General features: G+C 51.2%; 50 protein-coding genes (2 of these 50 cut by a window edge). 26 read left to right on the top strand and 24 right to left on the bottom strand.

Going from position 1 to position 57,671, the window contains the following annotated elements; translation table 11 throughout:
• Window positions 1–510: the end of a sodium-potassium/proton antiporter ChaA gene (chaA, locus tag AB4K05_RS15165; RefSeq protein ID WP_368480765.1), read on the top strand. 591 nt of this gene lie to the left of the window's left edge; 510 of the gene's 1,101 nt are visible here — the last part of the coding sequence; its start codon lies beyond the left edge, outside the window; the stop codon is at window positions 508–510.
• A gap of 133 nt (window positions 511–643) precedes the next feature.
• Here chaA and kdsA read toward each other — a convergent pair whose 3' ends face one another.
• From kdsA to hemA, 6 genes are all read right to left on the bottom strand, one after another.
• Window positions 644–1,498, bottom strand: a complete 855-nt coding sequence (gene kdsA, locus AB4K05_RS15160) for a 3-deoxy-8-phosphooctulonate synthase (RefSeq protein WP_368480764.1) — start codon at window positions 1,496–1,498, stop codon at window positions 644–646.
• Window positions 1,499–1,673: 175 nt separating this feature from the next.
• The gene (gene sirB1, locus AB4K05_RS15155) at window positions 1,674–2,483 is read right to left on the bottom strand and encodes an invasion regulator SirB1 (protein WP_368480763.1); all 810 of its coding nucleotides are present in this window, start codon (window positions 2,481–2,483) and stop codon (window positions 1,674–1,676) included.
• A 3-nt stretch (window positions 2,484–2,486) separates the two neighbouring features.
• Window positions 2,487–2,879 (bottom strand): SirB2 family protein, encoded by a 393-nt coding sequence (locus tag AB4K05_RS15150; protein ID WP_368480762.1) that lies wholly within the window; start codon window positions 2,877–2,879, stop codon window positions 2,487–2,489.
• Window positions 2,876–3,727 (bottom strand): peptide chain release factor N(5)-glutamine methyltransferase, encoded by an 852-nt coding sequence (gene prmC, locus AB4K05_RS15145; RefSeq protein WP_368480959.1) that lies wholly within the window; start codon window positions 3,725–3,727, stop codon window positions 2,876–2,878. Before prmC ends, AB4K05_RS15150 begins: the two co-directional genes overlap by 4 nt.
• A complete protein-coding gene (gene prfA / locus AB4K05_RS15140; RefSeq protein ID WP_368480761.1) occupies window positions 3,727–4,809 on the bottom strand; it encodes a peptide chain release factor 1 in 1,083 nt (360 codons plus the stop codon). The genes prmC and prfA overlap by 1 nt, the downstream gene beginning before the upstream one ends.
• A 35-nt stretch (window positions 4,810–4,844) precedes the next feature.
• Window positions 4,845–6,101, bottom strand: a complete 1,257-nt coding sequence (gene hemA / locus AB4K05_RS15135) for a glutamyl-tRNA reductase (protein ID WP_368480760.1) — start codon at window positions 6,099–6,101, stop codon at window positions 4,845–4,847.
• Between the two features lie 209 nt (window positions 6,102–6,310).
• Between hemA and lolB the strand changes: the two genes are divergently transcribed.
• From lolB to dauA, 4 genes are all read left to right on the top strand, one after another.
• Window positions 6,311–6,934, top strand: coding sequence for a lipoprotein insertase outer membrane protein LolB (gene lolB, locus AB4K05_RS15130; protein WP_368480759.1), 624 nt, complete (start codon window positions 6,311–6,313; stop codon window positions 6,932–6,934).
• Window positions 6,934–7,782 (top strand): 4-(cytidine 5'-diphospho)-2-C-methyl-D-erythritol kinase, encoded by an 849-nt coding sequence (gene ispE / locus AB4K05_RS15125; RefSeq protein ID WP_368480958.1) that lies wholly within the window; start codon window positions 6,934–6,936, stop codon window positions 7,780–7,782. Before lolB ends, ispE begins: the two co-directional genes overlap by 1 nt.
• 207 nt (window positions 7,783–7,989) lie before the next feature.
• Window positions 7,990–8,937 (top strand): ribose-phosphate diphosphokinase, encoded by a 948-nt coding sequence (gene prs / locus AB4K05_RS15120; protein ID WP_112203978.1) that lies wholly within the window; start codon window positions 7,990–7,992, stop codon window positions 8,935–8,937.
• 150 nt (window positions 8,938–9,087) lie between these two features.
• Window positions 9,088–10,743 carry a C4-dicarboxylic acid transporter DauA gene (gene dauA / locus AB4K05_RS15115; RefSeq protein ID WP_368480957.1) on the top strand — a complete coding sequence of 552 codons (1,656 nt, stop codon included), beginning with the start codon at window positions 9,088–9,090 and terminating at the stop codon, window positions 10,741–10,743.
• Between the two features lie 49 nt (window positions 10,744–10,792).
• Here dauA and AB4K05_RS15110 read toward each other — a convergent pair whose 3' ends face one another.
• Entirely contained in the window at window positions 10,793–12,265 is a 1,473-nt protein-coding gene (locus AB4K05_RS15110; RefSeq protein ID WP_368480758.1) for an aspartate aminotransferase family protein, read from the bottom strand.
• A gap of 4 nt (window positions 12,266–12,269) precedes the next feature.
• The gene (locus AB4K05_RS15105; RefSeq protein ID WP_368480757.1) at window positions 12,270–13,655 is read right to left on the bottom strand and encodes a diaminobutyrate--2-oxoglutarate transaminase; all 1,386 of its coding nucleotides are present in this window, start codon (window positions 13,653–13,655) and stop codon (window positions 12,270–12,272) included.
• Between the two features lie 616 nt (window positions 13,656–14,271).
• Between AB4K05_RS15105 and lysC the strand changes: the two genes are divergently transcribed.
• Window positions 14,272–15,636 carry a lysine-sensitive aspartokinase 3 gene (gene lysC, locus AB4K05_RS15100; protein ID WP_368480756.1) on the top strand — a complete coding sequence of 455 codons (1,365 nt, stop codon included), beginning with the start codon at window positions 14,272–14,274 and terminating at the stop codon, window positions 15,634–15,636.
• Window positions 15,637–15,707: 71 nt separating this feature from the next.
• Here lysC and ychH read toward each other — a convergent pair whose 3' ends face one another.
• A complete protein-coding gene (ychH, locus tag AB4K05_RS15095) occupies window positions 15,708–15,992 on the bottom strand; it encodes a stress-induced protein YchH (RefSeq protein ID WP_368480755.1) in 285 nt (94 codons plus the stop codon).
• A gap of 278 nt (window positions 15,993–16,270) precedes the next feature.
• On the opposite strand from ychH, the gene pth reads away from it, so the two are divergent.
• Both pth and ychF read left to right on the top strand, forming a co-directional pair.
• Window positions 16,271–16,855 (top strand): aminoacyl-tRNA hydrolase, encoded by a 585-nt coding sequence (pth, locus tag AB4K05_RS15090; RefSeq protein WP_368480754.1) that lies wholly within the window; start codon window positions 16,271–16,273, stop codon window positions 16,853–16,855.
• 114 nt (window positions 16,856–16,969) lie between these two features.
• Window positions 16,970–18,064: a redox-regulated ATPase YchF gene (gene ychF / locus AB4K05_RS15085; protein WP_368480753.1), complete on the top strand. Its 1,095-nt coding sequence runs from the start codon at window positions 16,970–16,972 to the stop codon at window positions 18,062–18,064.
• A gap of 228 nt (window positions 18,065–18,292) precedes the next feature.
• Here the strand turns inward: ychF and AB4K05_RS15080 are convergent, their stop codons facing one another.
• Complete coding sequence (locus tag AB4K05_RS15080) at window positions 18,293–18,823, bottom strand: ParB N-terminal domain-containing protein (RefSeq protein ID WP_368480752.1); 531 nt, start codon at window positions 18,821–18,823, stop codon at window positions 18,293–18,295.
• Between the two features lie 460 nt (window positions 18,824–19,283).
• On the opposite strand from AB4K05_RS15080, the gene AB4K05_RS15075 reads away from it, so the two are divergent.
• From AB4K05_RS15075 to AB4K05_RS15010, 14 genes are all read left to right on the top strand, one after another.
• The gene (locus AB4K05_RS15075) at window positions 19,284–19,868 is read left to right on the top strand and encodes a DUF4255 domain-containing protein (protein ID WP_368480751.1); all 585 of its coding nucleotides are present in this window, start codon (window positions 19,284–19,286) and stop codon (window positions 19,866–19,868) included.
• A complete protein-coding gene (locus tag AB4K05_RS15070) occupies window positions 19,869–20,651 on the top strand; it encodes a hypothetical protein (RefSeq protein ID WP_368480750.1) in 783 nt (260 codons plus the stop codon). It abuts the gene before it with no gap.
• 440 nt (window positions 20,652–21,091) lie between these two features.
• Window positions 21,092–22,651 carry a phage tail sheath family protein gene (locus tag AB4K05_RS15065; RefSeq protein ID WP_368480749.1) on the top strand — a complete coding sequence of 520 codons (1,560 nt, stop codon included), beginning with the start codon at window positions 21,092–21,094 and terminating at the stop codon, window positions 22,649–22,651.
• Between the two features lie 78 nt (window positions 22,652–22,729).
• A complete protein-coding gene (locus tag AB4K05_RS15060) occupies window positions 22,730–23,200 on the top strand; it encodes a phage tail protein (RefSeq protein ID WP_368480748.1) in 471 nt (156 codons plus the stop codon).
• Window positions 23,201–23,249: 49 nt separating this feature from the next.
• Window positions 23,250–23,726 (top strand): phage tail protein, encoded by a 477-nt coding sequence (locus AB4K05_RS15055; RefSeq protein WP_368480747.1) that lies wholly within the window; start codon window positions 23,250–23,252, stop codon window positions 23,724–23,726.
• A 197-nt stretch (window positions 23,727–23,923) separates the two neighbouring features.
• Window positions 23,924–24,577, top strand: a complete 654-nt coding sequence (locus tag AB4K05_RS15050) for a peptidoglycan-binding protein (protein WP_368480746.1) — start codon at window positions 23,924–23,926, stop codon at window positions 24,575–24,577.
• Between the two features lie 14 nt (window positions 24,578–24,591).
• Window positions 24,592–26,385 carry a type VI secretion system tip protein VgrG gene (gene vgrG, locus AB4K05_RS15045; RefSeq protein WP_368480745.1) on the top strand — a complete coding sequence of 598 codons (1,794 nt, stop codon included), beginning with the start codon at window positions 24,592–24,594 and terminating at the stop codon, window positions 26,383–26,385.
• 19 nt (window positions 26,386–26,404) lie between these two features.
• A complete protein-coding gene (locus AB4K05_RS15040; protein WP_368480744.1) occupies window positions 26,405–26,704 on the top strand; it encodes a PAAR domain-containing protein in 300 nt (99 codons plus the stop codon).
• A gap of 29 nt (window positions 26,705–26,733) precedes the next feature.
• Window positions 26,734–27,183: a GPW/gp25 family protein gene (locus AB4K05_RS15035; protein WP_368480743.1), complete on the top strand. Its 450-nt coding sequence runs from the start codon at window positions 26,734–26,736 to the stop codon at window positions 27,181–27,183.
• Window positions 27,183–31,154, top strand: a complete 3,972-nt coding sequence (locus AB4K05_RS15030; protein WP_368480742.1) for a hypothetical protein — start codon at window positions 27,183–27,185, stop codon at window positions 31,152–31,154. Before AB4K05_RS15035 ends, AB4K05_RS15030 begins: the two co-directional genes overlap by 1 nt.
• Entirely contained in the window at window positions 31,147–31,977 is an 831-nt protein-coding gene (locus tag AB4K05_RS15025) for a hypothetical protein (RefSeq protein ID WP_368480741.1), read from the top strand. The genes AB4K05_RS15030 and AB4K05_RS15025 overlap by 8 nt, the downstream gene beginning before the upstream one ends.
• Window positions 31,950–34,364 carry a hypothetical protein gene (locus AB4K05_RS15020; protein WP_368480740.1) on the top strand — a complete coding sequence of 805 codons (2,415 nt, stop codon included), beginning with the start codon at window positions 31,950–31,952 and terminating at the stop codon, window positions 34,362–34,364. Before AB4K05_RS15025 ends, AB4K05_RS15020 begins: the two co-directional genes overlap by 28 nt.
• A complete protein-coding gene (locus AB4K05_RS15015) occupies window positions 34,361–38,425 on the top strand; it encodes a contractile injection system tape measure protein (protein ID WP_368480739.1) in 4,065 nt (1,354 codons plus the stop codon). Before AB4K05_RS15020 ends, AB4K05_RS15015 begins: the two co-directional genes overlap by 4 nt.
• Window positions 38,426–38,436: 11 nt before the next feature.
• On the top strand, window positions 38,437–41,031 hold the full coding sequence (locus AB4K05_RS15010; protein ID WP_368480738.1) for a hypothetical protein: 2,595 nt from the start codon (window positions 38,437–38,439) through the stop codon (window positions 41,029–41,031).
• Between the two features lie 232 nt (window positions 41,032–41,263).
• Here AB4K05_RS15010 and AB4K05_RS15005 read toward each other — a convergent pair whose 3' ends face one another.
• The 4 genes from AB4K05_RS15005 to AB4K05_RS14990 form a co-directional block, all read right to left on the bottom strand.
• Window positions 41,264–43,528 (bottom strand): hypothetical protein, encoded by a 2,265-nt coding sequence (locus AB4K05_RS15005; RefSeq protein WP_368480737.1) that lies wholly within the window; start codon window positions 43,526–43,528, stop codon window positions 41,264–41,266.
• A gap of 52 nt (window positions 43,529–43,580) precedes the next feature.
• Complete coding sequence (locus AB4K05_RS15000) at window positions 43,581–44,009, bottom strand: DUF4157 domain-containing protein (protein ID WP_368480736.1); 429 nt, start codon at window positions 44,007–44,009, stop codon at window positions 43,581–43,583.
• Between the two features lie 87 nt (window positions 44,010–44,096).
• Window positions 44,097–45,470 (bottom strand): ATP-binding protein, encoded by a 1,374-nt coding sequence (locus tag AB4K05_RS14995; RefSeq protein WP_368480735.1) that lies wholly within the window; start codon window positions 45,468–45,470, stop codon window positions 44,097–44,099.
• A 134-nt stretch (window positions 45,471–45,604) separates the two neighbouring features.
• On the bottom strand, window positions 45,605–46,243 hold the full coding sequence (locus tag AB4K05_RS14990; RefSeq protein WP_368480734.1) for a hypothetical protein: 639 nt from the start codon (window positions 46,241–46,243) through the stop codon (window positions 45,605–45,607).
• Between the two features lie 398 nt (window positions 46,244–46,641).
• On the opposite strand from AB4K05_RS14990, the gene AB4K05_RS14985 reads away from it, so the two are divergent.
• Together AB4K05_RS14985 and AB4K05_RS14980 are read left to right on the top strand one after the other, a co-directional pair.
• The gene (locus tag AB4K05_RS14985) at window positions 46,642–47,394 is read left to right on the top strand and encodes an AzlC family ABC transporter permease (protein WP_368480733.1); all 753 of its coding nucleotides are present in this window, start codon (window positions 46,642–46,644) and stop codon (window positions 47,392–47,394) included.
• Window positions 47,384–47,704 (top strand): AzlD domain-containing protein, encoded by a 321-nt coding sequence (locus AB4K05_RS14980; RefSeq protein WP_368480732.1) that lies wholly within the window; start codon window positions 47,384–47,386, stop codon window positions 47,702–47,704. The genes AB4K05_RS14985 and AB4K05_RS14980 overlap by 11 nt, the downstream gene beginning before the upstream one ends.
• A gap of 61 nt (window positions 47,705–47,765) precedes the next feature.
• Here the strand turns inward: AB4K05_RS14980 and AB4K05_RS14975 are convergent, their stop codons facing one another.
• Complete coding sequence (locus AB4K05_RS14975) at window positions 47,766–48,962, bottom strand: MFS transporter (RefSeq protein ID WP_368480731.1); 1,197 nt, start codon at window positions 48,960–48,962, stop codon at window positions 47,766–47,768.
• 115 nt (window positions 48,963–49,077) lie between these two features.
• Between AB4K05_RS14975 and AB4K05_RS14970 the strand changes: the two genes are divergently transcribed.
• Window positions 49,078–50,034 carry a cupin domain-containing protein gene (locus tag AB4K05_RS14970; protein WP_368480730.1) on the top strand — a complete coding sequence of 319 codons (957 nt, stop codon included), beginning with the start codon at window positions 49,078–49,080 and terminating at the stop codon, window positions 50,032–50,034.
• Window positions 50,035–50,037: 3 nt separating this feature from the next.
• Here the strand turns inward: AB4K05_RS14970 and AB4K05_RS14965 are convergent, their stop codons facing one another.
• The gene (locus AB4K05_RS14965; protein WP_368480729.1) at window positions 50,038–50,925 is read right to left on the bottom strand and encodes a LysR substrate-binding domain-containing protein; all 888 of its coding nucleotides are present in this window, start codon (window positions 50,923–50,925) and stop codon (window positions 50,038–50,040) included.
• Window positions 50,926–51,032: 107 nt separating this feature from the next.
• Here AB4K05_RS14965 and AB4K05_RS14960 point away from each other — a divergent pair, with 107 nt between their 5' ends.
• Entirely contained in the window at window positions 51,033–51,614 is a 582-nt protein-coding gene (locus AB4K05_RS14960; RefSeq protein WP_368480728.1) for a nuclear transport factor 2 family protein, read from the top strand.
• Between the two features lie 39 nt (window positions 51,615–51,653).
• On the opposite strand, the gene AB4K05_RS14955 is transcribed toward AB4K05_RS14960, so the two are convergent.
• The 8 genes from AB4K05_RS14955 to AB4K05_RS14920 form a co-directional block, all read right to left on the bottom strand.
• Window positions 51,654–51,962 carry a hypothetical protein gene (locus tag AB4K05_RS14955; protein WP_368480727.1) on the bottom strand — a complete coding sequence of 103 codons (309 nt, stop codon included), beginning with the start codon at window positions 51,960–51,962 and terminating at the stop codon, window positions 51,654–51,656.
• Window positions 51,963–52,199: 237 nt separating this feature from the next.
• Window positions 52,200–53,126 (bottom strand): catechol 1,2-dioxygenase, encoded by a 927-nt coding sequence (catA, locus tag AB4K05_RS14950; RefSeq protein ID WP_368480726.1) that lies wholly within the window; start codon window positions 53,124–53,126, stop codon window positions 52,200–52,202.
• 39 nt (window positions 53,127–53,165) lie between these two features.
• On the bottom strand, window positions 53,166–53,444 hold the full coding sequence (gene catC / locus AB4K05_RS14945; protein ID WP_368480725.1) for a muconolactone Delta-isomerase: 279 nt from the start codon (window positions 53,442–53,444) through the stop codon (window positions 53,166–53,168).
• Between the two features lie 11 nt (window positions 53,445–53,455).
• Window positions 53,456–54,568 (bottom strand): muconate/chloromuconate family cycloisomerase, encoded by a 1,113-nt coding sequence (locus AB4K05_RS14940; RefSeq protein WP_368480724.1) that lies wholly within the window; start codon window positions 54,566–54,568, stop codon window positions 53,456–53,458.
• Between the two features lie 27 nt (window positions 54,569–54,595).
• On the bottom strand, window positions 54,596–55,909 hold the full coding sequence (locus AB4K05_RS14935; protein WP_368480723.1) for an MFS transporter: 1,314 nt from the start codon (window positions 55,907–55,909) through the stop codon (window positions 54,596–54,598).
• 21 nt (window positions 55,910–55,930) lie between these two features.
• Entirely contained in the window at window positions 55,931–56,419 is a 489-nt protein-coding gene (locus AB4K05_RS14930) for a flavin reductase (protein WP_368480722.1), read from the bottom strand.
• Between the two features lie 9 nt (window positions 56,420–56,428).
• Complete coding sequence (locus tag AB4K05_RS14925; protein ID WP_368480721.1) at window positions 56,429–57,361, bottom strand: 2Fe-2S iron-sulfur cluster-binding protein; 933 nt, start codon at window positions 57,359–57,361, stop codon at window positions 56,429–56,431.
• An 11-nt stretch (window positions 57,362–57,372) separates the two neighbouring features.
• Window positions 57,373–57,671 carry the end of an SDR family NAD(P)-dependent oxidoreductase gene (locus tag AB4K05_RS14920; RefSeq protein ID WP_368480720.1) on the bottom strand. Its footprint extends 436 nt past the window's final position, so 299 of the gene's 735 nt are visible here — the last part of the coding sequence; its start codon lies off the right edge, out of view; the stop codon is at window positions 57,373–57,375.

Here is a 57,671-nt window from a genome sequence, read left to right as displayed (position 1 = left end):
ATATACGAGCACGAAGATGACAGCGATGACGACGACCCGCATCACGGTAAACCGTCTGCCCACAGCAGCCTGTGGCACGCTGTGTGGCTGGTTGTACACCTAGTTGCGGTAATTGCCGTCACCAAGATGAACGCTAACCCACTGGAGACGTTACTCACCAGCATGAATGCCCCGGTCGCCTTTACCGGCTTCTTGGTTGCATTGTTAATCCTGTCACCAGAAGGCTTGGGCGCTCTGAAAGCAGTGCTGAATAACCAAGTACAGCGCGCAATGAACCTATTCTTTGGTTCGGTGCTGGCCACCATTTCACTGACCGTGCCGGTGGTGACGCTGATTGCTTGGATGACCGGCAACGATTTGATGTTTGGCTTAGGGATGCCGGAGATGATTGTGATGGTCGCTTCGCTGGTGCTCTGCCAAATTTCCTTCTCGACCGGACGCACCAACGTGCTAAACGGTGCGGCGCATCTGGCGCTGTTTGTGGCGTATTTGATGACTATTTTTGCCTGAGTGCGTGTGATTGCCGGATGGCGGCTTCGCCTTATCCGGCCTATGACGCTCGCCGGATAAGGCGAAACTGCCATCCGCCGACTACCACAAAAAAGCCGACCCAAGGGTCGGCTTTTTTACGCATCAACAAATGTTATTTGCTGGTATCCAGCTCGTCGAACCCTTTCACCAGGTCGTCAATCGCTTTCATTTGTTTCAGGAACGGTTCCAGTTTGTCCAGCGGCAGCGCGGACGGGCCGTCACAGCGAGCGTGGTCTGGATCTGGGTGCGCTTCGATGAACAGGCCTGCGATACCTACCGCCATACCCGCACGCGCCAGCTCAGCGACCTGAGCACGACGACCGCCGGATGCAGCGCCAAACGGGTCACGGCACTGCAGCGCGTGGGTCACGTCAAAGATAACCGGGGAGTTGTTAGAGGCTTTTTTCATCACGCCAAAGCCCAGCATATCAACAACCAGGTTGTCATAACCGAAGTTTGCGCCACGGTCACACAGGATAATTTTGTCGTTACCGCCTTCGATAAACTTATCGACGATATTACCCATCTGGCCTGGGCTTACGAACTGCGGTTTCTTCACGTTGATGACCGCACCGGTTTTCGCCATTGCTTCAACCAGGTCAGTCTGACGAGCGAGGAACGCTGGCAGCTGAATAACGTCAACCACATCGGCAACCGGCTGAGCCTGGCTTGCTTCGTGAACGTCGGTGATGATTTTCACGCCGAAGGTCTGCTTCAGTTCCTGGAAAATCTTCATCCCTTCTTCGAGACCTGGGCCGCGGTAAGAGTGAATTGAGGAACGGTTGGCTTTATCAAAGGAAGCTTTGAACACGTAAGGGATACCCAGCTTCTGGGTTACGGTCACGTAGTGCTCACAAATACGCATTGCCAAGTCGCGTGACTCCAGCACGTTCATGCCGCCAAACAGCACAAACGGCAGATCGTTTGCGACGTTGATATCACCAATGCTAACCACTTTTTCTTTCATAAGATCGCCTTATTAGGGTATTTCCGCGATTATATACACAAAATCATTCAAGTTACATCAAGGCGGCAAGGGAGTTGACCCCATAAACGTACATCAGTACGCGACTGGGGTCGGTGAGTGCAGCCAACACAGAAACGGCTTGAATAATGGCGTGTATAAACGCGGTTGAGATCAATTAGTGAAGCGTAATTTGCTTATGTGCGATGGTATTAATCTGCGCACGGATGATTTCGCTGATCGGGTCTTCCGGACATTGTTCAACGAAATAATTCAGGTCGCTCAGCGCGATATGCTCACACTCAAGCTGCGCATAGATAAGCCCACGGTCGCGAATTTCATACGGATCTTCTGGATTAAACTGCAGTAGCGTTTGGCTTGCACCCAGCGCCAGCTCCATCTGCCGCTCTTCCATCAGCGCCGATTTCAGGGTGTCGAGCAGTTTGCGGATAACTTCGGCATTGTCCGCTTCATCGAGGTCTTCATTAAACAGCTCTGCCGTCGGGCCGATGTTGCCCTTGAGCCACACTTCCAGCGTGTGTTCATCAAGCGTATCGCCGTTAAACGGGTTCACCAGCCACAGCTCTTCGTCGTCAACATCGGCGCGCAGCAGCAGTTGAGTGGGGAAAATAACCGGCACCACGGGAATATCGAGATGACTGGCAATCCACAGCACTATCGCCCCCAGCGCAACCGCGCTGCCCTGACGATTTTTCAGTACCTGATCGAGCCACAGCGCATCTGACAAACGGTATACACCAGAAGAGTCGCCAAAATTCCACTCATGGTAAAACAGCTCAATCAGCCGCTCCATCTGACGCGTCAGCGTCCAGGAAGGGCTAATTTCTTCGCGCGCGAGAGCGACGAGGCATTCAAGCTGCTCACGCACCTTTTGCGACGGGAAATCATCACGGATCATCTCGGAAATAAGGATCATGCCATCGCACAGCGGCGCTTTATTAAATTCAAAATCAGCCAGTGACTTCATACCTTACCCCAACAACGGAACTTTAGTGATGGCGAGTTTAACGATGATGCACAACACCACCAGCGCAAGCAGAAAGGCGACAAATCCGCTCTGCTGGCTGCGCGGACGACGACGTCCAAGCGCGACAAAACCCAAAAAGATGTAAATGATAACGCCAAACAGCTTTTCCGTCAGCCACGTCCCTTCTTCGGTGAAGGGAAAATAGCGCGTCATCAGCATAAGTGCGACGCCGCTAAGTAACAGTACGCTGTCAACGGCGTGCGGCAAAACGCGCACCCAGCGAGCGTCCAGCATCGCGCTGCCATGGTGTATCCACCAGAAACGTAAAGCGAAAAAGCTGACAGAAATAATGGCTGACCCTATATGGAAATAGAGCACCCACAGAAATAGATTCATGAACGGACCTCCGTGACACCCGGCCATTGCGCCAACGTCAGGCGATCGTTGTCGCCGTAATCACGGCAGGTTTGCGCGTGCTGATAGCCCGCAGCCTGAAACAGTTCGCGGACTGCATCACCTTGCTTCCAACCGTGTTCCAGCAGCATAAAACCACCCGGTTCCAAATGCTGGCGACCATCAGTGATTATCTGCGCAAGGTCGGCGAGCCCCTGCTTTGCCGCCACCAGCGCGGTTTTGGGTTCAAAACGCACGTCGCCCACAGCAAGATGCTCATCCTGCTCGTCGATATACGGTGGGTTGCTGACGATCATCGTAAAGCGCTGCTCGTTCAGCGCGCTGAACCAGTCGCTTTGCAGGATGGTGATATTGGTTATGCCGAGGTTATCGGCATTCCGCTGTGCCAGCGCCACCGCGTCGGCAATAAAGTCAACGGCAGTCAACTGGCAGTCAGGACGCTCACTGGCCAGCGCCAGCGCTATCGCGCCGGTGCCGGTACCGAGATCGAGAATACGGCATGGCGTTTGCGGCAGACGCACCAGCGCCTGCTCGACTAGGCATTCCGTATCCGGGCGCGGGATAAGCGTCACAGGAGAGACGAACAGCGGCAGCGACCAAAACTCACGCGTTCCCACCAGATGAGCCACCGGTTCACCCTCTGCACGTCGTGCCAGCAGTTCCGTCAGCATCTGCGTCTGAACAGCCGTCAGCTCGGTCTCATCAAAGGCCAAAATATAGGTGCGTGCTTTGCCGGTCACGTGGCCCAGCAAAATTTCCGCATCACGCCGCGGGCTTTCGCTGTCTTTAAGCGCGGCGATGGCCTGTTGCAGCCACTGGCGAAAAGTCATCATTCCTGATCGGACAGCGCCGCCAGTTGGTCAGCCTGATACTCCTGAATGATTGGCTCAATCAGCATATCCAGCTTGCCTTCCATCGCTTCATTCAGACGGTGTAACGTCAGGTTGATGCGGTGGTCAGTGACGCGCCCCTGCGGGAAGTTGTAGGTACGGTTACGATCGCTGCGATCGCCGCTGCCCAGTAAGTTACGACGCTCAGAGGCTTCCGCCTGCTGACGACGGGCGATTTCTGCCGCACGAATACGCGAACCCAGCACCGACATCGCTTTAGCTTTGTTTTTATGCTGAGAACGTTCGTCCTGACACTCCACCACGATGCCGGTTGGCAAGTGGGTAATACGAATCGCGGAGTCGGTGGTGTTAACGTGCTGGCCGCCCGCGCCGGAGGAGCGGAAGGTATCGATACGCAGGTCCGCCGGGTTGATATCCGGCAGCTCGGCTTCTGGCACTTCAGGCAGCACAGCCACAGTGCAGGCAGACGTGTGGATACGCCCCTGCGATTCGGTTGCCGGAACGCGCTGTACGCGATGTCCGCCGGACTCAAACTTCAGTCGGCCGTAAACGCCTTCACCACTGATTTTGGCAATCACTTCTTTGAAACCACCATGTTCGCCTTCGTTGGCGCTCATGATTTCCACGCGCCAGCGGCGAGATTCCGCATAGCGGCTATACATGCGGAACAGGTCGCCGGCGAACAGCGCGGCTTCATCGCCGCCGGTTCCCGCGCGCACTTCGATGAAGGCATTACGCTCATCGTCCGGATCGCGCGGCAACAGCAGGACCTGAAGCTGTTGCTCTAGCTGTTCTTCACGGGATTTGGCTTCTTGCAGCTCATCCTGCGCCATTTCGCGCATTTCAGGATCGTCTAACATCATCTGCGCAGTTTCAATATCATCCTGAACCTGGCGCCAGTCGGTATAGCAGCGAGCAACGTCGCCGAGCTGTGCGTATTCACGCGACAGCGCGCGGAAACGATCCTGGTCCGCGATAGTTGCCGCATCCCCAAGCAGCGCCTGTACTTCTTCATGGCGTTCGTAGAGAGCTTCCAGTTTAGCAACAATAGAAGGCTTCATTGGCGTAAATGCACCTTGTAATAAATAGAGTTGTGCTACTCCAGCCCGAGGCTGTTGCGCAGAATATGCAGGCGTTCGTCATCCCCGTCACGGGCGGCCTGCTGAAGAGATTTGGTTGGCGTGTGGATCAGGCGATTAGTCAACTTGCGTGCCAGATCTTGCATAATAACCTGCGGATCGCCGCCCTGTTCGAGCGCGGCAATGGCTTTGGCGGTAAGTTCTTCACGCGCCGTTTCGGCCTGAGCGCGGTAATCACGAATGACATCGCTGGCGCTTTGCGCGCGCAACCAAGCCATAAATTCACAAGCTTCTTGCTCAACAATGGTTTCAGCCTGCACCGCGGCGGCTTTACGCTGCGCGAGGTTATGCTGAATGATGTTTTGCAGGTCATCGACGCTATACAGATAGGCGTTGGCGAGTTTCCCCACTTCCGGCTCAACGTCGCGCGGGACGGCAATATCCACCAGCAGCATCGGCTGATTACGACGCGCTTTCAGGGCGCGCTCAACCATCCCTTTGCCGATAATCGGCAGCGGGCTGGCGGTAGAACTGATAATAATGTCGGCCTCTTTCAGCCGTTCATCGACGTCGCTTAAGGCAATCACTTCCGCTCCCACTTCATCCGCTAGCAGCTGCGCGCGTTCGCGGGTGCGGTTGGCAATCAACATTTTTTGCACGTGATGTTCACGCAGATGGCGCGCGACAAGCTCGATGGTCTCCCCTGCGCCAACCAGCAGCACGGTGACCGTCGAAAGGGACTCAAAAATCTGCCGCGCCAGCGTACAGGCGGCAAAGGCGACCGATACCGCGCTGGCGCCGATGTCGGTCTCGGTGCGCACCCGTTTGGCAACGGAGAAGGATTTCTGGAACATACGTTCCAGCTCACTCACGTTAAGGTGACCGCGGCTGGAGTCGGCAAAGGCTTTCTTTACTTGGCCTAAAATCTGTGGCTCGCCCAGCACCAGCGAATCAAGACCGCTGGCAACGCGCATCAGATGGCTGACGGCATCGTTATCCTGGTGCCAGTATAGGCTTTGACGTAGCTCTTCTTCGTTAAGGCCGTGGTAATCACACAGCCAGCGAATAATCGCTTCGTGTTGATTATCCTGCTCTTCGACGCTCAGATAGAGCTCAGTGCGGTTACAGGTCGACAGGACCACCCCCCCTTGTACCATTGGCTGAGCCAGCAGGCTCTCCAGCGCCTGGTCAAGCGTATCTGGCGAAAACGTTACACGTTCTCGCAGCGCTACCGGGGCTGTTTTGTGATTAATGCCAAGAGCTAAAAGGGTCATGGTGCGGGAGTAGTACCAGCGTTGATAAGGTTAGTCTGAGCGCATCATACAGGATGCGCGAGATCAATAAAAGGGAGGCTCCCCTTTTGGAGTAATAGGCTGGCTTGGTTAATTTTATGATTTAAGACAACTTGAGCGTAGACGCTGCCCCCCAGCGACGCTAGCATTAAGCGTAATAACTGCAACGCATTTCAAGGATTGTCATCATTATGGCCCTGTCTGATTTTCGCCTAGTTCGTCTGCTGCCGCTGGCAGCGTTGGTTCTTACCGCTTGTACCACTCCTCACCCGCAGGGGCCGGGCAAAAGCCCAACCTCGCCGCAGTGGCAGCAGCATCAGCAGGAAGTACGTAATTTAAGCCAGTACCAGACCCGCGGTGCCTTTGCTTATATCTCCGATCAGCAGAAGGTTTATGCACGCTTCTTCTGGCAGCAAACTGGTAAGGACAACTATCGTCTGCTGTTGACTAACCCGCTGGGCAGCACCGAGCTTGAGTTGATTGGTCAGGCAGGTTCCGCACAGTTGACCGATAACAAAGGCCAGCACTACACCGCCGAAGATGGCGAAGAGATGATTGGCAAGCTGACCGGCATGCCTATCCCGCTAAACAGCTTGCGCCAGTGGATTATCGGTCTGCCGGGCGATGCTACCGACTTCCGCCTTGACGATCAGTACCGCTTGAGCGAACTGAACTACACGCAAAACGGCAAAACGTGGAAAGTGGTGTACAGCGGCTACGACAGTAAAACGCAGCCTGCGTTGCCGTCGAATATGGAGCTGACTCAAGGCTCGCAGCGCATCAAGCTGAAGATGGATAACTGGATAGTCAAATGATGACCCGCTGGCCCTCTCCCGCGAAGCTGAACCTGTTTTTATACATTACCGGGCAGCGTCCGGACGGCTATCACACGCTGCAGACGCTGTTTCAGTTTCTGGATTACGGCGACACACTGACGATTACGCCCCGCCACGACGGACAGCTGCGGTTGCTGACGCCGGTTGACGGTGTACCGGATGAAGACAACCTGATTATTCGCGCGGCGCGGCTTTTGATGAAAGCCGCCGCGGACAGCCAGCGGCTTGCCGCAGGCAGCGGTGCTGACATCAGTATCGACAAACGTCTGCCGATGGGCGGCGGTCTGGGCGGCGGTTCGTCGAACGCCGCCACCACACTGGTCGCGCTCAATCATCTCTGGCAGTGTCAGCTATCAGAGGATGAACTTGCTACACTTGGACTAACGCTTGGCGCCGACGTACCGGTGTTCGTACGCGGCCACGCTGCATTTGCTGAAGGTATTGGCGAAGTGCTAACGCCGGTCGAGGTGGCGGAAAAATGGTATCTGGTCGCCCACCCTGGCGTTAGCATTCCAACGCCGGTGATTTTTCGCGATCCGGAGCTACCGCGAAATACCCCGATCAGGTCAATAGATACGTTATTAAATTGTGAATTCGCTAATGATTGCGAGGTTATCGCAAGAAAACGTTTTCGCGAGGTTGATGATGTGCTTTCTTGGCTGTTAGAATACGCGCCGTCGCGCCTGACTGGAACAGGAGCCTGTGTCTTTGCTGAATTCGACACAGAACTCGCTGCCCGCCAGGTGCTTGAGCAAGCCCCGGAATGGTTGCAAGGCTTTGTGGCGAAAGGTGTAAACCTCTCCCCATTGAAGCATGCCTTACTCTGAATAATTCGGATTTCCGCCAGTTTTGCTGACGAAAAGAAGAATGGTGATGAGCAGCCCTGCCGGGCAAACTGAGTATCGGTGACAACGTCACCACGTTCCAGACGTTGCATCGTGCTCTTTAATACACGCCTGGATGAAATCGCGCCTAGCCCGCACAGTTTTCGGCCCGTTTCATCCACCACTGGACGCATGCCTGAGGTTCTTCTCGTGCCTGATATGAAGCTTTTTGCTGGTAACGCCACCCCGGAACTAGCACAACGTATTGCCAACCGCCTGTACACTTCTCTCGGCGACGCCGCTGTAGGTCGCTTTAGCGACGGCGAAGTCAGCGTACAAATCAACGAAAACGTACGCGGTGGTGATATTTTCATCATCCAGTCCACTTGTGCCCCTACTAACGACAACCTGATGGAATTGGTTGTTATGGTAGATGCCCTGCGTCGTGCTTCCGCAGGCCGCATCACTGCTGTTATCCCTTACTTCGGCTATGCCCGTCAGGATCGTCGCGTACGTTCTGCGCGTGTACCTATCACCGCTAAAGTTGTCGCTGACTTCCTGTCTAGCGTTGGCGTTGACCGCGTACTGACCGTAGACCTGCACGCTGAACAGATTCAGGGCTTCTTCGATGTTCCGGTTGATAACGTATTCGGTAGCCCAATCCTGCTTGAAGATATGCTGCAGCTGAACCTGGAAAACCCAATCGTGGTTTCCCCGGACATCGGCGGCGTAGTTCGTGCGCGTGCTATCGCTAAGCTGCTGAACGATACCGATATGGCTATCATCGACAAACGTCGCCCACGTGCGAACGTTTCCCAGGTTATGCACATCATCGGTGACGTTGCCGGTCGTGACTGTATCCTGGTCGATGACATGATCGATACCGGCGGCACGCTGTGTAAAGCGGCTGAAGCGTTGAAAGAACGTGGTGCAAAACGCGTATTTGCTTACGCAACCCACCCGATCTTCTCCGGTAATGCGGTCAACAACCTGCGTAACTCCGTCATCGACGAAGTTATCGTATGCGATACCATCCCATTAAGTGATGAGATCAAAGCGCTGCCGAACGTTCGTACCCTGACTCTGTCTGGGATGCTGGCCGAAGCGATTCGTCGTATCAGCAACGAAGAATCCATCTCTGCCATGTTCGAGCATTAATCGGATTTGGTTAAAAAACCCGCTGCGGCGGGTTTTTTTGTCTATAGTATTTATTTGTATGATTTATGCCAACTTCACTGCCATTCACGTGACAGATGATGCGCTCATGGATGAAACAGTATTGTGAATAAATTACTCTCCCCCGATATCATGCCTTTCCGCGCACTAATTGATGCCTGCTGGAAAGAGAAATACACCTCCGCGCGGTTTATGCGCGATCTCATTGCCGGTATCACCGTCGGTATTATTGCCATTCCGTTGGCGATGGCGTTGGCGATCGGCAGCGGCGTTGCCCCGCAGTACGGCCTGTATACTTCAGCCGTGGCTGGGATTGTTATCGCCCTCACCGGTGGCTCTCGCTTTAGCGTCTCCGGGCCGACCGCCGCCTTCGTGGTGATCCTCTATCCGGTATCACAGCAGTTTGGCCTCGCTGGCTTACTGGTGGCGACGCTGATGTCCGGGCTGTTTTTGATCCTCTTTGGCCTCGCCCGTTTTGGCCGTTTGATCGAATATATTCCGCTGTCAGTTACCCTCGGTTTTACCTCGGGGATCGGTATTACCATCGGGACCATGCAGATTAAGGACTTCCTCGGCCTGCAAATGACCCACGTCCCGGAGCACTACTTGCAGAAAGTGGGCGCGCTGGCGATGGCCCTGCCAACCATTAATTTTGGCGATGCGGCAATTGGCGTCGTCACACTCGGCACGCTGATTATCTGGCCACGCCTTGGTCTACGTCTGCCCGGCCACCTGCCTGCACTGATAGCCGGCTGCCTCGTAATGCTGGTCGTCAATCTGCTCGGCGGCCACGTTGCCACCATTGGTTCGCAGTTCCATTACATACTCGCCGACGGTTCCCAAGGCAACGGCATCCCGCAGCTGCTGCCGCAGTTTGTGCTGCCGTGGGATATGCCGGGTTCAACCTTTACTCTAAGCTGGGCCTCGCTGCACGCCCTGCTGCCCGCCGCCTTTTCCATGGCGATGCTCGGCGCTATCGAATCCCTGCTGTGCGCCGTGGTGTTGGATGGCATGACCGGAACCAAGCATAAAGCCAACAATGAGCTGATCGGCCAGGGGCTAGGCAACATCGTCGCGCCGTTCTTTGGCGGCATTACTGCCACCGCCGCGATCGCCCGCTCCGCCGCTAACGTCCGCGCTGGAGCAACCTCACCGGTTTCCGGGGTTATCCACGCGATTTTGGTGATTTTGGCACTGCTCATCCTCGCGCCGGTGCTCTCTTGGCTACCGCTCTCGGCGATGGCTGCCCTGCTGCTGATGGTGGCATGGAACATGAGCGAAGCGCACAAGGTGGTGTATCTACTGCGCAAAGCGCCAAAAGACGACATCATCGTGATGCTTATCTGTATGTCGCTGACCGTGCTGTTCGACATGGTGGTTGCCATCAGCGTCGGTATCGTGCTGGCCTCGTTGCTGTTTATGCGACGCATTGCCCGCATGACGCGCCTTAGCGCCGTTAACGTGACCGTGCCGGACGATGTGCTGGTGCTGCGCGTGATTGGCCCGCTGTTCTTTGCGGCGGCTGAAGGCTTGTTTAGCGATCTCGAGACGCGTATTGAAGGTAAGCGAATCGTCGTGCTGAAGTGGGATGCCGTACCGGTACTCGATGCCGGTGGCCTAGATGCCTTCCAGCGCTTTGTGAATAAACTGCCTGAAGGCTGTGAGCTGCGGGTATCGAACCTCGAGTTTCAGCCACTGCGCACCATGGCGCGGGCGGGTGTACAGCCCATTCCGGGGCGCTTAGCGTTCTTCCCAAATAAAGACGCTGCGCTGGCAGATATTCAATAAAAAAATGGCTCCCTTGGGAGCCATTTTTCTTTATGCCAGACAATGCGCATTAAGCGTTCAGCAGCTTCTCCGCCGTCTCTTTCACGCTTGCCAGCAGGACTTTAACATCCTCCAGACAGACGGTCGGGTTCAGCAGTGTGAGCTTCAGACAGGTGACACCGTCGGCTTCAGTCACGCCAACATTAGCACTGCCGGAAGCCAGCAGCACGTCACCGATACGCTGGTTCAGCAACGCCACAAACGCCATATCGTCATTTTGTGGGCGGAAGCGGAACAGCACGCTTGCCAGCTGTGGCTGCATCACCAGCTCAAGGTGCGGCTGGGCGGCAACAAACTCGGCAACATCACGGGCGAGCGTTACGCCGTTATCAATGATTTCGGCATACTGCTTTTTACCCAGTGCTTCAAGACCCATCCACAGCTTCAACGCATCGAAACGACGGGTGGTTTGCAGCGACTTCGACACTAGGTTCGGGACGCCGTGCTCTTCATCAAAATCAGAGTTCAGGTACGCCGCCTGGTAACGCATCAGCTCGTAGTGGCGTGCTTCTTTTAACAAGAAAGCGCCGCAGCTGATGGTCTGGAAGAACTGCTTATGGAAGTCCAAGGTGACAGAGTCAGCCAGCTCAAGCCCATCGAGGAAGTGACGATACTTTTCGGAAAGTAGTAGCGCCCCGCCCCATGCTGCATCCACATGCATCCAGATTTGCTGTTCTGCTGCCAGCGCCGCAATCTCCGCTAACGGGTCGATAGCCCCCGCATCGGTCGTACCGGCAGTGGCGACAATCGCCATTACCTGTTCGCCGTTGGCTTTAGCCTGCGCCAGCTTCTCTTGCAGGTCATTAAGATCCATGCGCGAGAATTCGTCCGTTTTCACCAAGGTGACGGAACGGTAGCCCAGCCCCATCAGCGCCATGTTTTTCTGCACGGAGAAGTGGGCATTTTCAGAGCAGAAGACTTTAATCTTGCTGAGATCGCCGGTTAAACCATCCTGCTGGATGGAGTGTCCTTGGCGTGCAAAAAACGCATCTCGCGCCAGCATCAGCCCCATCAGGTTGCTCTGGGTACCACCGCTGGTGAACACGCCCGCATCGCCTGCGCTGTATCCCACCTGCTCGCGCAGCCATTCAATGAGTTTAATCTCAATGATAGTGGCTGAAGGGCTTTGGTCCCATGAATCCATGCTCTGGTTGGTGGCGTTGATCAGCACTTCCGCCGCCTGGCTAATCACCAGACTTGGGCAGTGCAGATGCGCCACGCACTGCGCGTGGTGCACGGACAGGCTGTCTTTAAGAAAATATTCAACCGCACGCTCGATAGCGGCCTGGTTACCCAGGCCCCCGGAGGTGAAATTCAGGCTGATACGGGAGCGCAGCTGTTCAACGGTTTTACCCTGATACATCTCAGGTTGCTTCAACCATTCGACCACAGCTTGAGTGCTCTGCTCGATAGCGTCCTGGTAGGCAGCAATGCTCTGCGCCGAGCCGGACAGAATCGGGTTTACATCAGACATTCGACCCACTCCGTTAAACCGGCTTTACGCCAGCGCCCAGCAAGGCGTTTTCAAATTTATCGAGGAAAATTTCCAGCTCATCGTTAGTGATAAGCAGGGATGGCAGCAGGCGCAGTACGCAACCGTGGCGCCCACCGCGTTCCAGAATCAGTCCAGATTCGAAGCATTTTTTCTGCAGCAGCGCAGACAGTTCGCCATCGGCCGGGTAGCAGCCCATGTGATCTGGTGCTTCGTTTGGTTTGACGATTTCGATACCAATCATCAGGCCCAGACCGCGAACGTGGCCGATTACCGGATAACGCTTTTGCAGATCGGTCAGTTTGCCTTTCAGCCACTCGCCCTGGGCGGCAACTTTGTCGGCAATCTTGTCGTCTTTCAAAATTTTCAGCGTTGTCAGGCCGGTCGCCATCGCCAGCTGGTTGCCGCGGAAGGTGCCGGTGTGGTGGCCAGGAGCCCATGCATCGAACTGCTTTTTGATCCCCAGAGCCGCCAGTGGCAGACCGCCGCCAACCGCTTTGGACATAACGATAATGTCAGGCTCAATACCGGCGTGTTCGAAGGCGAACAGCTTGCCGGTACGGGCAAAGCCCGCCTGAACTTCATCGATAATCAGCAGGATGCCGTGTTCCTGAGTCACTTTACGAATACGTTGCAGCCACTCGACAGGTGCCGGGTTAACCCCACCTTCACCCTGAACTGATTCAAGGATGACCGCTGCCGGTTTACGCACGCCGCTTTCAACGTCGTTAATCAGGTTTTCGAAGTAGTAGGTCAACGCCTTAACGCCCGCTTCGCCACCGATACCCAGTGGGCAACGGTATTCGTTCGGGTATGGCATGAACTGCACTTCAGCCATCATGTTGCTGACAGCTTCTTTTGGCGACAGGTTACCGGTTACGGACAGCGCGCCATGGGTCATCCCATGATAGCCGCCAGAGAAACTGATAATACTGGAGCGACCGGTGACTTTTTTAGCCAGTTTCAGCGCGGCTTCAACGGCATCTGCGCCGGAAGGGCCGGTGAACTGCAGGCAATACTCTTTGCCCTGTCCCGGTAATAAAGAGAGTAAATAAGATGAAAATTCATCTTTTAATGGTGTGGTGAGATCGAGTGTATGTAACGGTAGGCCACTGGTGATGACACTTTGAATGCTTTGAAGCACATCGGGATGATTATGACCAAGCGCCAGGGTACCGGCACCTGCCAGACAATCAAGATATTGATTATTTTCGACATCAGTAATCCAGACGCCCTGCGCTTTGGCAATAGCCAATGGCAGTTTACGTGGATAGCTTCTGACATTAGATTCAAACTCAGCTTGTCTTGCTAAAAAGGTATCATTGCTTTGCGGTAATGAATTAGCATTTAAAGTATCAATACGGACTTTATCCGTCATCATATCACTCCTACAAGCAGGCGTAGTTTTGCGCCCGATTGAATAAATGGTTAAAAGGATTGCCTGTAAAAAAACGCGGCTAATATATGTTGTTTTAGCAATGGACTCAATCATTTATTTATGACTGCTTTTTTACAACTTTTTCCCTTTTAAAATCATCACTCTAGCAACACATCGCCAGCAACAAACCCTCGTAAAAATGTTACATCTAATCTTAGACGGCAGCAGATGACACATTAAGGACAATCTAATGAATTCCATCTTACTGACAGGGTTTTATTAATTTTTTACACGTTTTTACCATTATTAACCGAGGGTCTTTATGGTTAAGACATGATCTTCAACTTGTTTGCAGCTAAATAAAATAAATAAGTCGATCCCCAAGGATAAATCACTTAGTATGGCGCGCCTATTTATGGGCTTGAGTAAATAAATAGTTAATGCGCATTCCCCGGTAACGAGTGACAGGCGAAACTCGTTATCGACAACAGGAGCCATTCCTGGGTTGTCATTAGAAATGTTCGCGGGCGGACATTTCGTAAGGCGAAGTCATTTTCCCTTATGCCGAGAATGAAAATTTTCTTGCCATGTATTTATGGCGCCCTGATATGAGATTGTTATGACTCGCATTTATCCACAGTTCATCGTTGCCAAATTTGGCGGCACTAGCGTTGCTGATTATGACGCAATGCACCGTAGCGCGAACATTGTCCTTGCTGATACGCAGATTCGTTTAGTCGTATTATCGGCTTCCGCTGGCGTCACCAATCTGTTGGTTGAGCTTGCTGAAGGTCTGCAAAGTCATCTCCAATCGGACAAGATTGAGACGTTGCGCGCTATCCAGTACAAGATCATTTCCCGCCTGAAACAGCCTGCTGTGATTGGCGCCGAAATCGATAATCTCCTCGATAATATCCGTCAGCTTGCGCAAAAAGCAGCCGTTGCACCGTCAGCGGCTCTCAGCGATGAGCTGGTCAGTCACGGCGAGTTGATGTCGACGCTGCTGTTTGCTGAAGTATTGCGCGAACGCGATGAGGCTGAGGTTAGCTGGTTTGACGCCCGTAGCGTCATGCGCACTAACGCCAGCTACGGCTGTGCTGAACCGAATGTCGACCTGCTAGCAGAGCTGGCGGAAGTGCACCTGCGTCCACGCCTTGAACAGGCGGTGATTATTACTCAGGGCTTTATCGGCCGTTGTCCTGATGGGCATACCACGACGCTTGGGCGCGGCGGCAGCGATTACACCGCCTCACTGCTTGGTGAAGCGCTGCATGCCAGTCGAGTCGATATCTGGACCGACGTTGCCGGTATTTACACCACCGATCCACGTATCGCGCCGAAGGCTCAGCGTATTGACAGTATTTCGTTTTCCGAGGCCAGCGATATGGCGGCTTACGGTGCGAAGGTGCTGCATCCCGCCACGCTGTTACCGGCAATGCGTAAAAATATTCCGGTGTTTGTGGGTTCTAGCAAAGATACGGCTGCCGGCGGTACGTTGGTATGTAATACCACCGAAAATCCTCCGCGCTATCGCGCTGTTGCCGTGCGGCGTAAACAGACGCTGCTGCGTTTGCACAGCCTCGATTCACAGCCGTGCTATCGATTCTTAGCGCAGGTGTTTGAGATCTTGGCTCAGCATGCGGTGGCAATGGATCTGGTCACCACTTCCGAGTCGAGTATCGCCCTAGTGCTGGACTCCACCCACGCCACTTCGGGTGAAGACCCGACGCTGACCACGGCTTTATTTACCACTCTCTCCTCGCATTGCCGTGTGGAAGTCGAAACCGGGCTGGCGTTAATCACGCTGGTTGGCAATCAACTCACTCAGGCCGTGGGCGTGTGCAATGACGTGTTTGCCCGTTTTGAAGCGAACGCGGTACGCATGATTTGTCACGGCGCGTCGACAAATAATCTCTGCTTCTTGCTGCCTGGGGAAGTGGCTGACAACGCCGTACAGACGCTGCATCAGCGCCTATTTGAATAGCCGTTGCGGGTGATAAAAACGCAAAACCCTGGCCTTGCGGTCAGGGTTTTTTCATTAATTCAGCAGATTTCTTAGCTCGGGCGATGTGACGTATTGTCGTTGCGGCGACAGCGTTTATCGTAGTGGCGTACCCACCAGTATCTGTCTGCTACACGCTCATGCCCACCAACACGCGCCCCGGTAAGCCAAAGTACGGCACCGACGAAAATACTTAAAATCGCACCGTGAGCAAAAAACTGAGGCAGGTTAAGTTGCGGCAACTGGTTTAAAATAGAATAACCGACGCCGACGATCATCACGACCAAGCCTAACCCCATTAGCACATTACCGAGTAACGAAGCGTTTTTGCGTTTCATAGTGTCACCTCCGTAGATTGGCTGCGGGTTTAGGGATATATCCCTATTCCTAGTGTGTAAAGTATAGACAACACTACCAAATATAAGTGCGCTACCGATCACAAACAGGCACATATAATCAACAAAACTTTACATTTAAGTCACTGAAATACATTAAATCAATATTATTACATTAGTGAACTATTCCGTTTTTGCTTCTTTCAACGCTATTTTTTGTCAACGGCGCTGCTAGGACGTAAACTAGCCGCCGCAAAGATTGCCCACTCAGGAATAACTACGTGACGATTAAACTGATTGTCGGCTTGGCCAACCCCGGTGCAGAGTACGCGCAGACGCGCCACAACGCGGGCGCCTGGTACGTCGATTTGCTGGCGGAGCGTTTTCGCGCCCCGCTGCGTGAAGAGAGTAAATTTTTTGGCTATACCTCCCGCATCAACGTTGCTGGAGAAGATGTTCGCCTGCTGGTGCCAACCACGTTTATGAACCTCAGCGGCAAAGCCGTTGCAGCACTGGCGACCTTCTATCGTATTAATCCAGATGAAATTCTGGTGGCACACGATGAGCTTGATCTGCCGCCGGGAGTCGCAAAATTTAAGCTCGGCGGTGGTCATGGCGGCCACAATGGGCTGAAAGACATCATCAGCAAATTGGGTAATAACCCCAATTTTCATCGCTTACGCATCGGAATCGGTCATCCGGGTGATAAAAGCAAGGTTGTCGGTTTTGTGTTAGGTAAGCCACAGGCTGCTGAACAGAAGCTTATCGACGACGCGGTTGACGAAGCGGCCCGCTGTACTGAGGTTTGGCTGAAAGACGGTTTGACCAAAGCCACCAACCGATTACACGCTTTTAAGGCGCAATAAGCCTTCGCTACGGTATTTTTTCCGTATGACGTGTATAATGGGTAAGATTATTTACTTTTCTACAATCTGTTCTCTATAACAGGTTGAAAATCAAAAGATTAAGGTGATTTAAACATGGGATTCAAATGCGGTATCGTTGGTTTGCCAAACGTGGGCAAATCCACCCTGTTCAACGCGCTCACCAAAGCGGGTATTGAAGCGGCAAACTTCCCGTTCTGTACTATCGAGCCGAACACAGGTGTTGTCCCGATGCCCGATCCGCGTCTGGACCAGTTGGCGGAAATCGTTAAACCTCAGCGTATTCTGCCGACCACCATGGAATTCGTTGATATCGCGGGCCTGGTAAAAGGTGCTTCCAAAGGTGAAGGCCTGGGCAACCAGTTCCTGACCAACATCCGTGAAACCGAAGCTATCGGTCACGTGGTTCGCTGCTTTGAAAACGACAACATCATCCACGTAAATAACAAAGTGGATCCGGCCGACGATATCGAAGTTATCAACACCGAGCTGGCTCTCTCTGACCTTGATACCTGCGAACGCGCCCTGCACCGCGTGCAGAAGAAAGCCAAAGGCGGCGATAAAGACGCAAAAGCTGAACAGGCTGCGCTGGAAAAATGTCTGCCACAGTTGGAAAACGCGGGCATGCTGCGCGCGCTGACCAATCTGACCGAAGAAGACAAAGCGGCGATTAAGTACCTGAGCTTCCTGACCCTGAAGCCAACCATGTACATCGCTAACGTCAACGAAGACGGTTTTGAAAACAACCCGTACCTCGACAAAGTTCGTGAAATCGCGGCAGCCGAAGGTTCTGTGGTTGTCGCCGTTTGCGCCGCTGTCGAATCCGATATCGCTGAACTTGACGATGCAGACCGCGAAGAATTTATGGCCGAGCTGGGTATTGAAGAACCGGGCCTGAACCGCGTGATCCGCGCCGGTTACGAGCTGCTGAACCTGCAAACCTACTTCACCGCTGGCGTGAAAGAAGTTCGCGCATGGACCATCCCTGTCGGCGCGACTGCTCCGCAGGCGGCGGGAAAAATCCATACCGACTTCGAAAAAGGCTTTATCCGCGCACAGACTATCGCCTTTGAAGATTTCATCACCTACAAAGGTGAACAAGGCGCGAAAGAAGCCGGCAAGATGCGTGCCGAAGGGAAAGACTACATCGTGAAAGATGGCGATGTGATGAACTTCCTGTTCAACGTCTAAATAAGTTTTGTTGTCTCATGAGGTTTCACTGAATCTCATGACAACGGTAAAACGCTATAAAATCCACGCAATTGCGTGGATTTTTATTTGCGGCTTTCCTCATCACACGAGGTAAAAGGCTGATGTCTAACAGTAACGCAACTACCCTTTGCAGCAAGGTAGTCACGCTCAAGAGACGTTGAGTGGTCTAGGTAGACGATTCAATGAGCCCAGACAAGGCTACCTATTCTATTTATCTTTTGGCTTGATAGTATCATCTATGACTGCCGGAATCTTGGTGTAACCCGCTTCAACAGAGGCTTCAATTCTATTTCGACCATCCATTGGTTCATATTTCCCATCCTTTATTCGTATTACTTTAATTGGGGGTAAATAACCCGTTCCAATTGATTTTCTTATGCTCTCCATCTTTTCTTCTTGGATATTACCCATATGCTGATATGAGATATCAGCTATACTTATTAATACATGTTCCTCTGTAGTTTTATAGCTCTCCTGCCCTTCTTCCTTCGGATATATAGGCGCCCATATATTACCCTCCAAATCATAATATACCCCTTCCCACATAACGGCAGTCGGATTAGAAATACCTGAAGCGTTGAATACCTTGTCACCATATTTTCCCGTTAACTCTTCATTTAACGTAAGTACTAGCCCAGGATATGACTTATCCCTCCACACGCTGCCATCTTTTACCGGATACCTTTGTACAATTAGGTTATTGTCATTTATTGATTTATGCGTCGAAATATCTTTCACCTTCCTTTGCGATACAGCTTTAGCCTATTATCTTCAAATCCAACTCCTTTCTTATCATCATCTTTTTTCTGCACCAGAGGTTTATTACTATTCTTCTTTTTGTTTGAATATTGATGCATATCTCAACCTTTTTTAACTGTAATTAATGGTGATTATTATGAAATGCAACAGAGTCCTTCCTTTAAAGTTACTCCAACGTACTACGACTAAGCCTTTTTCCTGAAACAGGTTGGCGTCTCTATTATAGCAGGTTGCTGACTTTGCCAATATTTTTAGCGCGTTTAAGTCATTCGTCCGATAACTGCAGAGCAGTCGAAAGGGATCTTGCACCCAATAGAATAATTTTCTTGTGACAAAGCCCTATGGGACACCATTTGAAGTTGCAAAACCTTCGGTCAATACGTTATAGCTATACGAGCCTTTCAGAACTTCTTTTACTATTCTTAATCAGGAACATCCCATGCTAGATCAATGCCTAGATTACTTAAGAGAAAGGATGAACCAATCCGTTAAAAACGTTTTTGATTTAGCTGACGATCTGGTGATCGTCTCCCCGCCAACAGACCTCGATGGCTCAAAGTCATCGAAAATACAAAACAAGATCCTCATTTTCATTAGCAATATTGAGAAAGACAGTTTTTCAAAAAGCTACCGACAAAATTTTAATCCTGCTAACAATAGAACGGCAGTATCATCGTCGCCGCTTTTTATCACCATGACGGTGACCGTCGCGGCAAATTTTAGTACCAACCATTACTCCGACGGGTTGAAGGTCCTTTCGCATTTTCTGGCCTTCTTCAATCGTCATAGCAGCTTCAACCGACAAAACTCCCCTGACCTGCCGAAAAACATTGAACAGCTCAATATGGAACTAGAGTCCATACCGGGGGATCAGCTTAATCACATGTGGGGAATATTCGGTTCACACTACCTGCCTTCCTGTAACTATCGCGTAAGAGCGCTGATACCGGATAGTGAGTCTATCATCACTCAGGTGGGCAACATCCATTTGTCAGATGCTACGATGGCTAAAAGGGATAACTAAATGGCAGACTATCAATCAATATTATCCATCAGCGTTTTGCATGAATATTACAATGCCAGCAGCGATGGTTTAGCTCCCATTTGTCTCATGCCCGATCGAGAGACCGTATTTTTGCTCAGGCAATATGGTATTTTGCTGAAATCAAGGCAGGGTTTTACTCAATTGATTGTCGATACTGTACGGTTTAGCGATTTAGCGGATTTGACAGCGGAATTGATCTTTAGGTTTTACCTTGTGAGCACAGATCCCGGATTCAGAAACATCACAAAAATGCCAGATATGTTCGATATCTCAATATTAAACGCCAAATTTACTGATAGTCCAGAGGTCGATATCACCGCAGAACATTGGGTCGATGTAAACCAATTAAACGCCAGTACGGCCATTGATAGCGCAGTTATCCATAACAAAAATTTTATCGGTCTACTCACTATCTCGATACCAAAATCCCACTGTACCCTACAAAAGAAAAACATCATCGTTCAATTCAACGCCATCTCAGCTTATTTGAAATATTATATATTCTCGTTAAGCGGTAAAAAAAATCTCAACATCCCCCACTCGTTTACAGAGCAAGAACCTGAACAGGTATCAAATAAAGCGGCAAGAATTTTCATGTCCAATAATCCACTACCCTTAAGGAAAACTTATGCAGAGTCTTTCTCGCTGTTTGATGCTAACAATGTGATGATTAAGTCTCTTCCCCTTCCGGTACCAGACAATATTTCAACATTCAGTGTCGAAGGGCTTACGACATCTATCGCGCATATCTACGTCAACTGAAAAAAGATGGCATATACGCCTCTTATATCAATCATATAAGCGCCAAAGCGGAGTCAGCGTTAAGTAAACAAGAGCTACGTACCAATAGAAATAAATCATGAAATTTTTAGCCCATTGTATTCATAAAGACGGAATATTTTCCCGCTACGTTCCAACAAGTACAGGGTTTCAAACTCGAGAATAAAGCCGGCGTTCCGCGTCAATCGCGGGCTATCGCTTTCAGAGCAAACAAGCACTGCGGAATGTTTATATCGCTAAAGATAAAAATGTAACCAGAACGCCTCAACAACAGCAGTTGACAGAAAACAAAGCAAACGCTATACCAGACATATCAAAATTTTATCAGATAGTTCTTAATTGAGTGCCTTTCTTAACAGCGCTTTTTTCTGTGTGTTAACAGATGGGCATGGTTGCCAATCAATTACATGAAGGTCCAAACTATGGGCGTAATGAAGACACCTGGCGTATATATCGTTGAGCAAAACGCATTCCCAAACTCTGTTGTCGAAGTTGCCACCGCCGTTCCCGCATTTATTGGCTATACAGAAAAAGCGGATAACGGTGGTAAATCGTTAAGCAATCAAGGATGGCGTATTACCTCCATGTCGGAATACCGACAATATTTTGGCGGAGAACCTCAGCATTTATTTGAAATATCCGAAATTAGTACCACATCTGATGCCAATACCCGAGAGGCATTTAAGCAGTCTGGAAAAACCTACCAAATAACGCAATCAAACACCCGTCATCATCTTTACTACAGCATGCTCTTTTTCTTCCAAAATGGTGGCGGCCCTTGTTATATCGTTTCTGTGGGTAATTATTCCGATGATATTGACGCCACCGCTTTGAAGGGGGGCATTCTGCCGCTGATTAAAGAAGCGGAACCCACCATGCTACTTATTCCTGAAGCTATTCAACTGGCTGAAGACGATTGTATTAACGTCGAGCAGGCTATGCTTGGCCACTGTGGTGGCAAGATGAAAAACCGCATTGCTATCTTGGATATCTGGAACGGGTACAAAGACCGTCAGCATCCTGATGGTGACTGCGTCGAGGGCTTCCGCTCTAAGCTCGGTACCAACTATCTTGACTACTCCGCCGCTTACTACCCTTGGCTCAACACTTCCATCGTGCAGGACAGCGATGTCAGCTTCCTCAACGTCAGTAATATCGATAAGTTAGCTGAGCTGTTGAACAGCGAAGTCGCAGCGATGTTTAGCGACCTTGAAGGTCTGTCGGAAGAAGACCTCAACACGGGCGGTAATAAGCTCAGAGCGACCCGCAAACAGGCAATGCTTGACGAAATCGCCAAGCTCAGCACTGAGATTTCGCGACCGGATGCGGTGCTGTTGCACAAGATTCTGTCGAATATGAGTCCGTTATACCAAACCATCATGGCGGATATTAAATTCCAACAAAATATCCTGCCGCCTTCTGCGGCGATGGCTGGCATTTATACCATGGTCGATAACTCTCGCGGGGTGTGGAAAGCGCCTGCTAACGTCAGCGTTAATGCCGTGGTCTCTCCTACCGTCAATATCAGCGATGATGAACAAGAAGATCTCAACGTCACAACCCAAGGCAAATCAATCAACGCCATTCGGCCATTTATTGGTGAAGGCACGCTCGTTTGGGGAGCCAGAACGCTTGATGGCAACAGCCTAGACTGGCGCTATATCAACGTCAGACGCACGATGATTATGCTAGAAGAGTCCATTAAGCTTGCTTCAAAAGCCTATGTTTTTGAGCCGAATGTCGCTAACACATGGGTGTCGATGGAAAGCATGCTGGGTAACTTCCTGTATGGTATCTGGAAGCGAGGTGGATTAGCCGGTTCAACGCCGGGTGAGGCTTACAATGTCAGCGTCGGTCTGGGTAAGACGATGACCGGCAACGATATTCTAGAAGGTATTCTGCGCATTACCGTTCTGGTTGCGATGGTTCGGCCAGCAGAATTTATCGAAATTACCTTCCAGCAAAAAATGCAGGAGTCTTAGATTCTAATCTCTGCATAACGGCACGGTTAGCATTCAATATCGTCAAATATAACGTGGATAGCATATCAGGAGACTCCCATGGCAGATGATGGTTCAGCACAATCCGATACCGTATGGCCGATGCCGAAATTCCATTTCGAAGTGAAATGGGATGGCGGCGCAGGTGCGGGAATGGTGTCCGCATTTCAGGAAGTTTCAGGGCTTGATTTAGAAGCCCAGCCTATCGAATATCGCGCGGGAAATAGCCCGGTATTTTCGACCATAAAAATGCCCGGATTGATTAAAAGCGGTAACGTTACGCTGAAGAAAGGTGTCTTTAAAAGTGATAACAAGTTCTACGAATGGTATTCGAAGATCAAAATGAACACCATCGCCCGAACCGCCGTTACCATAAACCTGCTAGATGAAAGCGGCGCGCCGGTGATGAGTTGGAAGTTGAAAAATGCTTGGCCCACTAAAATTACCGCTACGGATTTAAAGTCTGACGGTAATGAAGTGGCGGTTGAAACCATCGAACTGGCCCATGAGGGATTAGAAATCGCCGTTTGATTTCTTATGTTAAGCAATATCGAATTCTCGGGATGAGGAAAGAATCATCATGGCAAACTCAAAAGGCACAGGTGCTGCTCAGGGCGATGGCGACTGGCCTCTTCCGGCTTTCTATTTCAATGTTTCTATCAGTGGCTGTGCGGATGACACAGCCTTTCAGGAAGTTTCTGGACTTGAGTTCCAGATAGAAACGGAAGAGTATCGCGAAGGCGGGAATAACTTGGTTTACCATCTGCCCAAGACGATAAAAAGTAGCAATTTAACGCTAAAAAGAGCGGTAACGGACAAAGCATCCAAGCTACTTAGCTGGTGTCTTGGCATATTGAATGATGAGCTATCAAAACCTATCCAGACGAAAAGCGTGTCGATCAATTTGCTCAACGAAAAAGGAACCACCTGTAAAAGCTGGACTGCCTCTAATGCTTATCCAGTTAAGCTGAAAATGGCACCTTTCAACTCAACGCAAAATGATATCGCGATTGAAGAAATTGAAATTTGCTTTCATCATTTGAAAAGGAACTTATAACGGTGCCATTAGAAATAAAGCAGCTGGTGATTAAATCACAAACGATCAATGACGAGAATAAAACCTCGTCGTTTGCTGGCGACCAGCCTCGCATTGAATCTGAAGAAAATGTGCCAGCAAAAATTATCCCTTACCACTTTATGCCGTCGCCTAATGAACCAAGAGAACGATAGGTGATTTAGACAAAGGGAATTCCCATGGAAAAAATAACAATAAAATCGATGACGTCTAAGGGAACTGTCGCCCAAACATTTTCGGCAACGTTAAACCCTAATAGCATTAAGCATAATTTTGGCATTTCCTACACAGATAAGGGCCCGCAACAGCAAGGCGATATCTCGCCAACAACGGTATTTAAAGGCTACGAAAGCGAAAAACTGGACTTCGAGTTGCTGCTCGACGGTACAGGGGTCACGGGTAACACCAGCACCAACACCGTGCAGAAGCAGCTAGCCACGCTGAAGAAAGTGACCTACACCTATGATGGCGAACAACATGAGCCAAATCCAGTGGTGATTGCGTGGGGTTCATCGGTCAATTTCAAGGGACGCCTGACCGCTATTAGTATCAACTACTCTCTTTTCGACTCCTCCGGCAATCCGCTGCGCGCTACGGTATCGCTTAGTTTCGCGAAATATCTAACGCAACAAGAAAAAAGTGCTTTAAAGAAGCAGTCCTCCCCCGATTTAACGCATATTATCGAATTCAAGGCGGGCGACACCCTCCCCATGCTTTGCCATAAGATCTATAACGACAGCAGTTATTATATTGACGTTGCCCGGGCGAATAATTTAGCCAGTGCCAGACAGATCAAACCGGGCACCAAAATTTACTTTCCACCTTTAATTTAGACATCAGGTTAATTATGGCCATTTCTCCATTAAGTAATAATAGTACTGACGTAACCACCTACACCGTAAAAGTCGGCGGTAAGACTATCGACAGCACTATCGGTATTATCGCCATCCATATTCATTATCAAGTCAATCATATCGCCACCGCGGAGATAACCATTAGCGATGGCGATATGCCCAGCCAACGCTTCGATGTTAGCGATGCCGATACGTTTAAACCGGGTTCAACTATTTCTATTTCTGCTGGCTACGCGAGTGATGAAAAAACCGTTTTTGACGGCATCATTATTAGCCATGGGATAGAGATCACCTCGACTAACAGTTCATCCCTCAATATTGTTTGTAAAGATCAGGCCATTGCGATGACCATTGCCAAACATAGCCAATGTTTTCTCGCTCAATCCGATAGCAAAATTATCAGTAGCTTGCTTGCACAATATCCCAATATCACTGCCTCTGTCGGCAACATTGCCGATCCTCAAGCAGAGTTGGTGCAATTTAACAGCACGGATTGGGATTTTATTCTTACCCGGGCAGAGGCGAATGGTTTTGTCGTCACCAATCAGTCCAATAAGATCACGATTGATAAGCCGGCAATAACCACCGCGGCAGTGCTAGTTGTGACCTACGGGACTGATTTGATGTCATTTTCTGCAAAAATCGATGCCCGAAACCAACTTAACTCCGTCACGGCAACCGCCTGGGATCCAACCCAACAAAGCATGGTGACGGGAACCGGTCCGGCGCAATCCATCTCAGGACAGGGCAATTTAACCAGCAGTGAGCTGGCAAAAGTGTTGGGCATTAGCGATTACACGCTGCAAACCGCCTCAACTCTCAGTACCGATTCGCTAGCTCGCTGGGCGGGCGGTCAGCAGGTTAAAGCGATGTTGAGCAAGGTGCGCGGAAGCGTCACTTTCCAAGGAAATGCCAGCGCGACCATCAACAGCCTGATTGAGCTTGCTGGCGTCGGTGAGCGCTATAACGGTTCACATTATATTAGCGCCGTTCACCACAGTATTGAAAAGGGTCAGTGGATTACCACTGCGGAACTCGGGATGTCACCCATGTGGTCAGCGGACCATCGCGATATTGGCGCGCCGCCGGCTTCAGGCTATTTGCCCCCCGTCGATGGGCTACAAATCGGCGTTGTGACGAAATTGGATGGCGACCCAGAGTCAAACTATCGCATCCAAGTAAAGATACCGACACTCAACAGCGAAGCTAATGTCATCTGGGCGCGATTGGCCTCTTACTATGCTTCCTCAGGCTATGGGAATTTTTTCATTCCGGAAGTGGGTGATGAAGTGATCGTCGGTTGTATCAACCAAGACCCCAGCACCCCCGTTATTCTGGGTTCGCTGTATAGCAGCAAAAATAAAATGCCAGAGGAAATAACTGCTGACAATAACATCAAGACCCTAGTCACCAAAAGTAAAATGAAGGTTATTTTTGACGACGAGAATAGCGTCATGACTTTAACGACCCCAAACGGCAACACCATTGTTATTAGTGATAAGAATAAATCAATCACCCTATCCGACCAAAATAACAATGCGATAAATATGGATGCCAGCGGTATTGCTATCACGAGCAACAAAGACATCACCCTCTCTGCCAAAGGGGGCGTCAATATCAACTCGACTCGCGATACGACCGTTAAGGCCACAGGCGATGCCAAAATTTCTGGCCTAAATGTTTCTGCACAAGCCAACACGGGATTAACGCTAAAAGGGACGGCAACAGCCGAACTCTCATGCTCGGGAATAACGACCGTCAAAGGTGCGCTGGTCAAAATTAATTAGCGACTAACGGAGTAGAAATATGCCCTTTGCAGCAAGAATTACGGATCTCCAGATCTGCCCAATGGCAACCCCAGGGCTGCCTCCTATTCCGCATGTTGGCGGACCTATTATCGGGCCATGCGTGCCAACGGTTTTAATTGGCTCTTTACCCGCCGCAGTGGTAGGCGATAGCTGCGTGTGCGTTGGTCCACCAGCGACCATTGTCAAAGGATCGGCCACGGTGATGATTGGTGGCAAGCCGGCGGCAAGAATGGGCGATACCACCAGCCACGGAGGAACCATCACCCTCGGATGCCCTACGGTCATTATTGGCGGTTAATTACTACCGGCGAGGATAGCGCGATATTTATGACTAATGACAACGCATTTTTAGGAACTGGCTGGGCTTTTCCGCCCAGTTTTTCCGGGCCCAATCATCAGGTCGTCATGAGCTCCGATCTGCAAGATATCGAACAGAGCTTAAATATTTTGCTTTCCACAACGCCCGGGGAGCGACTGATGGCGCCTGATTTTGGCTGCCGTATTAATCAGTTTGTCTTTGAAGAACTCACGCAGACGGTGTTAACTCAGCTAGCCTCTGAGATTCGCCATGCCATTCTATTTTTCGAATCACGCATTAATGTTGAAGATGTCCATTTTTTACCCGAGCCGCTCTCTGGGAAATTGCTCATTCAAATTGACTACAGCGTGATTACCACTAACACCCGCAGTAACATGGTTTATCCATTCTATTTAAATGAAGGCACGCTGGTCTCGCCTCAGCTACTGCCGCTATCTAACGAGTGGGATATTGCATAATGACCACAAGGCAGCAGCGACAGGATGAGGCGATAAACTCATCCTTATTTAACCCACACGAACTCAGTTTTGAGCAGTTAGTAGTTTGGGCGCATCAATTTGCCCAGCAGTTGCCCTTCAGAAATCTCCAGGATCAGGCAGATGGTCACTGGGGAAATTTATTTCAAAAAAGTGAAATTGTTGTCTGCGCGGCCATTTCCACCAGCGATACAAAACATCTCCAAGCCCAATTTAAGCATGCCTTGGCGCATGATGAGAACCTTACCGTTGAGTTTTTACTTATACTTTTAAAACGCTTGCAAGCTTGGTATCAACATCTTCCTAGTGCGCCAGAAACGGCTTACCAGTTTAAATACTACCTGCTACATGAGTATCAGCATCACCTCTCACTGCCGTTGAGCCTGGTCATTACCCGTTTACCTGAACAATTTCGCCACAGCGTTCAAGCGCTCGATCCGTTATGGAATCTTGATCAACACACGCTGGATACCGCATCATCCGTGTTGCAGCAAAGTAGTTTTACCGAACAAATGCGCCACTGCTTTGCGAAGATTGTTTTTGTCATAGAGCAGATAAAACAGCAAAGCCAGCAGGTTCTACAGGCTGCTTTGCTGCACCAGGAAAATAACCCGCAACAGGCACTTTATTTTGCCTTTTTGAAACTGTTTGAACGTGCCCAACAAACCCTTAATCAGTTCACGGAAAAGCACCTGCAGTTTTATTACCGGCAGGTTCTGCAGCAGGAAAAACAATCTACACCCGAAAATTCCGTTTACTTAAAACTCTCATTAAACCAGCAAACCACCCGTTCGATTCAATTTGAGCAAGGTGCCGAATTTAGCCCCGGTGACGATCCTGATTTTAGGCCAATCGTTTATCGTAGCCGTTATCCTATTGAGGTGACGGATGCAGAGGTGTCGCAAATATTCAACCTCACCCTACAACGCGATCCTCTGGTTTCACCCGAAAAAGAATCTGGGTTGGTATGCGGGGTGAGCGGGCAGCGCGTGCAGATAATACCTAGCGCTACCGGTGATGATTTCCCGAAAGCTCAGCAATTTAATATCTTCAACAATAAGTATAAAACCGAAGACAGTACGCAACCGATGGGGCTGATTATCTCCGATCCTCTTTTTTCTATGCAACAGGGCAAGCGAATAATCGAAATTGTGGTGCATCTTAAAGAAGTCCGATCCAGCATTGTTGCTCAGGAATTGCTCTCGGTGGACGATAATAATAAAACCGCCGCCGCGTTAACGCGCATATTTGCACAGCTACTTTCCCTGCATAGCCATCTATTTGAGGATTGGGCCGCCCGCATTACGGCCAGCGCCCTGACAAAACAAATTAGCCCGGAGCAACTTAGCCAAATTCGTCAACTCAGACCCTCACAGCGCGTTTGGCTAGCCTATAAATTATTTTATCTGCAAACACTGCAGTACCTGTGTTCAATCGAGGATAAAGGGGAGCAATACGGCTTATCGAAGATAGACCTTCTCTTTCGTATTGTCGGTCAAATAGTAAGCCGACGCTGCCTTTATACGGCGTCCTGGTTAACCAAAACAGACATCTCAGCGGCCCTTAGCAGTTTAAAATCGACGCTTGTCGCTGAGCCGACGGCTTACACCACCATCGAAGAGCTCCTCAGTCACTCCACGACGGCCGCTTTTTATCAATTATTCCAAGGCGTCTTCCATATTGAAGCCACAACCGAAAATGGTTGGGAATTCATTGATAATGTGGAGATTTATCCCTGCCTCACCCACGAATGCCAAATAGGGTTCAAGGTGAAATGTCATATAGATACTGGCTTTGCACCGATTATTCCGCGCTATGCGCATCTCCCTCACAGCGCCTCGTTAAAAATAACGCTTAAGCGGCAAAGCAACTGTTTCCCCTACGCAATTTTCCGTGATTTTGAGTTCTCAAAACTGGCGATGACGACGCAGGTGAGCGGTGTAACCCAAATGCAGTTATTTAACCCTGAAGGGCAAGTTGACTCCTCACAGCCCTTCTTCTTATTTGGCTCTCAGCCTTATCTCGATGCTTACGTGGTGATTGCTAACGAAGAGATTGCCCGCAAATCCATCAACCAACTGTCGCTGCACCTTGATTGGGGGAACCTGCCACGGGGTTCTGATGGTTTTAAACAGTATTACGCCCAGTACCCTTACTCATATACCAACGCCAGTTTTCAAATGCGCGCAGAAGTGCTTAATAACGGGCAATGGGTTGAGTTCGGCCCCGCGAGTTTCTCGTTATTTACACCGACTAGCGGTGCGCTTCATCATGGCCGGCATTTCCACTTTTCGAACATGAAAAATGGCTACACGCCGGTGACCCGCCCTTGGCCGAAGACACCCTACAGTAACCAATCTGGCCTACGTAACGGGCTGTTTAAGCTGATGCTCGCTGGCCCGGAGCCGGCATTTGGTCATAAAGACTATGCGCCTTTGCTCAGCGACACACTGACCTATAATGTCACCAAAAAACATAAAAAGACGTTGCCAAATCAGCCCTACACACCATTAGTTACCCATATATCCATCGACTATTCGGCAGAATCAACCATTGATTTGTTAAGCGTCGACAGCCAAAGCCTGTGTGAAATCATTCACCTGCATCCGTTTGGCGAACATGTCATTTATCCGCCAAAGCAAACCCGTCAGATCCACAGGCCAAGATTTTTCCCGAATTACAAAGAGGATAGCCATTGTTTTATCGGCATCACCGCGCGTGAGCTGTCGGGATATTTAAATATCTTCTTCGTGTTTGACGGTAGCTCCCGGCTGCTCATGCCCTATCCATCAACCTCATATCGCTGGTATTACCTCGTGGATAACGAATGGCAGGCGCTTAACCCGCACCAGATTATTCATGACACGACCCTCAACTTTCTCACGACCGGTATTGTCACTTTAGATTTGCCGGATGAAATCAACATGGACCACAGCGTAATGCCGTCGGGCCTGTTTTGGCTGCGAGTGAGCACCAACAAAGGGATCGACCGATATCCTGACTGTCTGCATGTCGCCACACACGTGCTGAAAGTCACCGGCAAAGGCGCCCCCCTTGCCGATGATGGCATTACCCCACTCTCGTTTTCTGCCTGGCGAAGCAAACCACGCCAACCGAATCTGGCCGCGATTTCCCAGCTTAATGCCATGATAAGAATCCCCGACATCGAGAGCGAACAACACTTTCAGATGCGCGTGAGCGAAAACTTACGTCACAAAGGCAAAGCGTTAACTCCTTGGGATTACGAACACCTCATTCTGGAAAATTTTCCTGAAGTCGGTTCCGTACACTGTTTCCCAACGCGCAGCTACTACTCTCAGGACCAGGAGCCGGGCCGCGTACTGATTATCGTGACGCCGCTCAATACCGACTGCGACCACTCACTCTGCTCACCAAAGCAGTTAGATTCTTCATACCTACTTGCCATTCGTCGCTTCCTGCTCAATGTCTCTCGTTCACACGTGCAGATAGAAGTGCGGAATCCAGGCTACGAAAAAATCCAGATTCGGTGCAAGGTCACGTTAAAGGAGGGGGTAAGCCATGGGCCAGCGTTACGCCGGCTGGAATACGCCATCAAAGCGCAGCTATGCCCTTGGGAGGCCGATACTCTGAATACGGGGCTAGGATTTTGCTTATCACTTGAGAAGCTCAGCGCCTTTATTCTCGGACAAAAAAACGTGGTCAAGGTCAGTGCACTCTCCGCGCTGAAAATAAGCCTTGATGAAAATACCGAGTACACCCTCCAGGACAGCGCGGCGACTAATCAACCAATATGCGCTGCCTATCCATGGTATTTGTTGATTCCGGAGGAGCATCAGTACATTCAAATTTCACCTGATAACCTTTCCCATAAACCGGTGACTGTCGGTATTGGCGAATTGGTGATCGGGGAACAATTTATTGTCAGCACATCACCAACGTCGAACTCTAAAGGCGCCCAAAATAATGGCTAAACGTAATCGAAGCACGCTTAAGAATTATTTTCGTCATGGGACCATGCCGTCAGCAGAACATTTTTCAGACTTAATTGATTCATGCGTCAATCAGAGTGATGAAGGCTTTATCAAACCACCGGAGACGGGCCTGCAACTCAGAGCTTTAGACCAACAACACCTGCTGAGCTTTTATCAGCAAAATAGCCCTGATACCCCGCTGTGGCACGTGGGTTTTTCCCCACAGGATATTAATTTGCAGGTCTTCGCCAATCCAGCCGCAGATATCACTAAAGAGGATCCGGAGGGCGGTGGGACGATACAAGCCATCAATCTCTCTATGACCCCAGAAGGCCAAGTGGGAATTAATACCGCAACACCGCGACAGGCTCTTGATGTCAATGGGACAATTGCCTCTCAGGGCAGAATGGGCAGCGTGATGATTGATACGCCTATCCCCGCCGATGGTGAATGGCACGACATCACGCCAGAGCTTGAAGGCTGTCATATGTTCGAAGTCGTCGCAGGGATTGGCATCCGTTACAGCGGACGTTATGCGCTGGCGCACGCCATCGCCATTAACACCTGTGCCCCCAATAAACGTTGGTGGCACTGGGGAGACAAAAATCCCATCCGTATGACGCAGGCCTTCTTCCATTCCTCTGCCGACAAAATCCAACTGCGCTGGCGCCAGCATAACCACCGTGGCACCGTGCGGCCTTACGCTTTGCAGATTCGAACCAACACACCTTTTGGCGACGACCAGACCATCCAATACCACATTACGCGGCTATGGACTGACCCCTTTATGCAGCAATGCCAACACGTGGCGATGGGGGAGTAAATTCAATCATGTCTAAGACTATTTCGAAAAAAAACCATAATGAAAATCCGAATAGTTTTGAACATCTTTACCAGCTTGGCCTGACATACATTCAGCAGCTAAGTGGCCGTCTCTGGACCGATTACAATACCCACGACCCGGGTATGACCATCCTAGAGCAAGTGTGCTACGCCTTGACCGACCTTATCTACCGCTGCGAATTTGACGTCACCGACTATCTGTGTGAGACCTCGGGTAACATTGATTACCGGGCCCATGGATTAGCGTTAGCGCAAGAAATTATCCCGTCATACCCACAGCAGCCCGAAGAGTATGAAACCTGGTTGCTCGCTAGGCTTCCTGAGCTCGATAAAGTGTGGCTTCGCAGCAACGAAAATGCCCCCCACGTGGGCATTTACACCCTCAACGCGCAGCTCAACCATTTTTACGCATTAAGTCAGCAGCATTCAGCAACCAGCGGACGCTCGGCCAATGCCCAGCAATATGCAGCCATTCAACGCATTCGCCACGAGTTTTATCGGGTTCGTGCCGTGGGTGAGGATTTGGCCGCCATTGAATTAACCGGGCAACACCCTTTGACGCTCACCGCCGTCATCCACATTAGCGATGATATCGCGGATGTTACTTGGCTTGCCGCCTGCATCTACAATCGGATAGGCCTTTGGCTTGCGTCGAACGCGCAACACACGCCCGTTGAGGTCATCAAAGAATCCCTGCTCGCTGAAAACGGGATCCTGCAAATCGACAGTCTTCAATTTACCCAGCACCGCGACGACCTCGCCGACGGTGGTTCAGGGTTCATTGATGCTATTGCACCTTTTTCATATCTGATGCTGCCGAAAGCCTCCACGCATTCAGGCATCGAAATTATTCAGTTCCAGCATCCGGTCAATATTGACTACGCCGATCTGGCCATTCAAATAGAGCAGATCCAATACCAGCAGCGCACAGCCCAGCTCACCACGGCCAAACCTCCCGCGCTGCCTGTCGGTCAACCTATTGATTTTACGCGCTATGAATCTATTCAAACGCTATTCCCTAGGAACTATCATTTAGCACCGGGAACACCGATGCAGTACCACGCACAACAGCAGGCGCAACGCCACCAGTTGCGCAGCTACCTGCTGTTGTTTGATCAACTAATGGCGAACTTTTGTGATGATATCGCGGGGTTAAATGCACTATTCTCGTTGTCCATAATGCCTGAGGTGACTTACCACGCCCATCGCCTTCAGGATGACGAGTTCTATAATATCGATAAGCATTATCCTCGTGACGCTAGCGCGAGTCTGGAACGCCTGCGCGCACAGCTTGATAATTATCCTGAACGAAAGAATCGCATTTTTAATTACCTGCTTGCCCTCTATAGCGAACGCTACCCAGATGGGTTACACCACCAGTTCAATCCCTATTTTTCTGCTCAAGCCTTACAAAAAGAGATCCTCAAATATAAACAAGTTTTTATTCTCAATATCGTCGCGATGACCAATGGTCGAGGCATTGGTGATAATTTACTCCTGCCCGAACATCAAGGTGGATATCGTCAGCGTCTTGGGTTACTGCTGGGGATACTCCCGCAGGCCGACGCCTCTAAGCATCGCACGCAGGTGTTTGCCCGCTATTCACTCAATCTGGTATCTGACCAAGATTATTTCCGTAGCGATACCGGCAGAAAAGCGTTGTGGTTAACCACTCCTGAAGCGCAAGCAACTCTCCAGCCTCTTGCGGAAAATCACTTAACGGGATACCCGAACGAAGGGGATATTCAGGACACGCTATTAGCGGCCCCACTTTTCCGCGAACAAACCCTGCCTGATGCCCTTTTACAGTTTGGTATTGATAACCGCCGATACCGTCTGATTTCGCGCCAGAATAATGACGTTCATCAGCTGTTTTTTAACGTTGATATTGAAGGTCGCAGACAATGGTTTCACATTGCCAGCCACTCGGATAAACAGGCGCTCACCCTGCTTTGCCATCAACTGCAGCGCTGGCTCGTGCAACTTAACCGGGACAGCGAAGGACTTTACGTTGTTGAGCCGATTTTACTGCGTACTGAGAACGCGAACCTGCCGCTAAGCGACTATGCCAACCGAATTATTTTGGTTTTACCCGGCTACACCGCTCGCTTTTGCAACCTGCGATTTCGGCAACAGGCGGAACAATTAATTATTGAAAACAGCCCAGCGCACCTGCTGACACAGTGCCTATGGCTTGATTTCGCTATGTTTTGCCAATTCGAGACATTGTATGCCCAATGGCGACAGGCAAAATCAAGCGCGTTGCAGCACAGAGAACGTCAGCCAGAGTGCGATGCCATGGCTCAGCAGCTTTATCTGTTTTTGCAGCGCGCCCGTAATGAGACTGACAGGGTGGAGAACCGATGAGCCAATATCACAAAATCAATCACCTCAGCCTCGAATTTGATTTCACCGGATTTGCTGATGCGGAAAACTTTGAGTCACGCGCCGCTCAGTGGGTCATTGAGCAATTTCTCCCGGTGATGGAAACGGTATTCGATGAGATCTGTCCTGAGCAGCAAACCCTGATTCTAGACACCCTGACCCTCGATCTCGGAATCTGTAACGCCAAAACTTTTTACCAAGAAGCGCCAGAGAAGCTCAAGCAACAGTTGCTGGCAATGCTGCGCTCACAGTTACACAACGCCAGACAGACCCCACATTCCGCTAAGTCGTCTGGCATGCAGGTGCTAAACCCGCAGCAACAGCGCTGGAACGTACTCTGGCAATTCCTCAGCACCGGCATACTTCCATGGTCGGTTTCCGGCGAACAGTCGCTGGAAACGCTCGGTTTATCTGACATGTTGGTAGAGCACTCAGCCCGATTGATTAACAAGCTCAATCATGCTCATCAGCCTGAGCACCTATTGCGCCGCATCGTTGAACAATTTCCCAACGATGGTATTGCGACGTTATTCCCATCGCTTGCGCCTAAGCAGCAATGGGAAATCATGTCGCTGTTATTAGCGCATCCTAAAGGTCGGCAAGGTGAATTAGCAGACAGGCTGGCCTTGGCGTGGTTTACCCGCTTCTCGCAGTTACTCGCGCAGCACAACTTAGCTCCGCTGTGTGCCGATTGGGAGAAATTGCTTCACCAGTTTTCACCGCAGCTCATTAAAGCGCTATACCAGCGCCATACCGATAGCCAGCTTCCCAGGGTTCTGATACGTGACTTAACGCCAGCCGAGCGCTTGCAGCTACTTGCCGTATTAACGCCGCAAGAATACCCGTTTTTGCGCGCGATTTTGCAGACACCAGAGTGGTGGTCGGCAAAACGCCACTCTGATGCACAAGCCCACACAGCTCAGGGTGAGCAGGCATTCTATCCCATGGATCCCCTCACGGTCTTACCGCCGTCGCAAATCCACCAGCAGGTGTGGCTGTTTACGCTTCAGTACTTGCTTATCGAGCGCGGCAGCGCGTTCAACCGCCGAAGCTATATGTCTGGTTTGGTGGTGCAGATGGCTAACGCGCAAAACCTACAGGCAGATGTGCTGCTGGCGTCGCTCATTTCAACGCTTAACAGCACAACTATCGACAGTGCGCTGCGGGCACAATTGTTAGATTTACTCCACGCTATCGCGCCCATGATTGCGGCTTCGCCTTTAAAAACACCGGGAAGCGATTTAGCGCGAGTCTCCGACGGTGCGATACCCCAAGGGGAAATCAACGCAATAGCCAATATTAACGAACTCCTGCTGGCGCTCAGTTCGGGCCAAGAATCACAGCTCCTGCGCTATTGGCCCCCCATTTCGCCGTCTTTTGCGGACTTACTACGCTGGTGCGGCCAGTTGGAGTCTGTTCGCCGTCATTGGGCCGAGACCTATTCTGATAAAACCTTGCTGTCGCTGACCGAGGTGCTTGAGCCGCATGCTGCCCTTTTATTACGCCGCTTTATCGCAGGATATCGTCTGTTTATCCCGCAGGACTCTGCGTTCACTGAACGCACGACGGTAGCCATGTTATGGCAATTCGCCTTCGCTTTTCTCATTGTGGAAAGCGACGGCGCGTTTTCGCCCAATCACTTCCTGCGCCATTTAATCCTGCGTTTGGCCGCTTGGCGTAATATCGCTTTTGCCGACCAGCTTGAAACGGTGCGAATGAATGTGAAGAAGATGGGGGATCTTTCGCTGGCAGGAACTACGCTGAACGGTCTGCTGGAAACACTCAACCCAGACAAGTTCGAGAAATCCACACAGCACACTGAGCCGTCGCCCTCCGGCTATCAGTTAACGCTTTCGCCCTCGTTAATCAGCGGCCTCTCGTTGGCGCAACTGGCCGAGATAGAAGAAATGGTCACCACGTTAGAAAGCGCCAACCAGATCCAGTGGAACCGCCAGAATAAACGCTGGCAGCGCGATTATCGGCAACAGCTCACCCAGATCATTCTCAGCATTGGGCTTTCCGTTTCCACGTTAAAGCGCTGGGTAACGCATTTCGATGATTCTGCGTTATTCACGTTAACAGACATTATTCACTCGCCCGCTGCCGAAGCCATACACGCTATTATTCACGAAAGCCAAACCATCGGAACAGCCATTGGCCATGTGTCAAACCCACTCAACGCCAGCAATACCAGAAATGCCCTATGGGAACTGTCGCTGCACTACGTCATAAGCCGCCGGGGAAGTGAATTTAATCAATACCAATATTTACTGAATATCACTGAACGGCTCTCTGCCCGCTACCAGGTTGACGTTGATGTATTAATTCACGAATGGTTAAGTCTGAGCGACAGCAGCTTTTTATGGCGTCAGCAGTTGATTGATCTTGTTGGGAAACACAAGCAACCATCGGTTACTGCATCTCAGCTGTTGGCGAATATTCAGTCTGATGAGCACACGTTGGCCATCAGTCATCCGCAACGCAGGCTTTTACGGCACTATGCCGCGATGAATGCCTCGGCAATGGCGAAACAGCTACAGACGTGGAACATCACCCAATTAACCCGGCTGGTTCGCATCATGCAGCCGCCGTTCAGTGAACGCACCATCGCGCTGCTCCCCCTGCTGCTGGCTATCGCCCAGCAGTTCAAGCTATCCCTTCACTGGTTTTACCCCTTGCTGCTCAGTAATGACTGCCCAGCCACAGCGGAACAGTGGCTTCAACGACTGTTAAGGGAGATGAACCGGCACAACGCCTCATCGGATGGCACGCTCTGCCTTCAGTTGCAGCAGTTCATCCTCAGCAGCAACGTAATTCATCAGCCTCTGGCGCAACGTAGGCGATGGGCCGATAGCCTCCTTTCCGAGGAGGCGTTACGCCAAGGGTTACAGCTCTGGTTTGACGGTAAAGGGCCGGCTCCTGCATCCGGCTGGTTGATGAACCTTTCACAGCGCCCGATGCAGCACCCTTTACGGCAATGGCTACAGCGTACTCTGGCAAATCCGCGTCATATGCAGCGCTGGCTGGAGGAGATACCGATGCAGGCACATCAAGCGATGCTGTTTCCCACGCTCACCAGCGCAACGCTCGCCCTATTGACGTTACGCCGAGCCTTCGGCCAGCTTTTTGTATCACCACAGCAGGGCGAGTATCTGTTTTGGCAAACCATCTACCGTAAACATTGGCTAAAAGGGATCGCCATCACCGCCGATCCGTTCATGCATGATGTTCTTAGCGAATTAAATCAGTTATGGCGGGCTCACACCGTTCAGGACAACCAGAAAGATGACGCTTCGGTTGCCGCGCTGGTCGAAGGATTACTGCCGCTTATCCCCTCAACGTCACAGAAAAAAAACTTAGTCCGCATTGCCCGCCGTGATACGCAGAAACCGCCGGACAAAACGGTGTGGGCAACGCACTTGGATCACCAGCAAACCGACATTAAACAGCTCATCGAGGCCATTGATATGACAGACAAGGACGTGAAGAAAAACGCAGAAACCCCATGGAATAAGCCGCAAGATAACACCGAAGTCTGCGCGGACCCCGTTACCATCCACAATGCGGGATTGGTTATCGCTTCAGCCTATATTCCCATGCTATTTCAGCGCTTAGCACTGACCGATGGGCGCAAGTTTGTAGATACCTCGTCACAGCTACAGGCGCTGTTTTGCCTGCAGTGGATGACGAATGGCACCAACAACGCGCCTGAATATCAGCTATTGCTGAACAAAGTGCTCTGCGGCGTTGCGCCCTCTGCGGCCATCCCTTTGCAAGTTGCATTACCGACCGGGGCCGAGACGCTTATCGAGGGGTTGCTCAACGCCATCATCGCCCACTGGCGGGTGTTAGGAAAAACCTCCATCGACGGCCTGCAGTCGACCTTTATTCGACGTGAAGGCGTGTTAAGCGTCACCCCAGAACATTGGCAGCTGAATATCATCCCCGGCACCTTTGACATGCTACTCGACCAGCTGCCGTGGAGTTTTCAGACCATCAAATACCCATGGATGGATATCCCTCTTTTTGTGTCATGGCGCTAAGGATAAAAACAATGATAAATCCTGGTTTCAGTCTGTTATCTCTTATTCGCAAGCCAATGCCGCGCCTTGCCAAACGTGTTATCTGCGGGCTCCTGTTATCCACGCTGCCGACAATGGGTTACGCCGCGCAAAACGCGCTGGCCGATAGCACCCAGACGTATAAAACGTGCAGCAAGCAGCTAACGGCGAGCGATAAGCGTAATCTGGGGAGAGAGATACAAACTCAGCTTGCCGATTTTTATCAGAACAACAGCGCCTTCCAGGCTCAATTGAAAAGAGGACAGCGCCTCAACGATGGCATAGTTGGCCCCACAACGCGTTACTGGCTGAACTATTTCTGCGGTGAATTTGCCTTTGCCGTTCCCGAGTCATCCAACGACCAGCAGCCGATTTTTGTCGAATCGTTGATGATTGCATTAAACCGCGCCGCCGAGCGAAATACGCTCTATCCAACATGGCGGACGGCGATAACGCCCCCGGAACTGCTTAATTTAACGCCCTCAGAGATAGAGATAAAACTGGGCCTCAGGGCCGCAGGCGCGGGTAAAAATGCTGATGCGCCAAGATCCACTGAGCCGTCTGTTCCTGAAAGGCCCAACAGCGACACGGCACCCTATTTTTACCAGCTGACGGAGAAAGACTTCACCAGCCTGACGCTGCGTCAGACCGTACTGGCGACCTTTGCGAAATTAGAGAAGCAGCAGTTCGATCAGCGTAGCCAGCTTTATAATCAGCTCAGCGATTTGTTTACTGAGCTGAATATCCCCATCGCTCCCCCACTGAATATCGATAGCTTGATTGATTCCTATACGATTGAAACCTCTCAGCCAAGCACGAGTGCAACCACTAGCACTAGCACTAGCACTAGCACTAGCACTAGCACGGCTCAGCCTACCAATAACGACGCAGGTAATAGCACGGCAGCTGATCAAAATACGGAAACTAAAAGCCCCGATGACCCCGCGACTTCAACCCAGGTCATTGAAACGAGTAGCCAAAGCGACACGCAAACGAACGCGCCACAGATCGTCTGGCAGCTCAATCCCGAAGCGCTAAGCAAAATCATCAAGCAATTTGGGATCACCGCCCTGTCGAAAGAGGTGTTAACGACGCTTGAGCCGCTCAAGGATGAAGTCTTCCCGAGTCTCTATCTATTGCAAATGGCGATTAATGAGTCGGGTATACCCCCTGGCAGCCTGCAGGATAAGGGCGTCTTCGCGCTGGCGAGAAAAAATGGACCAAACCCTGTTCACGCCAAGCCTGTTCGCTGGGTAGCACCAGCAGACTGCGGGTGTCAGGACATCGTCAAGTCGATATTTACGATGGGAATTTTTTACGGCTTTTATCCGTACTGGCAGCATCTCGAAGAGGGGCAATCCATTGATTTTAGCCGCTTAGATCGCATTGGCTATGTGGGTGCAGTGATGAAGCCGGAAGGAAACGGCAATACGTTAGTGCTGCCACAAAACTGGTTAGCTGAGAAAAAATTCAGCCAGTTTATTCAGATAACCCATCGCTACCGCACCAAGCTCGATCTCGTGGTCACGACGCCGCGCGACCTGTCGCGAGACCAGCTAACCGGGCTGTTTACCGACGATATGGTTAAACGGTTGGTTGAGTCCGTCACGACGCCAATGGATAAATACGCCATCAACAATCTGAAGCCGTGGATAAGTTTTGGGCTCCAAGGCGTACCATCAATGGCCGATGGCATTACTCTTGATATCGACCTTTCCACCTTGGACACCCCTGAAAGCCAACAGGCCTTCTTCTCGTTCTTGGACAGGCTTAAGATTGCGCTCCGTCAGAGTGAACACCGCCAGTCCAGCGCTAGTGAATTAGATGGCGAGCTCACCAGCCATGATACCTATTATCTCAGCGTGATTGTCCCCGTCAGTGATGTTGTGGAGGGCAAAAATGGTTTTTACAACTTCCAAAATTTCAATGCATTATCAAAACGAACCAACCTGCTGATTGTTCGCCCTGGCTCACCGGCAACACGCGAGAAGGCCACCGACGAACTTGACCAAATTAAAGGGCTACAACGATGGCTAAGCAAACAATCGGACCAGCTTGACGTTCAGCAGGTGTACAAGCGCCTCGTACCCATGCTTATCAGCGAAGATAACCGTGACCAAACGCCGACCCTGACCCAACTGGTCAATCTTTCCAGCTGGAGCTTTTTGGGCGCAGGTTACTGGCCGCTGCCGCTCAGTGACGCCAATGAGAAGCTGATTGATAAAACCTTCTTCCCGGAAGCCCAGCAGTATCCGCAGCCGATCAATCAGGTAATAAATAGCGTCACCCAATTGTTAAACTGGATCTGTATTCACCGCTGGGAGCTGAGAGCCGGTTTGTTTGTGTCGTTCCTGTTTATTTTGCTGTTCCTGATAATCTGCATCTGGTCGTTCCCACTGAGAAAACACCTGAGCCGCTTCCCGTTTGTAGCGCTGACCGCGCTGTCCATCAGCGGATTGATGCTGGTGTTTGTCGCCGACCCGGCGTTTCAGGCGTATCAAGGGCCGATTTTGATTATCTTTATGATTGTGATTGGCTGGATATTGTTTGCGGTAAGGATGGTGAGGAAGGAGGGGGATAAGCCGTAAGGGGTGAAATTTTTACGAGGGGATAACTGGCACGTTCCTTATCCCCTCGATTACTCAAACATTTTTTCGTGTATAAAAAATGATGCACCAATTTATCATGGTAATATAGAAAACAATGTTTCCTTAAACCTATAACGATTTAGCTAAAAATCACCGAAAAAACAATAGGGCGAGATAAATTCAAAGTAAAAATTCACACTCAACTTAATGAATAATAAAAATCATATTTTGCTCAACCTAAAAGATCAAAATGGCCTGGGGTGCTAAACAAATTCAACTGAACCGCCCCATCATTAGCACTGTAATCAACAAACCGTCCTAAATCATAATTCCAAGTGATAATTGTTACTCCTACGTCAACATTATACAACTCTAATATGGCTCTTCTTGCCTCAGCAGCTACGAGTCCACCGGCATCAATCATTTGAGAACCGACTCTGAGGTGAATGCTTTCGAGGTGATCCGAAATAACACTAACGGCATTCTCAATTGAACCCGTAAAATATTCCAAGCGATGTAAGCCAGTGAAAATACTTCTTATGTAGCAATTTAGTCCGTTTCCGCTGATTGGAACAAATTCCATGCTATAATCTTGGGCCGCTCTCGCTCCGGAATATGCGAATGACGAATCGGGCATAGAATCACCATCCTCACCTTCAAGATCCAGACTGCTGGTTCTTTCTATGCTGGCTACCGCCTTCCTTTTCCCTTTACTTCTGCTGGTTGCTTTAGCTACTTTCATGGCGCGAAGTTGATTATTGATTTTTATTTCAGCGTCTAACAACTGCCCTAATTTCGAAAATAAATTTAAAAGATCATCCGTTGTTCCCTCACCAATAAAAAGCCTACTTTGAATTAATCGCTTTATTGTTTTGTAGTACAATCCCAGTACTGTTCCTAAGACCTCAAGCCATTTTTTTGTATGCTCTCCAAACATTGAACTGAGATCTTCCTTTAATTCAGCTCCTTTGGCTAAATTAAGTATTAAACTCTGAGCGGAGTCTATCATGTTGCTGACTGTCTCCCGAGGAATAAGTGATTCACCTTCTTTTGCTAAAAACTCATCTTCATTTTGCCTCATACCAATTAAAAAGTTATTCTCAAGATATTGGATATGAGCACGAGTGCGCATTGCAAAATTATCAAGATTATCCTTTAATTCCGCTTTATCTAATTCGCTATTGATCATTTCCAAGGTTCTTTTAAAGTGTAAATAAATGGTTTTATAAATCTTTCCTTTTCCTATTGGGTTATTCTTTGGCGGGGTATTAACATCTAAAGCCGCACCAAAGGTATTGAGCATGGTTTCCTGTTCAGGATCTGCATCAGAACCAGGAGGCAAGTTTAGCACAGCCATAGTTTCGACATTTATTTCACTTTTCATCCATTTCAGAAATTCTTCTTCATACGCTCGAGTAGAAGACGTGTGATTCGGTTTTTTAAGCTGATGACGATAATGCATGTTACTGTATTCGCTCATTAAATCGACAGTGTTCGATGTTAGAGGAAATCCACCAGTTGAAGTCATATTTTGTCCATCATCATTTTCGCTATCCGATCCATCGGCCATGGTCATTGCTTCATAGCGTTTTCTATACTCTTTAGTATCATGTTCCTCGTCGGGTAAAAAACGATCCAATTCAATATCAATAGCGTCTCTATGATCGCGGTAAGATAAATCCACGCCAAGTTCATGCTCTTTTTTATTTAATTTTTTCAGAGTTAATTGAGAGTCCCCATCAACGCCTTTCACAAACACTCGTGGATATGAGGAGTTAACTTTAAGCTTGTGCTTTTTTTTCAGTAAATGTTGATGGCGAGATATCTGACTATCTAAATAATCTTTTGAATCCTCAAAGGAATCAAATTCATCACAAGCCTCTTCAAATAAAGATGTTAGTATCTCGATAGGCACATCATCATAATAGTCGCGAAAATAATTTATATAACAATCTTCATTTATTTTAGATGAGTGTATAGCTTTAGCTTCTTTGATATCAATGGCTGAATAGTTATCATTGTCAGGAGTTACTGACATAAAAAAGTTTATCGACACAGCATTATCATCAACACTGTTCAAATCATAGTGCCCGCTTTCATTGTTCCACACTGCATAATAAATAGTTCTTGTATTCTTTTCTATTACATATGTATCTTTTTGGATGTCGCCAATTACTCTTTGAACAACATTTTTTGTAAATGCACTTGCACCACCTAAAGCATAATTTATTTTTATATCATCAATAGGATAATCAGGAAGGTCTTCTATTCCTGATTTTAGGTGGTCAGGCAAATCTTCGCCATTTTCTTTTTTTTGGATAGATTGTTGTTGAGAATAGTTATTGCCAACCATTTCTTGCAGTTGCCTTTGAGCAACAACTTCAGGTCGATTATCCACATGTAAAAAAGCTTGTCGCCCCTCATCTTTCTTCTGAGCAACAGAATTTAAAACCGCTCTACTTTTATTCTCTTTGTTTTTTTCTAACTGTTTGTACATATCTCGCCTTTTTATTGGCTGTTACAGGATTTTTATATTAATTATTAATTCTTTAACTCCGCAGCGCCTTAGACCCCAGCACATCCGCCTCATGCTCCAGCGCCGGGCTATCATTTACCGCCATCCCCGCCACCGAAGTCGTTGCCGTCACTCGCCCCTGCGCCTGCTGTACCACGTGCCCCAGTTCATGCGGCAGATGTTTTTCCTGGCCGGAAGCAAGGTGAATATCACTGCCCTGGGCATAGGCGTGCGCCTGCACGGCGGCCGGTTTTTCTGAGTTGTAATGCACCCGAACATGATCCAGACTCATGCCGCTGAGATCTTCCATCCCGCTTTTCAGGTTATCGGGCAGTCCGGTTTTATTAGGCTGTCTTTGCACAGTCTGCGCACGCTTGTCCTCCAGCATCGCCGCATGCCCCTCCTTGCGCTGCGAAACCGCCCGGCGGGTTGATTGATGCTGTGGCTTCTGTTTTATAAACATAACAACCATCCTCGTTATCAATCTTGCTGTATCAGATAGTTAGCTAAATCTTCCCACTTTCCTGCTGCCCGTAGTGGGACGGCACATTCATTCAAAGAATATTTTGTTATCTTTCCTAAATTCTTGGCGAATGCTGGCAATAATATCGTCCTGCGAAACCGTGCGTGCCCCACGCTGAATGGCGGTTAATGCACACTGGCGCAGCACGTTAATAATTTGCCCACCGGCAACCTCATAGCGGTCGGCAATAGCGGGCAAATTGACATCGTCGCCAAGATCGCACACGCCATGAAATGCCTTTTGCCATAACAGCAGACGCTCTTTCGGGCTAGGAATCGTAAACTGCACCATGCTTTGGAAGCGGCGGGTAAACGCCTCATCCATATTGGTTTTCAGGTTGGTGGCAATAATCACCGTACCGGGAAAATCTTCTATCTTTTGCAGCAAATAGCCTGTTAGCTGGTTAGCATGGCGGTCGTTGGATGAACTGACCTCAGAGCGTTTGCCAAACAATGCGTCCCCTTCGTCAAAAAACAGGATCCACTCTTTGTAGCTGGCAGCATCAAACACGCGGGATAAGTTTTTCTCGGTCTCGCCAATGTATTTTGACACCACCATCGAAAGATCGACACGATAAACATCCCGCCCTGTGGCTTTGCCGAGCAGCGCGGCGGTGAGCGTTTTACCGGTGCCCGGCGGGCCAAAGAACACCGCTCGATATCCCGGCTTCACCTTTTTCACCAACTGCCACTCGTTCATCAGCGTATGACCGTGTTTAAGCCACGCATGCAGCTCTTCAATCTGCGCCATCACTTCGCCATCCAGCACCAGATCGCCCCATTCCAGAGGCGATTCCAGCAAATGGGCCGGGAAACTGGCGCTTAATTCCGGGCGCAGACGCTCGCCGGTCATAAAATAGTGTAGCCATTCCTCGTTTAACTGATAAATACCGGCCCATTTGGGCACCCCATCATCAACGGACAGCAGCTGCGTGACTTGTTCCGCCATCAGGCGATGTTTGTTCGAGAAAATAGCGTGCGCATGGACGCGCCAATCGGGATCGTTGGCGCTAATCAGAAAATTGAGTGTCTGCCCGGTGGGAATAAAGCCGCTAAAGGCTTTATCACTGACGCCGCCAAACTCGGTAAAGGGACGATCGATAAGGCTGTTAAGCCCAAAGAAGATATCAAGGGTATCGGGTTTCACGCTCGGCGCCATGGCAAGCGCTAGTGCCAGACGCTCAAAAGGAGAGAGTTGCCAGTCAATAATGAGATCGGCGTAGGGAGTTCCTTTCATCAAATCCGGGAGGGGAATATTCACCCAATGGCGCTCATGACCTTCCTGTTTTAAGTAGCTGCAAATAACCTGGTTAATGACCTGTGTTAGCCATGCCATCTCGCGATAAAGCATGATGACATTATTTTTTTGCTGAGGGTCTTCGACATCGACTTGTGGAGACATGGCATATCCTTGAAAAATTGACCATATTGATTATATAATTTTTCCCGATCACAGTGGAATAAGTCACCTTTCAAATTTATTTTCTGAGCCGCGCTTTCGCACTTCACTTTTGCATTTAAGAAGAATAAATTAATTTATTCCACCCCATCAAAGTGATGCAACGCATTTCCAGCAATGCCTAGGACATCATAGTAAAATCGTTTGTTAACCGATTTAGTCTTTTTTAACTTGCCCTTTTTATCAAATCTTGTCTCCCATATTTTGTATGAATTTCCAGTCAAATACTGCATTCCACCTTCGTATGGGCTCATAACTTCGTTTTCTGGGACATAATAATCGGCGGTAATCCTTTGCTGCATTTCACTAAGCAACCTCGCCGTTTCAGTGAGATCAATCGTATGACTAGCCGCAATACCTGACCCAGCTCGATTCCGTGCCATTTGAATGGCGGCTGCTTCGTTGCCCAGATGCTGCTGTATAAACATATTCGTAACGGCTAATGCTGCAGGGGAAGCCGCCACGGTGGAGAATTTCCCCTTTCCTTTTCGTTTACTACCAAGCTGTAATATGTCTAACTTTTTACGCTGTATAGACTGAGCTTGCTCTGGGGTAGAAAAACTATTCCGAGTTTCTAGAAACTTACGTTGTGCAATAGAACCAGAGCGGTTATCCACTATTTCAGAACTTTTCCTCTCAATCATTTTTGGCTGAACAATAGAATCCGCAACTGCTAAATGTTTATTATTCTTTAACTTCTTTTGTGACTCATACATATTACAGCCCCTATAAATTCATTAGTTGTAGTTATAGTATTTTCTCATCACCTATAATATTAAGAACACCATAAAGTAGCCCTTAAAGACACCTCTACCATTTACTCAATCATACTATCCACATTTCTCATGCCTAGTGTATGACGCCGCATTCATTCAAAAAATTTAGTTTTGTGAACTAATGAAAAATACTGACAATGATTTCATCCTGATTACATCTATGTTTTTGCTGTGGACACACGTAACAAATAAATAATAGTACGTTACCAACACTGGTCAAATCTTCAGCGATTGTTGAGCCCGATCCCTGAAATCACACCCCGCATTCACTCATTTTTCTATTCCAGCGCCGCCCGGCAAAAGTTATCATTCAGTAAAATAAAAAACAGGAAAAAGTAATGTTAACAGACACAACGGCCTCGCCACGCAGTGAAGCCAAATCGGAGTTTCGTGCCGGGATTATGGCCTGCCTGCCGACCATTCCAGGCTACTGGAGCATTGGTTTTGCCGCCGGCGCTATCGGGACGCTCGCCGGTTTCAGCACCCTACAAACCGCGCTGCTGGCAACCCTACTGTACGCCGGTTCGGCGCAGTTCTTGTTTTACTCACTGTGGGCTGCGGGGGCGGAAGCGCTTTCCGTGGTGCTTTCGGTGCTGCTGGTTAACCTGCGCTACCTGCTGATGAGCTCGGCGATGAGCGTCTATTTTCGCGAACAAACCACCGTGCAAAAAATTATCAGCGGCCTGCTGCTGACCGATGAAACCTTCGGCGTCGCGGTGCAACACGGCAGCCCACAAAGCAAAGTATCCTTCGCCTGGATGTTTGGCTTGAACGTCGCAGCATGGCTGAACTGGATCCTCGCCTGCGTGATTGGCGCGGTACTGGCATCGGCCTTGCCGCCAGCGTTAATGGAGGGGTTGAGCTTTAGCTTGGTGTCGATGTTTATCGGTCTGGTGTTAATGCTGTGGTTTGCCAGCCGCCGTAAACTGTTGGAGTCATTGAGCATTGCTGTCGCCGTGGCGATCACGCTATTGATGTCGGGACACGCCGATACCAGCGTTGTTGTGATTGTCGCCGCATCGGTTGCCGCCACGCTGGCGACGCTGGGACTGCGCTATGTCTTGAATAAGGAGTCAAAGCATGGAGCGTAATATTCTGCTGGCCATTTTGGCCTCGGCGGCAGTGACGGCGCTGATGCGCGTGGTGCCGGTGCTTTTACTCTCACGGTTTCGTATGCCACCGGCGCTGCAGCAGTGGCTGAGCTTCATTCCCGCTGCCATTATGGCCGCGATTATTGCCGCCGAACTGCTGGGCAAACCGGCGTTGAACAGCAGCGGTATCAGCATCTCACTGCTGGCCGCCGCGGTGGCGACGCTGGTGGGGATCTTAAGCCGCAGCCTGTTTGCGACCGTGATTGCCGGAATGGTGGCCTTTACCGGCCTGAGCTATCTGCTGGTCTGACGATGAAAATAAAACGGCCCGGTAGCACTTCGCTTACCGGGCCTGTATTAAGCCAAGCTCACTACTCAACCGCCGCCGATTTCACCCGCACGCCGGCAAACACCATCACCATCGCCGCCACCAGCAGCACACCGCTGGCGGTGAATACGCCATTGGCCCCGTTCATATCAAACACCAGCCCACCGCCTGCGGCCCCTGCGCTGATTGCCAATTGAATAGAGGCCACCATCAGCCCACCGGCGCTTTCAGCTTCGTCAGCCACCGTGGTGGCAAGCCAGGTTGACCAGCCAACCGGCACCAAGCCAAAAGCAAATCCCCACAGCGTGACCAGCAAACCGTCCACCAGCGCCAGATGCCCATAAGCCACCATCGTCAACGCCAGTACGCCCATAGCAAATGGCACCAGAGCCAGCGTTAAGCGCAGGTTACGCGCCAGCAGATACCCAGCAATTGAAGTGCCAATGAAATTGGCGACACCAAAGCCCAGCAGGATCAGCGAAATCGTTTCGACGTTTGCCCGTCCCACCGTCTCGAGGAACGGACGCAGGTAGGTGAAGAAGGCAAAATGCCCGCTGAAGATAAAAATGGTCGCCAGCAGACCGCCGATCATGCCGGGACGGCGCAGCACTCTGAACAAAGTGCCGAGGTTGCCGCTGTTTTCAGGACGCATAGAAGGCAATACCCACAGCTGCCAGAACAGTGCCAGCACGCCTGGGATAACACACAGGATAAACACATTTCGCCAACCGATCAGACTGCCGAGGTAGCTGCCAAGCGGTGCCGCCACTACGGTGGCAATCGACACTCCGCCAAAGATTATCGACAGCGCTTTTGGTACATCCTTCGCCGGTACCAGCCGCATCGCCGTGGCGGTCGACATCGCCCAGAAGCCGCCGATAGCCACACCGAGCAACAATCGTCCGATTAGCAAAACATGTAGCGATGGCGCAAAGGCAACCATCAGGCTGGAGACAATTTGCAGCACGGTAAAGAACATCAGCACCCAGCGGCGGTCGATACTTTTGGTGGCGCTGGTGATGAGCAGCCCGGTGACCAGCGCCACCAGCGCGGTGGCGGTTACCGTCTGTCCGGCGACGCCTTCGGTGACACCAAGGCTTGAAGCCATAGGCGTGAGCAGGCTGGCGGGTAAAAATTCAGCGGTAATCAGCCCGAACACGCCCAGCGCCAGCGACCAGACGGCTCGCCAGGCGGGTTTGGCCGGTGCCAATGACGCGCTTGCAGTGGCGCATGAATTCATTTGTAACTCTCCGGTTAAAAAAATGAGATAACGGTCACAAAGAATAGAAAACCTCACTCGGACGATCTATGATGTAAAATCTTTTATTATTGATAATTCGTCCGGAGTTTTCGCGATGTCCCTCCATGCCCCCGATTTAATAAGCGAACTGCTACGCGGCATGCGCCTTTCCGGCGTCAACTACCGGCGAATCGAAACCGGTGCGCCGTTTGGTTTGTCGTTCGGCAATGTTCCCGGCAAGGCTCAATTTCATTTTGTCAGCCGAGGCCCTGTGGTACTGCGGATGCACAGCGGCGCGCGTTTCACGCTGGACAGCGGTGACGCGGTGTTTATTCCCAACGGCGAGTCGCATGCCCTGCTCTCTGATGACGCAGCGGTCGTAACCCCTATTGCCGATTTTCCCAGCGAGCCGCTGTGTAATCGGGTGCACGATATTCACTGCAAGAGCTGCCCGGAAGGTGACAACGCGGTGATTTTTACCGCCTGCATGGATTTCGAGCTAGGCGGTATGCAGCCGCTGATTAAAGCGATGCCTGAAGTGATGATGGTGAGCAGCCTGATGGCGACGCGCCCGGAAATTCATCCGTTGCTCGCCGCCATGGAACGCGAATCGCTCGGCCGCCAGGTCGGGTTTGCCGGCATACTTGCCCGGCTCGCGGACGTGGTGGCGGCGCTGATTGTTCGTGGCTGGGTGGAAAGCGGCTGCGGTAAGGCCACCGGGTGGATCCAAGTGTTACGCGACCCGCGTCTGAGCCGCGCCATCTACGCCATGCATCAACAGCCCGGGGTGAACTGGAGCGTCGCCACGCTGGCAAAAGAAGCCGGGACATCGCGATCGGTCTTCGCCGAGCGATTTCTTTCTGCAACCGGCACCACGCCGGCAAAATATCTCGGCGAGCTGCGTATGCGGCTGGCGGTGCAGTATATCGGCCATGAGCAGCAGGCGATTGAAACCGTCGCACTGCGATTAGGCTATGGTTCCGTCGCGGCGTTTAGTCGGGCCTTTAAGCGCGTGACCGGACAGCCGCCGGGAGCGCTGCGCGAAACCAGCCAAGCCGCACAAGTCCTTTAACACTCACGCCTTAGGATCTGGAGAAGCAAGGCTCAAATAGGCCGCAACCGTCATATTCGGCTCAACCGCGCGGCGAATGAGCAGCAAATTCGCCGTCAACGTGGGTTCATCTAAACGGCGGTAGGTCAGACCGGGAATTGTCACCTGCTGTAACGGCGATGGAATCAGGGCCAGGCCCAGTCCGGTCGCCGCAATCGCCAACACGCTTAACGTACTGCCGCTTCGGTGGGCAACGCGCAGATTATCGCCAAGCTTTTCTTGCAGCAGCAAATACAGGCGCTCGTTCGCATCATGCGCTTCATAGAGGATCAGCGGTTCATTCGCCAGCATGTCAATGGTGAGAGTGGATTGCTTCGCCAGCACGTGATCTTCAGGCAATGCCAGCAGAAAATCCCACTGACCCAGCGGCTGCGCAATAATTTCCGCCGTCGACGTGTGACTGCTCTGGGGTGTGTAGCCGACATCCAACTGCCCGGCCAGAATAGCCTCGACCTGTTGCTGGGGCGCAACTTCCTGTATCACCAGTTCAGCATCAGGATATGACTGATGAAACAGGCGCAAATCGGCAATCATCTTGCCGCTAAAGATAGCGTTACCGGCAAAACCCACCCGAACGCGCCCCGTTTCACCGCGCAAAGACCGCGCAACGGCCAGTTGCGTATGTTCAACCTGCGCCAGCGTTCGCTGGGCCTCCGTTTGCAAAAGCCGCCCGGCGTCGGTGAGCTCCACGTGGCGGCTGGTGCGGATAAAAAGCGCCCCGCCAAGCTCCTCTTCCAATGCCTTTATCTGCATGCTGAGCGCAGGCTGTACGATGTTCAGCCGTTTTGCGGCACGTCCAAAATGCTCTTCCTCGGCGACGGCAAGAAAGTAGCGCAGATGACGCAGTTCCATAGCTCCCTCATCAATCATTAATAATGATTATTCGTTCAAATTAATATATTTGAATTAATCGCCACTTGCCACCAAACTGATTCCAGTCCACTGATAGGAGCCTCACCATGCAAACTACCCATAACGATCGCCAGCAGCTCAATGATTTGATGAATGGTTGGATCCACCGCGATCTCGGGGAATGGGATCGACTGCGCAATCTATTCCACCCCGACGGAACAATAGAGATCACCTGGTTTGAAGGCCTGGCCAGTGATTTTGTTGAAGGTTCCATGCGGATGGGGGCTTCCGACTTACGCACCAAGCATATGATTGGCTCACCGCTGGTGACCTTTAATGCGGCAGGCAATAAAGCGCTGCTGGAAACCAATGCCATCATCATTGCCGAAAACATCCAACTGAATTTAGGCTGTGAATGTCACAATCGTTTTTACGATTTGGCTGAAAAAAGAGACGACTGCTGGAAGCTGTTTCACCGCCAGAGCGTTTATGACATGGGGACTTTCACCTTCCCGCAAGGTTTTGTGGATATTGACGCGGCGATCGTCGCACGCTATCCACGCGAATACGCGCCATTAGCCTACCTGCTGGAAAAAAGCGGCTTCCCGCTAGGACGCGTTTTCGCCACACGCGGCAGCCAGCTTGAAGCAGACATGAAAAGCGCCGGTCAGCATTGGCTTTCCCTTTAGATAAATACCGCCTTCCTCAATAACGAGGAAGGCCAATATTTAATGGTAGCTGATGGTCATTTCCTGTAGCTCGGGATGACCCGCCAGTGAGCGCTGGGTTATCTTGCCAATATGCCGCATTGAATGGACATCATCGCTAGAATTGAGCGCCACGCGCTGAAAGTGGTTCACGCCGTCGCGAAAACAGGAAATCTCAACCTGCGCGCGCTGAACTTCAGCCCCGCAACCGCCTTCGACAATTTGGCCGACAAAATGGATAGTTCCGGTACTGGCGCGACTTTGCGCCTGGGCTGCCGTGGCGAATATCATCCCGATAGCCAGCAAACAAACGATACGTACTGTCTTCATATTCTGACCCCACATCCTGTGAGTAAGATTGACATCAGCATGGCTGCCAATGCTCATTTTACGCTGTCGAAACAATGCGATAGCCCGTTAACTATACCGATGCGTATTTTTCTCAGACATCCGATGTTTGTCGTATTCCGCGCGATTTGTGCCTGATGGCGCTTTGCTTATCAGGCCTACGGGATGACACATTGTAGGCCTGATAAGCAAAGCGCCATCAGGCAGCAATATCAGCGTTTATTCCATCACGCGAGCACGCTTGATGCGCTGTTCTTCCTCAGTTTGCGCCGAATCCACCAGCGTAAAGTCAAAGCTGACTTCGGTATGCGGCTGGTTAATTTTGCGCTCCTGCGCAAGCTTGCCGTCGGTGATTTTGATGGGATCGGCAATAAGCTCTTCGCGGGTGGCAAAGGCAAAGTCATCCCATAAATAAGCATCGCCGTTGAGGTTTATCTGCGTGGTCAGGTGTTTGTAACCTGGCGCGGAAACAAAGAAATGCACGTGCGCCGGACGGTTACCGTGGCGGCCTAACGCGGTCAACAGCTTCTGCGTTGGGCCATCCGGCGGGCAACCATAGCCACACGGCACAATACTGCGCACCGCATAACGCCCATCAGCACCGGTTTCAATACGGCGGCGCAGATGATATTCGCTTTGGGATTGATCAAAGAATGAATAGCCGCCCAGGGTATTAGCATGCCAGATATCCACAATCGCGCCGGCGACCGGGTTGCCGTCTAAATCGCGGACCTGACCATGCAGCCACATCGGCTCGCCCGGCTCTTTGCCGTCATCCATCCGCGCATACTGCTTGCTCAGCGGCGCGCCTGCGACATACAGCGGCCCTTCGATAGTGCGCGGCGTACCCACATCCTGACCTGCGGCAGCTTCTTTTTCGTCGGCGCGCATATCCAGATAGTGTTCCAGACCGAGACCAGCTGCCAGCAGCGCTGACTCTTTACGTTCGCCCAGTTCGTTTAGGTAGTTCACCGCCAGCCAGAACTCTTCGTCACTAATATCGAACTTTTTGATGGTCTGGCACAGGTCGCTCAACACCTGGTGGATAATGGCCTTGAAGCGCTCGTTGCCCTGTTCGGAATTTAAGCCGCTGCTGATGGCCAGCAAGGATTCCAGTTCGGTCTGTTTTGCAGGATTCACTGACATTGCGTATTCCTCTTTTTTGTAGGGTAAGGTTTGTTGTTGTTAGTTAATGGCTGAGGGATGTCGGCACAGCGGTTGCACGGATATCGTCATAAACGCATACAGCGGCAGCCCGGTTAAGATGTCGTGCAGCTCTTGGTTGTCGGCGACATCAAAAATGCTGACATTGGCGTAAAGCCCGGCGACGCGCCAGATATGCAGCCACTTGCCCTCGCGCTGCAGGCGCTGCGAGTAGGCTTTTTCTTCGGCTTTGATGGCATCGGCCTTATCGGCAGGCAGCGACGATGGAATATTGACGGTCATTTCAACTTTAAACAGCATGGTGATGTCCTCTATTTTCTGGCGTAGAAACGCAGTTTTTCGTCGTCGATATCCACACCCAGCCCCGGGCCTTGCGGCAGGGTAACGTGGCCTTGGCGGAAATCGAGCGGCGTCACCACGATGTCGTCTTTAAGCAGCAGCGGCCCAAACATCTCGGTGCCCCACTGCATATTGAGGGTCGACCAGGCATGTAGCGAAGCGACCGTTCCCAGCGTACCTTCCAGCATGGTGCCGCCGTACAGCGCCACGCCCGCCGCCTGTGCCACGTGCGCAAGCTTTAGCGCCTGCGCCGGGCCGCCGGCTTTCGCAATCTTCAACGCATAAGCGCCGCTAAACCCGCCGTTTGCCAGCGCGTAACCGTCATAGCTGGTCGCCACCGCTTCATCTGCAAGGATCGGCAGCCTGAAACGCTGGCTCAGAGCGATAAGCCCCTGCCGGTCCCACAGCGGGATCGGCTGTTCGACCAAATCAATGCCGCCGTCTTGAAGCTGGCTCATGCCTTTTACCGCGGTAGAAAAATCCCACGCCTGATTCACATCGACACGAATGCTGACCTCATCACCCAGTGCGCTTTTGATAGCCAGCGCATGGCGCACATCGTCGGCCAGCGCGCGGGCACCGATTTTCAGCTTGAAGGTGTCATGCCGCTCTTCAGCCAGCAGTCGCTGCGCCTCGGCGATGTCTTTGTCGGTATCGCCGCTTGCCAGCGTCCACAGCACCGGCAGACTCTCGGTCAACGCGCCACCAAGCAGCGCGCTCACCGGCAGCCCCAGCGCTTTGCCTTGGGCATCGAGAAACGCGGTTTCCAGCGCCGATTTGGCAAAGGTATTGCCCTTCACGCTGGCGTTCATTTTTTCCGCCAGCGCAGCCACGCCGCTGAAGGTCTGCCCGCACAGCAACGGCGACAGATAGGTTTCAATGGCCGACTTCATCGCCTCCGGGCTTTCCGCGCCGTAGCTCAGTCCGCCAATCGTGGTCCCCTCGCCCCAGCCGACGACCCCTTCGGCGCACTGCATGCGCACAATCATCAGGGTCTGACAGCCCATCGTCGCCATCGACAGCTTGTGTGGACGAACGGTAGGAATATCCACCAGCCAGCAGGCCAGTGATTCAATCGTTAACATGGGTTGCTCCTGCAAAAAAATGAGATGTCATAAGGCTTTCTTCTCTGATGGCAAACTGCGTAGCGCAATCAACGCCAGCAGCGCATAGGCGACAAGCAGCAGTGAAACCGGCCATGATGCATCGAAAGCCATCAGCAGCGCCACCGCCAGCATCGGCCCAAGACCGCCGGAGAAAATTGAGCCAACTTCATGTCCCAGCGCCAGGCCGGAATAGCGCACGCGAACCGGGAACAGATCGCTCATGATGCACGGCTGGGTGCCGATCATCGCGCCGTGGCACACCGGCAAACCGAGGAACATCGCCAGCATAATGAAGCCGTAACTGCCGGTAGAAAGCAGCCAGAAGAACGGAAACGCCATCACCAGCAGGCCAATCACGCCGATGTAATACACTGGTTTTAGGCCAATACGGTCAGACAGCGCGCCCCAAAACAGAATCGAGAAAAACTCAATCAGCATCGCCAGCGTCACCGCGCTGATTATCTCCCCGGTGCCAATACCGATATGTTTGGCGTATACCACCGAGAAGGTGAAGAAGATGTAGGAGCCACCGTTTTCCGGCAGGCGCAGCGCAATGGCCTGTAACAGCGCTTTCGGGTGCTCGCGTAACAGGATAATCAGCGGGATCTTCTCGTGCTTTTCTTCCGGCTTAGCCTCGCTAAATGCCTTACTCTCGCGGATGTTTTTGCGGATATAGACCCCAACCAAGAAGATGACGATGCTCAGCACAAACGGTACGCGCCAGCCCCAACTCATAAAGTCGCTTTCCGGCAGTTGCTGCACCAGATAGAAGGCAAAGGCCGACAACACGAAGCCGCCGGAAACGCCCATTTGGCTCCAGGCGGTATAGAAGCCGCGACGCTGTGCTGGCGCATTCTCACTGAGCATCAACACGCCACCGCCCCACTCGCCGCCGGAAGCCACGCCCTGTAAAAAGCGCAGAGAAATCAACGCCAGAGGTGCCCACAGGCCAATCTGCGCATAGGTTGGCAGCAGGCCAATCACAAAGGTAGTGGCCCCCATGAGCGTCAGCGTCATAATCAGCGTCATTTTGCGACTGTAACGATCGCCAAGATGACCGAACACAATGCCGCCAAGCGGACGGGCAAGGAAGCCAACCGCAAAGCCGGAAAACGCCAGCAGCGTGCCCTGCAGCGGGTCACCGCCGACGGGGAAAAATAGTGGGCCAAACACCAGCGCCGCGGCGGTGCCGTAGAGGAAAAAGTCATGCCACTCCAGCGCATTACCCAGCACTGACGCCATCACCAGCTTGCGCATCTGCTGCGCATCGTGGCGGGTTTCAGCGGGCGTCACTACGGTTTCAGAAACGACATTACTCATCCGGCATCCCTCATTAAACGGCTATGCTTCGTGACCGACAGCGTGATAGCGACGGTTGAAATAGACCAGTCCGCGCGGCTGTTCGCTAATGCGGATCGCCTGCACACGACAGTAGAAGACCGAGTGGCTGCCCACTTCATGGCAGTCATCAATTAAACAATCGAAGCTGGCAACCGCCGAACTCAGTACCGGCGCGCCGCTGGCCAATACTTGCCAGCTATCGTGGCAAAAACGCTCTTCCGAGCGCAGGCTGGCGTTGGCAAATACGCCGGACAGCGCCTGGTGATCGCTGGAAAGCACGTTGACGCACAGCGCCCCGTTTTGCTTAAAGTGGGCGTGCGCGAAGGAATTACGGTTCATACACACCAGCAGCGTGGGCGGCTGATCGGTCACGCTACACACGGCAGACGCGGTGAAGCCAAACTTGCCCGCCGGGCCGTCGGTGGTGATAACAGACACCGCGCTCCCCAGCTGCGCCATGGCATTACGAAATTCGGTTTGCAGAGTCATAGAAGATCCTCAAAGATCGATAATCAGACGGGCGCTTTTCGCCCGGGAACAACACAGCAGGATCTGATCGCCATCGGCCTTCTCGTCGTCGGTCAGATAGTGGTCGCGGTGATCCGGTTCACCTTCCAGCACGTCGGTCAGGCAACTGCCACAAATCCCCTGTTTACAGGAGACGCAGACCTTCAGCCCCGCCAGCGCTAACGCTTCGACGATGGTTTGATTGGCGGCAACTTGGACGGTTATCCCGCTGGCAGCGGCGACCACTTCAAACGGCTGACCACCGGTCTCAACTTCAGCGCTAAAGCACTCCTGGTGAATCTGTTCAGGCTCGTAGCCCAGCGCGGCGGCCTGCTTGCTGACGGCATCCATCAGCCGCGCTGGGCCGCAAACGTAAACGTGGGTTCCAGCCGGCACATCGCACAGCACCGCGTCGAGGTTAATGCGCTGTTCATCGCTGAAGTGCACATGCACCTGCGGCGCATAGGCCGAAGCGCTGAGCGTGGCGGCAAACGCTGCCTGCGCCCGGCTTCGCGCACAGTAATGCAGGCTAAACGTGCGACCGGCAGCCAGCAGTTCAGCCGCCATCGCCAGCATCGGGGTGATGCCAATGCCGCCGCCGATGAGCAAGCTATGCGCCGCCCGCTCATCCAGCGAAAAGAGATTGCGTGGCTCGCTGACTTGAATTTCCGCGCCTTCTTGCAGCGCGTGGACGGCAAGCGAGCCGCCTTTTGATTGGCTGTCTTTGAGTACGCCGAGCTGATACTGGTGGCACTCGCGCGGATCGCCGCACAGCGAGTACGGACGCACCAGATCTTCACTCAAATGCAAATCGATATGCGCGCCGGCGGTAAACGCGGGCAGCGCCCTGCCGTCGGCATGCGCCAGCGTCAGCAGCACCACCTCGCCGTGCAGTTCACGACGGACTATCTGTAATGTCAGCATCAACGCCTCCTTTAGCGCATGAACAGCCCGCCGTTAATGTCCCAGGTTGCCCCGGTGACAAACGACGCCTGAGGGGAAGCCAGCAGGGCGACGCTTCGGGCGACAAACTCTGCCTCACCGAGCTCACCCACTGGGATCATTTGCAGCAGCGCGCCCATCTTCTCTTCCGGTACCAGCGCGTGAACGGTCGGCAAATCCATCGGCCCTGGTGCAATGGCGTTCACGGTGACGCCAGATTTTGCCAATTCCCGGGCAAAGACTTTGGTCAGGGTTAGGATGCCGCCCTTCGACGCCGCGTAGTGCGCACCCG

Origin of the sequence: Kluyvera sp. STS39-E, assembly GCF_040932435.1 — a bacterium.
Classification (GTDB): domain Bacteria; phylum Pseudomonadota; class Gammaproteobacteria; order Enterobacterales; family Enterobacteriaceae; genus Kluyvera.
This window is presented reverse-complemented; position numbering and strand designations above follow the sequence as displayed.

What these genes read in the sequence shown, in the direction of transcription:
- AB4K05_RS15070 (WP_368480750.1), top strand. Translation starts at nt 19,869, where the DNA reads ATGGCAGACTATCAATCAATATTATCCATCAGCGTTTTGCATGAATAT.
- AB4K05_RS14960 (WP_368480728.1), top strand. Translation starts at nt 51,033, where the DNA reads ATGCAAACTACCCATAACGATCGCCAGCAGCTCAATGATTTGATGAAT.
- AB4K05_RS14990 (WP_368480734.1), bottom strand. Translation starts at nt 46,243, where the DNA reads ATGTATGAGTCACAAAAGAAGTTAAAGAATAATAAACATTTAGCAGTT.
- AB4K05_RS14985 (WP_368480733.1), top strand. Translation starts at nt 46,642, where the DNA reads ATGTTAACAGACACAACGGCCTCGCCACGCAGTGAAGCCAAATCGGAG.
- AB4K05_RS15060 (WP_368480748.1), top strand. Translation starts at nt 22,730, where the DNA reads ATGGCAGATGATGGTTCAGCACAATCCGATACCGTATGGCCGATGCCG.
- AB4K05_RS15015 (WP_368480739.1), top strand. Translation starts at nt 34,361, where the DNA reads ATGAGCCAATATCACAAAATCAATCACCTCAGCCTCGAATTTGATTTC.
- AB4K05_RS14995 (WP_368480735.1), bottom strand. Translation starts at nt 45,470, where the DNA reads ATGTCTCCACAAGTCGATGTCGAAGACCCTCAGCAAAAAAATAATGTC.
- AB4K05_RS15025 (WP_368480741.1), top strand. Translation starts at nt 31,147, where the DNA reads ATGGCTAAACGTAATCGAAGCACGCTTAAGAATTATTTTCGTCATGGG.
- catA (WP_368480726.1), bottom strand. Translation starts at nt 53,126, where the DNA reads ATGTCAGTGAATCCTGCAAAACAGACCGAACTGGAATCCTTGCTGGCC.
- AB4K05_RS15020 (WP_368480740.1), top strand. Translation starts at nt 31,950, where the DNA reads ATGCCAACACGTGGCGATGGGGGAGTAAATTCAATCATGTCTAAGACT.
- AB4K05_RS15105 (WP_368480757.1), bottom strand. Translation starts at nt 13,655, where the DNA reads ATGATGACGGATAAAGTCCGTATTGATACTTTAAATGCTAATTCATTA.
- prmC (WP_368480959.1), bottom strand. Translation starts at nt 3,727, where the DNA reads ATGACTTTTCGCCAGTGGCTGCAACAGGCCATCGCCGCGCTTAAAGAC.
- lolB (WP_368480759.1), top strand. Translation starts at nt 6,311, where the DNA reads ATGGCCCTGTCTGATTTTCGCCTAGTTCGTCTGCTGCCGCTGGCAGCG.
- AB4K05_RS15005 (WP_368480737.1), bottom strand. Translation starts at nt 43,528, where the DNA reads ATGTACAAACAGTTAGAAAAAAACAAAGAGAATAAAAGTAGAGCGGTT.
- AB4K05_RS14965 (WP_368480729.1), bottom strand. Translation starts at nt 50,925, where the DNA reads ATGGAACTGCGTCATCTGCGCTACTTTCTTGCCGTCGCCGAGGAAGAG.
- ychF (WP_368480753.1), top strand. Translation starts at nt 16,970, where the DNA reads ATGGGATTCAAATGCGGTATCGTTGGTTTGCCAAACGTGGGCAAATCC.
- AB4K05_RS15075 (WP_368480751.1), top strand. Translation starts at nt 19,284, where the DNA reads ATGCTAGATCAATGCCTAGATTACTTAAGAGAAAGGATGAACCAATCC.
- AB4K05_RS15000 (WP_368480736.1), bottom strand. Translation starts at nt 44,009, where the DNA reads ATGTTTATAAAACAGAAGCCACAGCATCAATCAACCCGCCGGGCGGTT.
- AB4K05_RS15010 (WP_368480738.1), top strand. Translation starts at nt 38,437, where the DNA reads ATGATAAATCCTGGTTTCAGTCTGTTATCTCTTATTCGCAAGCCAATG.
- AB4K05_RS15040 (WP_368480744.1), top strand. Translation starts at nt 26,405, where the DNA reads ATGCCCTTTGCAGCAAGAATTACGGATCTCCAGATCTGCCCAATGGCA.
- hemA (WP_368480760.1), bottom strand. Translation starts at nt 6,101, where the DNA reads ATGACCCTTTTAGCTCTTGGCATTAATCACAAAACAGCCCCGGTAGCG.
- catC (WP_368480725.1), bottom strand. Translation starts at nt 53,444, where the DNA reads ATGCTGTTTAAAGTTGAAATGACCGTCAATATTCCATCGTCGCTGCCT.
- AB4K05_RS14955 (WP_368480727.1), bottom strand. Translation starts at nt 51,962, where the DNA reads ATGAAGACAGTACGTATCGTTTGTTTGCTGGCTATCGGGATGATATTC.
- lysC (WP_368480756.1), top strand. Translation starts at nt 14,272, where the DNA reads ATGACTCGCATTTATCCACAGTTCATCGTTGCCAAATTTGGCGGCACT.
- AB4K05_RS15150 (WP_368480762.1), bottom strand. Translation starts at nt 2,879, where the DNA reads ATGAATCTATTTCTGTGGGTGCTCTATTTCCATATAGGGTCAGCCATT.
- ychH (WP_368480755.1), bottom strand. Translation starts at nt 15,992, where the DNA reads ATGAAACGCAAAAACGCTTCGTTACTCGGTAATGTGCTAATGGGGTTA.
- AB4K05_RS15035 (WP_368480743.1), top strand. Translation starts at nt 26,734, where the DNA reads ATGACTAATGACAACGCATTTTTAGGAACTGGCTGGGCTTTTCCGCCC.
- AB4K05_RS14940 (WP_368480724.1), bottom strand. Translation starts at nt 54,568, where the DNA reads ATGTTAACGATTGAATCACTGGCCTGCTGGCTGGTGGATATTCCTACC.
- AB4K05_RS14975 (WP_368480731.1), bottom strand. Translation starts at nt 48,962, where the DNA reads ATGAATTCATGCGCCACTGCAAGCGCGTCATTGGCACCGGCCAAACCC.
- AB4K05_RS14970 (WP_368480730.1), top strand. Translation starts at nt 49,078, where the DNA reads ATGTCCCTCCATGCCCCCGATTTAATAAGCGAACTGCTACGCGGCATG.
- AB4K05_RS15050 (WP_368480746.1), top strand. Translation starts at nt 23,924, where the DNA reads ATGGAAAAAATAACAATAAAATCGATGACGTCTAAGGGAACTGTCGCC.
- vgrG (WP_368480745.1), top strand. Translation starts at nt 24,592, where the DNA reads ATGGCCATTTCTCCATTAAGTAATAATAGTACTGACGTAACCACCTAC.
- AB4K05_RS14930 (WP_368480722.1), bottom strand. Translation starts at nt 56,419, where the DNA reads ATGACTCTGCAAACCGAATTTCGTAATGCCATGGCGCAGCTGGGGAGC.
- AB4K05_RS14925 (WP_368480721.1), bottom strand. Translation starts at nt 57,361, where the DNA reads ATGCTGACATTACAGATAGTCCGTCGTGAACTGCACGGCGAGGTGGTG.
- AB4K05_RS15030 (WP_368480742.1), top strand. Translation starts at nt 27,183, where the DNA reads ATGACCACAAGGCAGCAGCGACAGGATGAGGCGATAAACTCATCCTTA.
- prfA (WP_368480761.1), bottom strand. Translation starts at nt 4,809, where the DNA reads ATGAAGCCTTCTATTGTTGCTAAACTGGAAGCTCTCTACGAACGCCAT.
- AB4K05_RS14935 (WP_368480723.1), bottom strand. Translation starts at nt 55,909, where the DNA reads ATGAGTAATGTCGTTTCTGAAACCGTAGTGACGCCCGCTGAAACCCGC.
- AB4K05_RS14980 (WP_368480732.1), top strand. Translation starts at nt 47,384, where the DNA reads ATGGAGCGTAATATTCTGCTGGCCATTTTGGCCTCGGCGGCAGTGACG.
- AB4K05_RS15055 (WP_368480747.1), top strand. Translation starts at nt 23,250, where the DNA reads ATGGCAAACTCAAAAGGCACAGGTGCTGCTCAGGGCGATGGCGACTGG.
- kdsA (WP_368480764.1), bottom strand. Translation starts at nt 1,498, where the DNA reads ATGAAAGAAAAAGTGGTTAGCATTGGTGATATCAACGTCGCAAACGAT.
- dauA (WP_368480957.1), top strand. Translation starts at nt 9,088, where the DNA reads ATGCCTTTCCGCGCACTAATTGATGCCTGCTGGAAAGAGAAATACACC.
- sirB1 (WP_368480763.1), bottom strand. Translation starts at nt 2,483, where the DNA reads ATGAAGTCACTGGCTGATTTTGAATTTAATAAAGCGCCGCTGTGCGAT.
- ispE (WP_368480958.1), top strand. Translation starts at nt 6,934, where the DNA reads ATGACCCGCTGGCCCTCTCCCGCGAAGCTGAACCTGTTTTTATACATT.
- AB4K05_RS15065 (WP_368480749.1), top strand. Translation starts at nt 21,092, where the DNA reads ATGGGCGTAATGAAGACACCTGGCGTATATATCGTTGAGCAAAACGCA.